Source organism: Fictibacillus barbaricus (genome assembly GCF_031457135.1).
Taxonomy (GTDB): domain Bacteria; phylum Bacillota; class Bacilli; order Bacillales; family Fictibacillaceae; genus Fictibacillus; species Fictibacillus barbaricus_A.
Genome location: NZ_JAVDWA010000002.1, coordinates 230,687 through 288,357, shown reverse-complemented (window position 1 = coordinate 288,357; position 57,671 = coordinate 230,687). Strand labels below are relative to the sequence as shown.

The window sequence follows — 57,671 nt, the reverse complement described above, 5'->3', positions numbered from 1 at the left end:
AGCAACTGCACCGATTACGTTTTTGTTATCATCAAAAATCGGGACACGGTTTGCAACCACACTACTGGTTCCAAGTTTCATTTGTTCATCGAACTCACTTTTACCTGTTTCAATTACTTCTATTAATCTAGTGTTGGGAATGGCTTTAATTATACTTGTCCCTAATATTTCACCCTCTGGCAAACCCAACATCTGAAACGCTGTATGATTTGCCATTGTGATTTCTCCATTACGATTAATCGCAATAACACCTTCCCTGATTGCTTCTAAGATAGCACTCTTTTCTTTGTACAATAATCCGATTTCCTTAGGTTCTAATCCATGAGTTGCCCGCTTAACTCCTTTAGCAATCAAGACCGAACCTAGTATCCCTAGAAGTAGAGTAAGTATACCAACGATTAATATTTTTAATTTATATGGCCAAATTATGCTATTGATATTGGTAGTTAAGAAACCTACGGATACTAATCCAATAATCTTGCCTTGTCTATTAAAAACTGGCGACTTCCCTCGTACAGCCGGCCCAAGAGAGCCAATAGCTTCTGTAATACTAGACTTGCCTGATAATGCGATATCATTATCCCCGCCAACCATCCTTTTGCCTATTCTGTTTTTTATCGGATGTGAATATCGGATGCCTTTTGTATTGCCTACTACAATATACTGTGCACCTGTTTTTTTTCTTACTTCTTCAGCATAAGGCTGAATTACTTTAGAAGGATCTTTTTTTTCAAATGCCTCTATTACTAGTGGATTTCTGCTGACTGCTACAGAAACATTTAAGGCTCTTTGTCCAATTTGATCTTTTATTGTATTTTCAAACATGACTTGAAAAATGACAGCTAAAATAGCGATGACAATAAAAATAAGGGAGGTGCTGATTAAAATTAATTTTGTCTGCAGTTTCATGAATTCCCCCAAGTACAAAAAGACTTCCTGTTTAGAAAGTCTTCTCTTTCACTTTTGTTTATCCTTCTACATTTATGACTACTTTTTTTCCTCTTAATTTTAAAATGAATGGTATTACGATCCATAAAAAGGCACATATCAGGAAAAAAGCTGAAATTGGATGCTGGATAAAAGCCATAAAATCACCATTAGATGTAGTCAATGCTCTACGCATATTATTTTCTATCATCGGTCCTAAAACTAGTCCAAGGACAAGTGGAGCAAGGGGATAATCATTTTTTGCTAAAAAGTATCCCGCAAGACCAAAACCGATCAAGAGATATAAATCGAAAGTTGTGAACTGGACAGCGTACACACCAAAAACTGATATTGCCACAATGATAGGTAGTAAATATTTCGATGGAGTTTCGATAATTTTTGCAAAAATTTTCACTAAAGGCATGTTTAATATGAGAAGCATTACATTTCCAATAAACATACTTGCTATAAGCCCCCATGCTACATCGGGATGCTCACTGAACAGAAGCGGACCTGGCTGGATATTATACATAATGAGAGCACCCATTAATATTGCCGTTGTTCCAGAGCCGGGAATTCCGAGTGTTAATAGTGGAATCATTGCGCCTCCTGACGCCGCATTGTTAGCTGACTCAGGTGCTGCAACTCCTGCAATTGCGCCCTTACCAAATTTCTCTGGTGTTTTGCTCAATTTTTTTTCGGCAATATATGAAAAAAAAGAAGCGAGAGTGGCTCCTGCTCCAGGCAGAACACCAATGAAAAAACCAAGAATTGAACCGCGTGCAATGGGACCTGCACTTTCTTTTAAATCTTCTTTAGAAGGAATGACTCTTCCTACTTTGGCAATTCTGTCTTGATCCTCTTCTTTATGAAGTATTGTTTTAAAGACTTCTCCCAATGCAAATAATCCGACTGCAACTGTTAAAAATTCAAGACCACCGTACAATATCGGCAAATCATACGTGAATCTTGATACTCCAGATACAGCGTCTATACCGATAGTGGCAAGCAAGAGCCCGGTAACTGTCATAATCCAAGCTTTTGTCATCGAGCCTCCAGCAAGCCCGCTAACTGCAGCTAGTCCTAATAACATAAGAGAAAAATATTCTGTTGGTCCAAATTTTAATGCCATTTCTGAAAGTGGATTCGCTAGCAGCACTAACCCAATAATTGATACAATTCCTGCAATAAACGACCCAATAGCAGCAATGGATAAAGCAGCACCAGCACGTCCTTGTTTTGCCATTTGATAGCCATCAAGCGTAGTAACAACTGATGAAGATTCACCTGGTGTGTTAAGCAAGATGGAAGTTGTCGAGCCGCCGTACATAGCCCCGTAATAAACCCCAGCTAATAATATAATAGAACTTGTAGCGGCGGCACTTGGATCCATTCCGCCAGTTAATGTTGCTGTTACAGGGATTAACAAGGCTACACCGCTCATTGGACCAATACCAGGCAATACGCCTACTGCAGTACCTATTAAAACGCCGATAAAGGCAAAGAAGAGATTTTCTGGTTGAATAGCTGTCTGAAAACCCTGTAAAAGAAAATCCATAACACTCATACTATTAACCTCCTAATTAAACCACACTGGCAATCCAGGTAATGAACCTTTCAATAGTTCTACAAATAAAAAGTAAACACAGATTGAAAAGAGTGCAGAAATTGTTACGTTTTTGATAAGACTTCCTTTCTCCATGGCTTGAAAGGAAATGAAAAGGAATAAAAACGTACTAATGATATAACCTAATGTTTCTAAAAAAGCTGCATAAAACACACTCATAGCAAAGATAATAAGAAAACGTTTTATTTCTAATTTTTCTGGACTTTTTCTTTTTTTATCAGAGTTTAATGTTTCAAAAAAGAGTTTAACACTTAATAAAATGAGGATAAGTCCTAATAAAAAAGGGAAAACATTTGGTCCTACATCACTGCCATACGCACTATCAGCAATTTTTCTGCTTTCGATTAAAAAAGTAAAACCGATAAGCGCGAAAAATATACTGGCGTACCGGTCAAAACCAATTGTTTGCATAACACACTCTCCTTAATTTGTGTAGGTTTAAAGAAAATGGAGAAGTAGATTTCACTTCTCCATTCATCCACTTATTTATTCATGCCTAAAGATTTCAAAAGATCTTCAACTTGTTTTTCTTGTTCTTTTAAAAATGACGAAAAATCATCTGCACTTTTATATTCTTCTTCCCAGCCGTTTCGTTTAAGTTCGTCTTTCCACTCTTGGCTATCATTAAGATTTTCTAATTTTTTTGACCAATATTTTTTTGCATTGTTCGACATTTCCTTTGGTCCAAAGACCCCTCTCCAAATTGTAAAATCTGTATCAATTCCCTCTTCTTTAAAAGTTGGGACATCTGCAAGATCGCCTTTTAACCTTTCAGTGGATGAAACTCCAAGAACTTTTACTTTACCTGCTTTGAGGAATTCTCCAACTGCTGAAGCATCTGTAGCGATATAATCTGCATTGCCTCCTAACAATGCTGCTATTGCTTCACCACCGCCGTCATAAGAAACATATTTTACGGTTTTCGGATCTACACCTGATTTATAAGCAGGAAGAACAGCAACAAGGTGATCCATGGATCCAGGTGCCGATCCCCCTGCTGCAGTTACTGACTTAGGATCATTTTTAACTGCATCCATCAGCTCTTTCAGACTATTATATTTTGAATCTGCCTTTACTACGATTGCACCAAAGTCTTTTGTCAGCTGAGCGAGTGGTGTAGTGTCTTTATAACCGTAAGGGCTGTTTCCTTCCTTTTTTAAATTATTTATAAGAATTGGCGGTGAACTAATAAATAATTTATAATCATCTTTTTTATACTGAGTTGCATATTCAGCTAGATAAACCGCCCCTCCGCCACCAGGCTTGTTTTCAACTGTCATTGTCTGATCGACTAATTTTGTTTCTCCAAGAACTTTAGTAAGTGATCGAGCTGTTAAATCCCAGCCTCCGCCTGCACCTGATGGAGCTACAACTGTGATAGGTTTTTTAGGGTAATTAGATTCACCAGTATTGTCCCCGCTTCCGGAAGTACTGCATGCAGTGACAGTTGACATGAGCACACCAGCCATTAACCAAGATTTCCAATTTTTCAAATTCATTAATATCCCCCTTTTGAAAGCGTTTTCATTTAAGCTTTTTATTATCCTATCACGCTAGAATTGAAATGGAAGTTTACGTTCATAATGAGCATATTGTTCATATTGTTTACGGAAAGTTTTTACATAAAGGTTAAAACAATCAGTTATTTTCTTAAATTCAGTAATTGAGTATTTATTGATTAGCGCTTTTTTTCTTTCATTATTGTAAAAGGTGGCTAATTTGTATACGATAATAGTAACTTCTTTTAATTTAGTAATAGAATCTATCTACATATGAGGTGAACAATGAGCAATCAGAAAAAGCAAAACATGAAGGGGAAACCAGTTAAGAAAAAAACGAGTTCTTCTGCATGGATTTTTTGGGTCATTGGTATTATCACTGTTGGTCTTCTCGTGTTTTTGTTAACCGGAAATCATAATAAGGATAATAATGGTGCATCTATTTCTTATAAAAACCAGCCGTATCTTGGTAATGCTGATGCTTCAGTCAAGATTATTGAATTTGGAGATTATAAATGCCCGATATGCAAAGACTTTAATGAATCCTTCTTCCCTGTTATCGATAAGGAATTGATCCAAACCGGTAAAGTGAAGTTCTATTTTATAAACTATCCATTTATTAATGTGGATTCCAAAAGGTCTGCAGAATTTGGTGAAACGGTTTATAAAGAACTTGGAAATGATACTTTTTGGAAGTTTCACGAACTGCTTTACAAAAAACAGCCAGTAGATGAAAGTCTTGAGCACAAAGATATTTTCACACAAGATTTCTTGTTAAAAACTTTGGGAGAAGTCACGACAAAAGAAAATGTTAAAAAAGTAAGCACTAAATTAGATACGAGTACAGGTAGTAAAGCTGTTGAAACAGATAACGGGCTTGTAAAAGATTTAGGTGTTTCAGGAACTCCTACTCTTTTCGTTAATGGAAAGAAATTTGAAGGAAATACTTTTGGTGATTTGGAAAAAATGGTTGATGATGCTGCAAAGGAGAATAAATAACGGTGCCTGTTCAATCATTGTTATTTGCTTGGATTACTGCGATTGTTGCATCACTCGGAAGTCTTTATTTTAGTGAGGTACTTCATTTCATACCTTGTACGATGTGCTGGTATCAGCGGATTTTGATGTATCCGATGGTGATTTTACTAGGAATTGCTTATTATCATCAAGATACGAAGATTGTGCGGTACATCCTTCCACTTTCTGTCCTTGGTATATTGCTATCCAGTTACCACTATGCACTTCAAAAAATACCAGCATTAAAAGCCTTTGAAGTATGTTCGTCTGGTGTGCCTTGTTCTGGCCAATACATTAATTGGCTAGGTTTTATTACTATTCCATTATTAGCGTTAACTGGTTTTGTGGTAATTACAACTTGTATGATAATCATAAAAAAGCGATCTCAATAGAGACCGCTTTTTTTCATCATATAAAAGTAATGCTTGATATCGTAAATGAACACAGGCTGTCGGAAAAGACTGGTGTCAGCCAATTTTTCTTTATTTATTCTCCTAAATCAACATTATGATAGACTTGCTGCACATCTTCTAAATCTTCAAGTGCATCGATAAGTTTTTCAAATTGTGTCTGCGCATCTTCCGGAAGTTCAAGATCATTTTGAGGAAGCATAGTTAATTCTGCGATTGTAAACTCTGTGATGCCCGCCTCTTTTAATGCTTCTTGAACAGCGTGATATTGATCAGGTTCTGCATAGACAATGACAGAATCATCTTCTTCCATCACATCTCGTACATCAATATCTGCTTCCATCAATAGTTCAAGTACTTCTTCTGCCGATTTCCCTTCAAGTCCGAACACAGCTGTTGCGTCAAACATATACGCCACTGCCCCAGATACTCCCATGTTTCCGCCATTTTTATTAAAAGCAGAGCGAACTTCAGCGACAGTCCGATTTACATTGTTTGTCAAAGTATCAACGATTACCATGGAGCCATTAGGTCCAAAACCTTCATAACGAAGTTCATCGTAGTTTTCCTCTGATCCGCCCTTCGCTTTTTCAATTGCGCGATCAATTATTGTTTTTGGAACGCTGTATGTTTTTGCTCGCTCAAGGACAACTTTTAAAGACTGGTTACTTTCAGGATCGGGTTCACCTTGTTTTGCCGCAACGTAAATTTCACGTCCGAATTTTGCATAGATACGGCTAGTATTTGCGTCTTTAGATGCTTTTTTCTCTTTAATATTGTTCCACTTACGACCCATTGTTTCTCACTCTCTTTCAACTTTTGAATCAAAAAATGATAAATATGAATATGCAGCATACTCCTGGCTGCATTCATTCTAAATGCTATTATACACCAATTGTACGGTGCGTTTCGAATAATTAAAACACAAAACAAAGAGCAGCCTTCATCTATCTTGGCTACTCTAAGACTTTGTTTCTTTTATCTTGGTGAATGCTTTACGTTTCTTCCGTAAAATATTTCATCCATCTCTAACTTCAATCGTTCCGTTATTTTTTTAATGCTGTTTTCATCAAGTGAATCCTTTGTGTAGCCAAATAAATAATTGTTTAAATTGAATTCTTTCAGCCTGCATTTCGTGTGAAATATATTTTCTTGGTAAATGTTTGTGTCAATCATGTCATATGCACGTTTAATATCATCTGAAAGATAATTTTGGATTGAACTAATATCGTGATCGATGAATAATTTTTTCCCTTCTATATCTCTAGTAAATCCACGAACGCGATAATCCATTGTAACGATGTCTGTTTCAAAAGAATCGATGAGGTGGTTCAATGCTTTAAGCGGTGAAATTTCTCCGCATGTTGATACATCAATATCAGCTCGGAATGTACTGATTCCTTCATCTGGATGGAATTCCGGGTAAGTATGAACCGTTAAATGACTTTTGTCGAGCTGCATAACGACTGATCCTGGCATAGCTGAATTTTCATCTATAGAATCTGTAGGAACTTCTACTATCGGTCCTTCTGATACAAGAACGGTTACACTTGCACCTTGAGGGATATAATCTTGCTTAGCCACATTAAGTACATGAGCACCGATCGTATCTGAAACAGTTTCCAAAATCTTAGTCAGCCTCTCTGCGTTATATTGTTCATCAATATATTCTATGTAAGCTTCACGTTCTTTTTTTGATTTCGTATAACATACATCATACAAATTAAAACTTAATGACTTTGTAAGGTTATTAAATCCGTGTAAGGTAATATGCTGGTCAGGTGTGATTTTCATGAGATCTGATTCCCCTTATGTTTTTGAGTCGTTTTGTTTTAAAGTAAATATATTTATATTACCCACTTCCTGTTTATAAAAAACAGAGCAGAAAAAAGAGGATAAACGCTAAGGTTACCCTCTCAGTAAATATCAATGAAGTTCTTATTCTGCCAATTGTATGATTTCGTCAACCCATTCTGTGTTTTCATTAATTTCGAGCTTTTCACATAACACTTTATGAACCCTTTTAAACTCTAAATTTAACGATTTTAATACATGAAAAATTTGATGTGGATTACGCGTGCAGTCCCAGCTTTCAAGTAAACTTAATTGTGAAGATTTTAATGGAGTTCTTTTTCCTTCATATTTAGACCAATCTCCTAATGCATTCGGAACTCGATCCATCTCCATATCCCATCCTATTGCTATAGAGCATCTCATTTTATCTAGTGAACTTAACGCGTAATACAGCTCTTCTCTCATAACTCTTCTATAAACTTCATGCATATGGGCAAAGTATTTCCCGCGCCAAATTTCAAATTCTTCAACACTCAATACGTAATGAATAGCCTGTGATTTTTCCATAATGTCTGATACGATTCCGTAACGATCAAAAACAATCATAGCTTGTTTCATATAAACAGAGGGATAAAGATCTTTCGGTTTATAATAGAATGAATCTACTTTAATAAACTCTTTGTAATGTGCAACAGAATGTGTGGCGTTTGGATAATCCTCATAAAAAAGGACATCTCCCCACTTTCTTGCTCGCTCTTTCTTGTTTTTTCTGTATGTTTCATAAAAATCTTCATTTATAACGATACGAAGATCTATATCTGAATAGCAATCCGTGCTATTATTTGCGAGCGACCCTCCGTAAAAATAGGCAATGATTTGAGGGTCATTGGTTAAATCTTCATGAATGGCTTCTTGCAATCTAATTAACTTCTTAGGTAATGCCTGATCTCTTTTTTGATATTTAGATACAAATCCCACACATAAAACAAACACTCTCCTTCAGTTTCCAATTTCATTACTATTCTTTAAATCTCTTTTTTTCCCTTCTTTGACAAGTTGATTGAAGTGCAAGGTGCGAGACTCCTCGAAAATGAAAAATCACATTTTCTTCGTGCGATGTATTGCGGCAGAAGCCTTCCTTGTCCTGCAGGATCAGCGTGACAGGTGAGACCCTTCAGGTGCAATTAGCTAGCTCACCTTACCCCTCGCGGAAAGCGAGCATCCTGAAACGGAAATCAACCACTTCATAGAGCAATAATCTTTTTGAAAACTGCCTTGTGAAAAAAGAAATTTCAAATAACAATTCTTTTGGTTATAATCATCTTTGTGGTGTTGATTCCCATAATTGGTAATATCATTGCCGTATTCAACGTTTTCTGAGGAGACTTTTACATTGTCTATTAAACTAAGAACTTATTTTGCATTGACGTTTGCCTTATTTATATTTATAACTACTGTTTTTTTAAGTATTACAATCAGTAAACAGTCCAGTAAAAAGCTTGAAAAGGAAGTTGGAGATTCATTAGCTGGTGTTGCTTTCCAGATGGCAGATAAGCTTGATTATTTTATGTGGTCTCGCTTTCAGGAAATTCAAGTATTCAGTCAGCTTGAAGCACTGGAAAATCCTAACAGATCCAATGAAGCTCAAAAATTATTAGACCAGCTTCATACGAGCATCCCGACCTTTTCATGGGTGGGAACAACAGACAATAAAGGAATTGTTACAGCATCAAGCGGAAAAATTCTAAAAAATGTAGACATTTCCGAGCGCCCTGTATTTAAAGAAGCACTTGATAAACCATTTATAGGTGACGTACATAATGCACTGTTATTAGCTAAATGGTTACCCACTCAGGATGGTGAACCTCTCCAGCTCGTTGATATTAGTACTCCCATTATTGGTAATGACGGTAAATTTAAAGGGGTTCTAGCTGCACACTTAAGTTGGGAATGGACGAAAGAGGTGAAAAATATTGTTCTGCAGCCTCTTCAAGGAAAGCGGGATGATGTTGAACTCTTTATCGTTAGCTCTAAGGATCAAACCGTGTTATTAGGACCAAAAAACATGCTTGGTAAACCATTAAAGTTAAGTAATCTAGAATCTGTTCAATTCAAAAGAAACGATTGGAAGCTAGAAAGATGGCCAGATGGAAAACGGTATTTAACAGGTTATGCTTTTGGAAAAGGTTATAAGAATTATAGAGGATTAGGCTGGACTGTTATTGTCCGGCAACCGGAAGATGTTGCATTTTCTTCTGTAAATCACTTAAATCAATTGATTTTTATCATAGGAACCATATTTTCTATTCTAATGGCAGTACTCGGGTGGTTTTTAGCTGGAATAGTATCAACGCCTTTATTTAAGATAACTCAAGCTGCTAATAAGTTAAGGCATGGTGAAAATGTTGAAATTCCGTATTTTAAAGGAATAAAAGACATTGAGATTCTATCCTTATCTTTAAGAGAACTCGTAGCTTCCCTTGTGAAAACAGAATCTGAGCTAGGGAAAATGGAAAATATCGCGATGCATGATGCACTTACGGGACTTCCAAACCGTTTATCACTTTATACGTATTTAAATGAAAAACTTGTTAGTGATCATACACATCAAAGTAATTTTCTTCTTTATCTTGACCTTGATGGATTTAAGTTAGTAAATGATTCATTTGGTCACCATGTTGGAGATATTTTGTTAAATGAAGTAGGAATACGAATCAAATCCTGTTTGAATAATGACCAATTTGTGGCTCGTCTTGGAGGTGATGAATTCGTAGTCATGATCTCGACTGTCACACCTTCTCCCATTCAGGTGGCTAATCAAATAGCAGATCAGATTATTAGAGAACTAAATCGTCCATTTTTCATACAAGGACATAAGGTACAGGTTGGTTGCAGTATTGGTGCCGCGCTTTTGACTGAAAAAGATACTACACCTGAAGAAATTCTACAATTAGCTGATCACGCACTATATATATCTAAAAACGAAGGAAAAAATCAGGTGAATTTTTATCCTAACAAAAACAGAGTTTCATAAACAAGCCAAAAAGCCGAAATTCATCGGCTTTTTTTGTGTAATTTGAATTAAAGCGCGAATTATTTTTCACTTATTTGTGTGTTTGCTCCTTGTATTTATTTTTCTCACCCCTTTTCCCTTTCAACATATCCTGTATTACATCATAAGGGCTAATTACCCATAAGGGGAGGTATTAAAATGGGCGTTGAACTTACAGCGCTGCATTGGATTTATATTGTGTTCATTGGTTTAATCATAGGTTTCATGGTAAAAAGGCGTGATACCTCGTTAATTTGTATCCTTGGCATATTCTTAATCGCGATTACAGCTACCGGATCCTTAAGCGGATCAATCAGCAGTATATTTAACAGTTTCATATATGCGATTACAGAACTCCTCCCTACCATACTCGTCATCTCAATCATTGTAGCGATGAGCAGAACGTTAACGATTACAGGTATTAACGATGTAATGATCTCTCCATTTTCTAAAATGATTCGCACACCTGCACTTGCTTACTGGACGATTGGTATAGTAATGATGGTTATTTCATGGTTTTTCTGGCCATCGCCAGCTGTTGCCCTATTAGGTGCAGTGCTTCTTCCGGTGGCAGTAAGAGTTGGATTGCCTGCATTAGGTGTCGCCATGGCAATGAACCTATTCGGTCATGGAATAGCTTTATCAGGTGACTTTGTTATTCAAGCCGCTCCTAAATTAACATCTGATGCTGCAGGACTTCCTATCACTGAAGTAATTGATGCTAGTATTCCGCTCGTACTAGTAATGGGCATCGTTACAACAGCTGCAGCCTTCTATTTTTTAAGGCGTGATATGAAATCTGGTAAGCTTACAATGGATACTGGAGTACAAGAAACAAAGTTTGTGGAAGCTGCTGAAGATGAGACAGGTCTGCTTTCACAAGGTCAAAAGAAATTTTTTGCCATCCTCATTCCTCTGTTGTTCGCTTTAGACGTAGCTGCTATGTCTATTCTCAAGCTTCAAGGTGGAGACGCAACTGCTTTGATCGGCGGAACTTCTGTATTCATCCTTTTGCTTATCACGATGTTCAGCCATAAAAACACGGGGCTTGAAAAGACAACTTCGTACATGATTGAAGGTTTTACATTTGGTTTCAAGGTTTTCGGACCTGTCATTCCAATCGCTGCTTTCTTCTATTTGGGAGATGCAGGGTTTACAAAAATCATTGGTGATTTTTTACCGAAAGCTTCACAAGGTATTGTTAACGATATCGGTGTCGCATTAGCATCTGTTGTGCCGATGAGTAAAGAAATTGGTGCTATTACTCTTACTGCTGTAGGAGCTATTACAGGGTTGGATGGCTCTGGTTTCTCAGGCATCTCGCTAGCAGGGTCTGTTGCCAACATTTTTGGTACGGCTATAGGAGCTGGTGCTGCAACATTGACTGCTTTAGGGCAAATAGCTGCGATTTGGGTAGGGGGCGGAACATTGGTGCCGTGGGCATTGATTCCGGCTGCGGCAATCTGTGGCGTTGATCCATTTGAACTGGCTAGAAGAAACTTAAAGCCAGTTACAATTGGTTTAGTTGTTACAACAATCGTTGCTATGTTTTTAATTTGAATAAGTAAAAGCAGAGAACGGCAATTGCGTACTCTGCTTTTTTGTTAATTTCCAGCTATTTTTTGAATGGCAAAATGATAAAACTTTTCTGCATCTTCCCTAGCAGCAAACGCAGCTTGAGCAGTTTTATCGTTCCCTCCGCCTTTTCCATTGAACTCTGCTAAGTGCTGTTTTAAAAATTGACCGCACGAAGTAGGATACGTCCCGTTTTGTGCGAGTATAACTTTGTTTTCAGAGAGTGATAAAAACAAAACAAATAAGTTGTTTTCGCTTGCTGCCTTGATGGCTAGCTCTTTCATGTCATTAAAATTTTTCACTTCAAATACATGAGCAAGAAATTCATGATCTGCTTTATCCAAAAGCTCTTTCGTTTGATATTGATTGAGCTGTTCTTTTAATACACTAATCTCTGTTTCAAGTTGTTTATGATCTTCTTCCCATTTTTCCAATCGGTTCAGAATATCATCTCGTCCCGTATTAAACTTTGCGGAAAGATTGCTTAAAATTTGCTGACTTTCATTTATGCCTTGCAATACTCGGGTTCCGCATTTAAAGAAAATTCTAGTATTTCCACGTTGTTTTTCTGTTTTATACAGTTTAATGATTCCAATTTCTCCTGTTCTTAAAACATGAGTACCACCGCATGCATTATGTTCAATTCCTTCAATCTCAACAATTCGGATATTCTCAGTGACCTTTGGCATTTTTAATAGCGGCAGCTTCACCAATTCTTCGTTCGAAACAAAATAGGTATGAATCGGTCTGTTTTTATAGATTTGTTTATTGACTTCTTTTTCAATTTGGTTTAATTGATGTTGATTTAATTCGGATGTATTAACGTCAATCGTTACATATTCACTGCCAAGGTGAAAGCTGACAGTAAGAGCATCAAATAGTGAATAGCAAACAGCAGAAAGCAAATGCTGGCCGCTATGATGCTGCATATGATCAAAGCGTCTATCCCAATTTATCTTACAGTTCACATTCGATACATCTGGCAGGTTTGTAACTTTATGTATGACTTCACCATTTTCTGTGAAGACATCTACTACCTCTATGCCATTAATACTTCCTGTATCAAACGGCTGCCCCCCTCCAGTAGGATAAAATGCCGTTTCTTCTAAGATGATAAAATTATCATTATCCTGTTCAAATGTTCTTTTTATCTTTGTTTCCCATTCGGTTGTATAAGGTGAAGAATAATAGAGCTTTTGCGTCAAAATATGTTCATTCCTTTCTAAACCTAATCCTATATAGTGTAAACCATTTCGCTTATTAAAACGAAAAAAAGAGGATAACAACGATCATTATCTCTTCCCATTCGCTATAAAACTATTTCTTCATTCCTGTATAGATGTGAATGGCATCTCTAAAGAAAGCGGCTGTTCCTGGCTGTTCTTTATCGTAATATGCCGTGAATCGTTCATCATCTACATACATTTGAGAAAGACCTGCATGCGCTTCTTTGCTGTAGTCTGACCAATAAAACATCAACCAGCGTTTATGGAGCTCAGCAGCTTTTTGTGCAAGGTCACTAGAAGGATCTCCTGTTTGAAAGGCTTGTGCTAAAGTTGCTGTAATTTCTTCTCCCATTCTCGTAACTTCATCATGTTGTTCTTGCGTCATATTTAGTACTTTCTGGTTCGATTTGTTAACTGCATTATCACCGTATTTATTCCGGATTTCTTTCCCGTACTTTTTCTCATTATCATCAATGGTCTTTTGTTTGAAGCCTTCGAATTTCTCTTTATCTGTCATTATTAATCTCCCTTCGTTATTGCTGATTGTCTTTTCTACATTCTCAATCAGCAAGTCTAATTGTTTTCTTTTACTCAGGAGTTGTTCGCGGTGTTCACTTAATGCATCTAAAACGTTAAATGCAGGAGAAGTTACTATGTCTCTTATTTTTTCTAATTCTAACCCTAGTTCCTTGTAAAAAAGGATTTGCTGCAGTCTGTTAACCTCAGCCTCTCCATATATTCGGTAACCTGAAGAATTGATTCTTGCTGGCTTAAGAATCCCTATTTCATCATAATACCGAAGTGTACGGGTACTGATTCCTGCTAACTTGCTAAGCTTTTGAATGGTATACTCCATGTTTTCACCTCCCGACAATTTAAATTTACACCTTTACGTAACGTCAAGGTCAATAGGGTTTATAAAAAATTTTGAGAATTTAAAAACACACATTTGATGGTAATCTCAAAGTGTGTTTTTGATTTTGCTTAATTATTTTTTATCCAATTTTGCTTCATAAACGTACATAGTAGAATGTTCATCATCAGGTATCCCATACAGTTTCATACCATGTTGTGAATTCTCAAGGTAAACAGGATTTCGTGTAACATTATGCCCTTGAGATGAAAAGAGAGTAATCGGCAGTTCATGTACCATGTTCATAGTTTTCATATTCAGTAATGCTAACCCGCCAAGTTCATATTTACCTGCAGAACTTCCTTGCTGCGGCAATTCTGTAACACCGCTGCAAATCATGTTTTCATTCCCTGCACTTTCACAGTCCTGATAATCAATAAAGTGACTCGGGTTGCTTGATTTACTGACTATTTTCCCTTTTTGGCTGAACTCATAAAATGTTCTTGATCCCCAGCTGACTGCCTTTAGATTTCCTTTTTTTCCATCACTTAAGATTCCTCCGATGTGATCGTTTGCTCTGAACATTTCCTTGGCTTCCATTGTTTCTGGATTGATTTTATAGATGATAGATTTGCTGTTAGGCCGATACTCCGCAACAGATACCCAGATGGATTTACCATCAAATGCAATACCGCCTGGATGATAAATATTTCCCTCACCTAACTTAATATCTTTTAAGAGCTTCCCTTGTTTATCAAATACGAAAACATGGCCGATTCCTTTACCAGGTGTACGGTCATAGCCATCACGCGGTTGATCGTATTTTACAGGCTTTTCGAGCACTTCAACCGATGACATATAGTACAAGTCACCAATTTTTGTCATTCCTTGAGGGTGATAACTGTTAAATTGCAGTTCAATATTTTCTTTCGGTTCCCATACAGTGTCACGGGACAGTTGCTGAAAATTGTCTGCAAGTTGTTTTCCTTTATTATCAGTTTGAATATCTGAATTTGCAAACGCCGTAGTAACAGTACCAATTGAAAGAGCGGCTGCAAAAGTAAGCAGTAATTTTTTCATCAATTATCCTCCTAGAGTATTAATGGGTTAAAAAAGTTGGCTGTCTTCGCAAACTTTGTTGTTCTTGAAAGTGGTTGATTTCCGTTCCAGGATGCTCGCTTTCCGGGGGGTGTGCGGTGAGCCTCCTAAGCGCTTCGCACTTTCAGGAGTCTCACCTGTCTAGCTACAACGGTTAGCCTCTCGAGGTCAAAAGTTAAATGGTCTGAGGGCAAAAAGCGCCTTCTTAACCCATTTCCCTTTTGCTTGTCGGGGCTGACCAAACCGTCTTCGCTTTTCGGACTGTCCCACTAATCCCCCAGGAGTCTCGCACCTTGCACTTCAATCAACTTTTCACGAAGAGTCGTCACTTTCTAGAAACTACTTTTTAAGAAAGAACCAAAAAGTTTATTATCTCTTACTGAGTGAGTAAGATCGCGTCACCAACAGGTCGTTCACCAGTAGTGTCAGAAGGTGTGGTTACCATTTTGTCATTAACGGTCATAGTAGTTGAGCCGCCTCCATCAAGATTTACCGCCTCGACTGCACCGAGAGATTTCAAGAGTTGTGCACTTTCTTTAAAGTTAGCACCAACACTATATCCTGGTTTCCTTCCGTCAATTGTAACTAAAAGTAGAGACCCATTAGCTTTTATACCTGCAATCGTACGAGGATGGCGCCTTTGACCGAACTGATAAAAGAATTCTGGATTATCAGGCTGGTGCAATCCTTCTGCAGTTGAAGGAATATCCATCTTTCCGTCCTTTAAAAGTCTCGGTCCGCCATTAACGATTCCCATACCATTTTTTGAGGAAATAGAGTGATTATCTGCAAATACCTTTTTTGTTAAAGTGATTTTTTCTCCATCATACAAATGCTGTTGAATCCACTCAGCACTTTCACCTGTACCTGCTATAACCGTACTTCCTTTAGGAATTGTACCGCCACGTTTGCCCCTGATTTCAGTAATCCTTCCTTTACCGTTAATCACGGCTTCAGTACCTTTACCAGAAGGCGTTTCAGTTCCATAAAGTGAAGAATACTGAATTAATTCACTTGTATCTGTACAAGTAAAGTCGTGTTTAGGCTGATTTGTTTCCTGATCTCCTACACCACCGCATCCACGAATGAGGCCAGGTACCCTGTTTAATCCATCAATTTCTCTTTTGCCCCCATCGGCTGTTTGAATGCTAAGTTTAGTAGATACTGCTGAAATGGAAGCTTGGTTTTTTTTGTCTAAAACAAGACTTGTCCGGCCATTAACCGCTTCACTCGTAAGCTTTCCATCTACCATTGAAACTCCTGCAAGATCACCTTCAGTTCCATCTTTTGGTCCCATTACAAAATATCCGCCATTAACACCTGCTAGTGCATGATTTGTTTTTGACATATTTGTAACTGTTTCTTTTCCTGGAATTTGATTATTAGATAAAGCTGATGAAACCTTTCCATTAAAGGTTTTTGGATCCATTTCAATGACATGAACAACCCATGGACCTGTTGTTGATTCTCCATCTTCACCTGTAAAAACAGTTTTTGAATCGGAGTACCCTTTAGAAATAAGGTCGTTACTTATCATTTTTGCGTTTGATTCTTCTTTGTATGGTCCCATTCGCACTAAATAACCAAGAGGACTTTGTTGTGGATCATCTTGTGCTCTTCCATTAATGGTTTGAACAAAAGGATGATATCCTTTAGCAGTAAGCTGGTCGCGCAGCTTAATGGCATCTTCTTTTGTAGGAAGAAAATCTACGTTTACCATGTATGCATCATTCTGATTTGCTTTTCCGTAGACAATCCGTGAATAAGTTACACCCTCTTGTAATTTTTGTGTTTCTTTATTTTCATAATTCCTAAATGGTGACTGTTGGTTTTCTGCCTCAACAGTTTTCGTTTTTGAAATATATCCATCTGAGAAAGGAAGTATAGTTAGAAACGTTAGTGCAGTAAGAGATAGGAGTGAAGTTTTCTTTATCCGTTTACTCGTCATAATTGCCCCCTTAGTATATGTGTCTTTTTCACCATACTAAAGAGTTATTAAGTTAAAGTAATGGGTTCATTGTGTGTTTGTAAATGTTTATTTACAGAGGCTCTAAAGTGATGGAAAGTTATTCGAAAATAAAAAACGCATTGCCTAAAGACAAAGCGATTGTAAAGATAATTCTATTTTATATTCTTCGATTGGTCCGTTTCGGATGCGTTCATTTTAAAATGAATTGGTTTATTGTGCTATACTATAGTAAGGAAGCACAAAAAGAATAGTAAAGAAGAAGGTTGAAAAATGAAATTAATTTTTAATAATAAGGTTCATTTTCTGTCATTTATGGCTGCACTTGCCACAGCTTATTTAGGCGGTTTATTTTTCACTTTATTAAACTGCCCTGTTCCATGGCTGTTAGGTCCAATGACTGCTGTGTTAATTGTTTCTCGGATAAAAAAGGTTAACTTATATTGGCCCACAGGTATAAGAAATACGGGATTAATTATCGTTGGCTATTCCATCGGATTAACATTCACGAAAAACACGTTAATAACCATTTCCTCTAAACTTCCTTCCATGGCATTAATGACAGTTCTGCTTGTCTTAATTTGCATGGGAATGGCATTCATTATATCCAAACTATCCAGCATCGATTTTCCAACTGCATTAACAAGCAGTATACCTGGGGGACTTTCACAAATCATTACCTTTGCAGAAGAATCAAAGGGAATAGACATTACAACTGTAACTTTTTTTCAAGTTACTAGGTTGTTAACCATCATCTTTTTTGTTCCATTCCTCATTTTTAGTCCACTATTTTTAGAAAATAGTTCAAAATATGCCAATAGAGAAACTTCTGTTCCACTTGCACAATTTGATTATCAGTTACCAAGTGTACTTTTTTTCGCTGTATTTGCTATTGTAATCGCCTTAATTGGAAAAAGGATTAAATTGCCTACTGCCTTTTTATTAGGACCCATTTTAGGGATTGCTGTTTTAAATGTAGCAGGATTCACAGGTCCGCCAATTCCATCTCTTTTGTTAGATATCTCACAATTTATGATTGGCGGATATATCGGCTTATTGTTAAAGCCTGAACAATTAAAATCTAAGGCCATCATTCCAGTCGCTCTTCTTAGCGGAATCATGCTTGTCTGCATTTCATTGGGATTAAGTTATATCCTTTCCATGCAATTTCATTTCTCGTCACTAACCAGTTTCTTAAGTTTAGCGCCAGGCGGGGCTGATCAGATGGGGATCATCGGTCACGAACTGCATGCAGATATCTCCATGATTACAGGATACCAACTGTTCCGCATTCTATTTATATTCTTTGCTGTTCCACCATTATTAAAATATGTTTTAAGATTCAGCCAAGGAAAAAGTGATAAAAAAGGAATGTAATTACTTTATTATAAATCATTAACGCTGCACAATAGCCTATTGATAGGCACTGTGCAGCGTCGTTTCATTTACTAGGTTCTTGTTTTTGCTCTTCATATTCTTTTAAAGCAACTTCTTGCATGTTTTCCCATGAATCAAAATTTGTATTTTCATCAATATGTATATTCCATATATCCAGTGGTAAATCAGTAAATGCTCCTACGTATGGAAAAGAACCAGGATATGTTAATGAAGTACGTAATTCATAAAAAGTAGTAAAATTTGTATACTTTTTCATGAATGGATTGGTAAACATATTAACAATCTGCTTATTGAATGTTACATCCTCAACTTTCAATATCAACCCACCTACTTTCTAACCTTCAACTCCGATTTAGAAATCAGCATGTCCAACACAAAAAATAGCCAACAAACGGTTGTTCAGTTTTTTTATTTTTGATCCTTCTAATGCAGAAAGAACAGCACCAACTGCTTGAATCCAGCTCCCGGAAAATAAAAGTGATTCACTATAATGCTTGTCCCCTTCTGGGTTTTGTAAATCAGAGCCAAAAGTTTGCTTAAGTTGATTATCCATTATCAACCGTCCAATTTGCTGAATCATTCTTCACATTGGGCTGAAGGAAATGGAATGACATCACCCAATTTTTCTTTAGTGTTCTTGGACAAAAAGGATTGTTATACATGGTTTACTTTGATAAGTTTATTTTTTTCCAGCTTTCTGCTAAGTCATCACCAATTTGCTTGATGATGTCCTTCGTTGTGAAATAATACATATGTGAAAGCGGTGTCCAGCTATTAATGATATTACCGCTGTTTGTCTCGATTTCTTGATTAATTGCTTTATTATAGGCTTCATTCAATGGCTTTAAGGGATATCCAAAAACATCATCTTTGTCATACATATTTACCCAACCGCCAGAAAGATCAGGATAAAAGTTTTCCAAATGTGGGGATGGGACAGATATCGGTTTATCGAAATCGGCATAACGAAGACTCCAAAGAGCAAGCGGACTGCCAAGTGAATAAAACCCTGCTAATGTTTCTCCATTTTCTAGAGGGGTTTCATGCATTTCTTGTTTTACGGAGTTGTGTATTTTGTGAGGTATGTACTGTAAATCATAAAAATAATTACTCGTAATAACAGTGCCTAAACTATGTGCCACGATGAAAAGCGGTGCATCTGCACCAGCATTCCGGCTTAATTTTTGAAGAGCGCGGGCGACTGTTTCATGAACCTTTATGTAGTTTGGATTTGGGTTGTCTGAAGGCTGATAAGCTATGGCATCGCCAAAGAATTGGACAACAAATTTTCTGATTTTCGCAAAGTCTAATTTAGCACCAGTTGAAAGACTGTTCCACATCTCGTTTTCTCTTTCGTTAAATATGCTGCCCCAATAAATAGGCTGAATCACTAGTTGTACATCAGGCTCTGGTATATATGGCTTTACGTTTTGAGAAAAGCGTTTTGTTAGCTCGTCTGAAAAGATATCAGAAAAATCCTCTTTTTGATCTCCAATTCCATGAAGTACGGCTACAGCGATCTTTTTTGTCATGCTGCTTCACTTCCTTTTTTTAAATATCGAAGTGCTTTTTGAGTATATGAAAGCTGAAGAACCTCAATACTATAAATAGATTGTGAGGGATTTCTTCAATGAACAAAAATAAAATTCATCTCATGCTTTTAGCTGTTGTAACAGTCTTTTTCGTTTGGTCACTTATTAAGCCAAAGCATTATTTTATCTGGATGCTCGAAGTTGGCCCTTCTGTTTTGGCAATTGCTGTTATTCTTCTGCTTTATAACAAAATGAGACTTTCAACCTTTGCCTATACGATCATAGCCTTTCTGACGATATTGACGTTTATTGGCGGTCATTATACATATGATGATGTTCCACTCTTCAATTGGATCAAATCACATTTTGATTTAAAACGAAATGATTATGATCGATTTGGTCATTTTTTCAAAGGGTTACTCGTTATCGTTTTTCGTGAAATTTTAATCCGAAAGACACAGCTGCCAATCGGAAAGTGGGTTCAATTTCTGGCACTGAATATGATTCTGGCTACCGCAGCATTGTACGAAATCGTTGAATGGATTGCTGGCAGTATGTCAAAACGGACATCGAAGGATTTTGTAGGAGCACAGGGTGATATTTGGGATGCTCAATGGGACATGCTTCTTACATTAACGGGTTCCCTTCTTGCTATTATCCTCTTATCCAAATGGCATAACAGATCATTAGGAAAAGCAAAGTCACAAAAAGATTGGTCTTAATTTTATATTGGCTATCATTCGAGTAATCCCTCCTTTATACCCTTTTCCCTTTTTCTATAATTTGCAGCGCTTTGTGAAATAATAGAATGAGGTGGTTTTTTTGAGGTTTCTTATAAACTTTATTCCTTTTATGGCTGGTTGTTTAGGATTTTTTGCATGGTCAGGCTCTGTTGAGAATGAATTAAATGTAAAAAAATACGAAGGTGAAATTGTTCAAAAAGAGCAGGTTGAAAAAGTATTAGATATCGGCTCCAACGTGGTTACAGTTCCTGTGTATAAATTAGTTCTTTCTTCTGGCAAAACAATAACTGTACCTCGCCCCATTTTTCAAAAGTTAAACAAGGGTGATCATGCAGTATTATTAATACAGAATAATCGTATAACCCTATCGAAATAAAAAGCACACTCTTTAATAAAAGAATGTGCTTTCTTTTTGAATCTAATGGCTTTTTTCTAAAGCTGCCGAACATCTGTTGAAGGAAAAAGCGGGTATTCTATTGCTGCAAAATAAGCGAGACCAATGCAAATAACAAAGTAGATCAAGAATAACAAATCAAACTTAGAAAAGCCGATCTGATAAAAATATGTTCTTTTACTATCATTGTTAAAACGTTTTGCTTCCATTGCTACTGCGATTCGAAATGCACGCCTAATACTCTGTGAAAGCAATGGAATCATTAAGGACTTAATCATCTTAAAATAACCAAATAACCCGTTTGATGAATTTACCCCTCTTACTTTTTGTGCATATCTGATCGTTTGAAATTCTTCTATCATGATTGGCAGCAGCCGAACCGCCGCCATAAAACTGTATGCATATTTAGGCTTGAGATGTAATTGCTGCATTAACGAATAAAATAGATATACTGGTCGTGTTGTTAAGGCAAATGTTAACCCTAACATGGCAAAGGATAGTGCACGGAATCCTAAATGTATACCACGGTATAAACTTTCCTCAGTAATATGAATCAATCCCCATTGAAAAATCAATGTTTTACCTTCTCCGAAAAATATCATGGATGAGGAAGTAGATACGAAAATGATCATAAATGGCAATGAAAAAAGGAAAACCCTTTTATAGGAATGTCCTGTGAAAAACAAAAACAAAATGGACATTACAATAGTAAAGGAAATCATAAAATTCACATTATGAATTAATATACCGAAAATAAACAAAAGTGTCAGGATAATCAGCTTGAAGGATGGATTTATTTTATGCAGCCAGCTTTCTTGTTGAGTTAATAGTTCCTGCATAATACATCCTCGTTTCTAGTCAAAACCTTTTCTTTTACAATTTTATTTCGTACTTCCCAGACACATGTAGCAAAATGGTTCACAATATTGAAGTCATGAGTAACCATTATAATAATCGTTCCCTTTTGTTGTTCTTTCTTTAGGAAATTAAGCAGTCTAAACGTATTTTGCGAATCCTGGCCAAATGTAGGTTCATCTAATAGCAAAATTTTTGGGTTTTGTATAAAGGCTGTAGCAACACTTAATCTACGCTTTTGACCGAGTGATAAATGATAGGGGTGATGGTTTTTCTTATCATGTAGACCGAAGGCGATTAGAAGTTCTGTCACCTTTTCATTAATATATTCAGGTTCTGCTTTCTGATGGTTTAAGGCAAAGGCTAATTCATCATAAACCGTATTTGTTACAAATTGATATTCTGGATTCTGAAAAACAAAATAGGCTTTATTTTGCAGATTTTTAATCCCTTTAATTGGTTTATCATCAATGCAATAGTTTCCGTTTGTTTTTAATAATTGCATAAGAGATAAAAGCAATGTACTCTTCCCTGCTCCATTCTCTCCTATGACAGCAATCCATTCACCAGCAGATACGTGTGCTTGATCAAATGAAACCATGACCTCTTTTTTTCGATAGCCTTTAAAGTGACCTAATGTTAATGTGGTCTGTTCTATAGCATTCGGTTCCCATTTTGGTGCTTTTCCCTTTTCATTGAGCATATGTCTCTCCCAAACACCTGGGTACCAGATCCCATATTGATGAAGCATTTCTTTAAAAGTTGAAAAAACGTGTTGAACATTTCCATCAGCGATAACTTCCCCAAAAGGATCAAACACAATTACGCGGTCAACAAAATCAAGAATCTGATCAATCTTATGTTCCACAATAATCACTGTTTTGTCTTTAGATACCTCTTTTACTGTATTCCAAATCTGGTTGGTACCCCGTTCATCAATTAGCGCAGTAGGTTCATCTAGAAAAAGGACATCTGGATTTAGTGCTAAGACGGATGCGATTGCCAGCCGCTGCTTCATCCCCCCTGATAAGGTTTGGATTTCAGTATGAATATCCTCCAAATCAAGACCAACTATATTTAATAATTCAGAGATTTTCCCTTTCATCTCGCTTCTCGGAACTTGCAGGTTCTCGAGAACAAATGCAATTTCTTCGTCGACAAAAGGCATACAAAACTGTGAGTCGGGATCTTGGAAAACAAATCCCCAAGATTTAGGAACTTGAATTTCATTGTATTTTATAGGTACTTCTATCGTACTTGGTATTAAGCCAGACAGAGCTTGCAGCAATGTGGATTTTCCGCATCCGGATGGACCGAGAAGCAAGACTTTTTCCCCTTTATTAAAAGAAACTGATAAATCTTTAAACAGCATTCTTTTTTCGTTTGGAAATTTTAATCTTAATTGATCCACCGAAGTTTCAATTGCCAATGCTTTCACCTCTTTTATTGTTCTAATGCATCGTAATCTTCTTTTGATGCAGGTCGAATTAAGTTTGTTACGCCAGTTGCTTCAAGTGCTTTAACAATTCCGAAAGCTATAATTCCTGAGAACACAATCGTACCTATATATCTTAAAGCAACGTACAGCGTTAAATTCCATGTTGATAAGTCTCCAATATATCCTTTGTAATAATCCATAAACAATGATCCCGTACAAGAACTCAAGCCGGCTATAGATACCGTCATTAAATCATATCGTTTGTAACGGAAAGCCATAAAAATCAATTCGGCACATAATCCTTGTACCACTCCGTATAACAGTACTTCTAATCCGAATTCTGATCCCATTAAAAACTCGCCAGAGGAAGCAGCAATTTCGGCTAAAAGTGCGACACCTGGCTTTCTTATAATAAGAAAGGCTGCAGTCGCAGCAATAAACCACATGCCATAAATAAATTGATCTAAATGCAGACCAATAGGTTTAACCGCATAATATAAAGGTCCCCAAAGTTTATAAACGATTCCAAAACCGATAGAAATAACGATCGTTACAAGTATATCTGTTAGCTTTAATCCTTTAGACATTTTAAAATTCTCCTTTAACTACTTGTTTTTCGCTTTTTGAATCAAACGGCCATTGTTCCATTTTGTAAGCCATTTCCCAAAATAAATATTCATATTGGCAGCTTAACAAGAAATGTGCGGTCATTTTATTTCTTTCTGAATCACTTGCTTTTTCTGCCAATAGGTCTAACCTGTTAATTTGTTCGTGAACTAAATCAGCGAACCATTCATCACCATATGTTCCAATCCATTCTTGAAAAATAGGTTCGCTAGGCGTTGAACCTTTATATTTTTCTCCGATTTCATGATAGATCCAGTAGCACGGCAGAATCGCAGCAATTATTTCTCCCAATGTACCTGATTCACCAACACGGTAGAGATGTGAGGTGTAATGATAAGCTGTAGGAGCGGGTTGAAAGTTTGCGAGTTCATCATCTGTGATTTGCAGTTGTTTAATAAACTTCTCATGAAGTGCTAGCTCCGCTTCGCTAGTTCCGAGTGCATGAGACGCCATTCTTGAAGTTGTGTAAAGGTCTTCTGCTCTTGAACCAGCTAAAGCTTGAACTTTTGCAAAATGGGAAAGATAATAAGAATCTTGTAAAACATAAAACTTAAAATTTTCTAGTGGCAGTGCACCACTTGCTATTCCTTCAACAAATGGATGATGAAGATTAGCTTGCCAAATTTGGTCTGCCTTATTGCGTAAAATTTCAGTAAATGTTGTCATGATCGCCCTCCTTGAGTCGTCTAAGTGTGATAACAACTAAATTTTCCCAATAAAAAAACCACTATCTTTAATAAAGAAAGTGGTTGTATGAAAACATATTGAAAACATGAAGTTTCATTACACCACTTCCCTACGCTGGTATCATCCAGATCAGGTTCTAAGAGTCTTGAAGTTACACTTCAATCTCAGCCTTTTAAGGCACCCCTAGTGGTTATATCATTATTTAGTTAACTGTATCTTGCCTCTATGATAACAGGACAGTTTGGATTGTCAAATATTTTGTGATGTAAAGAAAACCGTGAATTTATCCCTTTAAGTATGAAATTTTTTTGTTAATTTGTAAGTTTATCATATATAAAAGTAAAATTTAGTGAAGGATGGCAATTAATTTTGAGAGGAAAGTAGTGTTGTTAGTGAAAAAAAATCATTGGTTTATGAAACTGCTCAATTATGCAATAAAAATTATTTTGGCAATCATTATTTCAATAGGAATTGGGATGTTAGCGATCACTCTCTATCATTCTTTTAAGGACATCCCTGTCAATCGCTTTTATAAAGGAATAGATAAAAACGTTGGAACAATGGCCGAAATTGTTAGTATTGGTGCTGCTTTACTCTGGTTATTCCGAAAAATTTGGCTGGAGTTAAAAAAGAGGAAAGTCTCTTTTGTCGAGTATGTACAAATGGTATTTCTCACATTAAAGAATTTTCATATTTATTTTGGCATAACTGTTTTAATTTTAGCTTTCTCTCATGGCTTATTTTTTTTATTAAACCCTGTTGAAGAGAAAATACGAATTTACTCAGGAATTGCTGCATTTACCTCGTTGGTGTTATTAGCTATATTGGGCTGGCGTCATCAAAGAAGCTTAAAGACAAAGAATGCTCTAAAAACCAAAAAAGTTCATATTGCATTTGCCATTATATTTGGTGTCATCTTCCTTATTCATATTAATGTATAAGGAGACTGTAACGAGAATTCTGATTTCTAAAAGCGTGTTGATTTTTAATTTTTTATTATCTACTCTGACAGTTGATTGGAGTGGAAGGTGCGCGACTCCTGTGGGACAGGCGGGCAGTCCGAAAGGCTGAAGTGGTTTGGTCAGCCCCGACAAGCAAAAGGGAAAGGGGCTAAGAAGGCGTTTTTTGCCTTCAGGACCATTTAACTTTTGACCTCCAGGGGCTAACCGCTGCAGCTAGACAGGTGAGACACTTAAGAGTGAAACGTACGAATGTGGCTCACCGTCTGCCTCGCGGAAAGCGAGCATTCTGGAAAGTAAATCAACTCCTGTCAAAACAGCCTTATAAAAAAACACAGCAACTCGAGTTCAAGTCGCTGTGTTTTTTATATTACTTGCTCATAGCCTCTGTTAATACAGGGATAATCTGTTTTTTGCGTGAAACAACACCTTTTAGTATTGCCGTATTGTTTTCAAGTTTTACATCATACGCATTTTCAACAGCATCAGCTCTTTTTCCGAGTGCCAATGTTGTTGAATCGTTTGTAAGAATGTCCGTTACTACAAACATAAAGAGGTCTAGGTCCTTCTCATCAATTACTTTAGAAATAGAAGCTTCCAAGTCAGATTGTAGCTTTAATACATCACTTGCATCAACAGTGTTTACTTGAGCAACTTCTACTTTACTAGAACCGATATTGAATTCTTTAGCATCAAGAGAAATAAGTTCTTCTACTGTTTTGCCACTAAGATCTGCACCCGCTTTTAGCATTTCTAAACCATAAGTTTCTGCGTCAACACCAGCGATTTCAGCAAGCTCGTGTGCAGCATCTACATCTTCTTGTGTACAAGTTGGTGATTTGAATAAAAGAGAGTCGGAAATAATCGCTGAAAGCATAAGACCTGCGATATTCTTTTCTACTTTTACACCTTTTTCTTTATATATCTTGTTTAAGATTGTTGCTGTACAGCCCACTGGCTCTGCTCGATAATATAAAGGATCACTTGTTTCAAAGTTTGCAATACGGTGATGATCAATTACTTCTAGCACACGAACGTTGTCAATATCACTTGCGCATTGCTGGCGTTCGTTATGGTCGACCAAAATAACAGCATTCGTTTCGTTAGAGACTGTTTCTACCAGACGAGGAAGATCAGCTTTGAAATAATCAAGTGCATATTTAGTTTCACCGTTAATTTCGCCTAAACGAACAGGTTCTGCATTTTGACCTATTTTTGTTTTCAAGTCTGCGTAAACAATCGCAGAAGTAATTGTGTCAGTATCAGGATTCTTGTGTCCAAAAATGAGTACTTTTTCCATGCTTCTACTCCTTATAAATAAAATAGATATTCTTTCGCCATTGCCTATTTTATCATAACTAGAAGGCTTTTGGCTTCCGGAGATTATTTTAGCATGGGTAAAGGAATTAAGGCAAAACCGATGCACCCATTAAATACTTATCAACCTCACGTGCACATTCACGTCCTTCTTGTATTGCCCATACAATCAAGCTTTGTCCGCGTCTGGAATCACCTGCGGCAAATACACCATTTAAATTCGTTTTGTAATCTCCATGTTTTGCTTTAACTTTATTGTTCTTCGTTTCAACACCAAACTGTTTTAGTACTGGATGTTCTGTCCCTTCAAAACCAATCGCAATAAAGACGAGGTCTGCCGGCCATACTTGTTCAGTACCTTCTATTTCTTTAAAGACAATATTTCCATTTTCGTCAGAGGTCCGCTTCATTTGAATCGTATGAAGTTCTTTTAAGTGTCCTTCTGAATCAGAAACGATTTTTTTCGTTTGAACAGAGTACTCTCTTGGATCATGACCGAATTGAGCTGTAGCTTCCTCATAGGCGTAATCCATTGTGAAAATATTTGGCTGTTCTGGCCACATATTTTCTTTACTTCTGGCGTTGGGCAGTTTAGGGTGTTTACCAAACTGTACGACACTTTTACATTTTTGGCGCAGTGCTGTTGCGACACAGTCAGCCCCAGTATCCCCGCCGCCGATTACGATAACGTTTTTTCCTTCTGCATCAATAATTGGTTCTTTGACTTCAATTCCTAATAATCTTTTCGTAGATTGAGTCAAATACTTCATTGCAAAATGTACGCCTTCAGCTTCTCTTCCTTCGAGCTCTAAATTTCGTTGTTTTTGAGCACCTGTACAAAGGATGACAGCGTCAAACTGTTCGTTAAGTTCATCGGCCATCACATCTTTCCCGATTTCAGTATTTAAGATAAAATCAATACCTTCTTGCCTTAAGAGCGTAATCCGGCGTTTAACAATGTCTTTATCAAGTTTCATGTTGGGGATGCCGTAAGTCAGTAATCCTCCAGCAAGGTTATCCCGCTCATAAACGGTAACTGAATGTCCTGCTTGATTAAGCTGATCTGCTGCTGCAAGTCCTGCAGGGCCCGAGCCTACGATAGCAATTTTCTTTCCAGAACGCTTAGTTGGGATTCGAGGCTGGATCCACCCATTCTCAAATCCTTTATCGATAATGGCACGTTCAATATTTTTGATGGTAACAGCAGGTCCAGCGAGTTCAACAGTACAAGAACCTTCACAAGGGGCTGGACATACTCTCCCTGTGAACTCGGGGAAATTATTTGTTTTTAAAAGACGATCCAAAGCTTCTTTCCACTTTCCTCTGTAAACGAGATCGTTCCATTCAGGAATTAAGTTGTTAATAGGGCAACCAGCTGCCGCCCCGTTAATTTCTATTCCAATATGGCAAAATGGTGTTCCGCAATCCATGCATCTTGCGCTTTGCCTTTTTAACATATCTTCTGGCTGTTGTTCGGAGTACTCTTTCCAATCGCTAAGCCGCTTAAGAGGAGACCTTTCCTTTGTCTCTTCTCGCGGATACTCTAGAAATCCAGTTGGTCTACCCATCCTCATCTCTCCTTTCATTTTTGATTACTTTAAAATTAGCTTTGTTGGTCCAGGTATTCCCGCATGTTTCTTTGCGGCTGATCTTGCAGTGAATGCATTCATAACTGCTTCTTGTTCAGTTAATCCAGCTTGTTTTTCATCATCGATTTTTTTAATCATTTCTTTATAGTCTCTTGGGATTACTTTAATAAACTGTGATTGAGCTGCTTTCCAATTTTCTAAAATAGCAGCGGCTTTTTCGCTCTGTGTGTATGCAAAATGATTTTGTATTAGCTGTTTAAGAGATTCTGTTTCATCCAGATCATTCAATCTCTCAAATTCAATGCCTTCTTTATTGCAAAGTCGTTTAAACAAGAGAGGCTGATGTGTAAATACATAGGCGATTCCTCCGCTCATTCCTGCAGCAAAGTTCTTGCCAGTATCTCCTAATACAACAACACGTCCGCCGGTCATATATTCACACCCATGATCTCCGATTCCTTCGACAACGATGTTCGCACCGCTGTTTCTGACTGCGAATCTTTCTCCGGCAAGACCGTTAATATAAGCTTCCCCGCTCGTTGCACCATAGAAAGCAACGTTACCGATAATCACATTATCATCTGCTAAATAATCGGCTGATTTCGGTGGAGCGACAATCATCTTACCTCCTGAAAGTCCCTTACCGAAATAGTCATTGCTATCACCGTTTAAATATAAGCTCATGCCGTGTGGAACAAACGCCCCAAAGCTTTGACCAGCTGAACCATTAAATGTAAGGGTAACCGTATCTTCTGGCAGCCCCTCTTCACCATAACGTTTCGTGATTTCGCTGCCAGCGATCGTTCCTGCAACACGATTTGTATTTTTTATAGTGAGATTCAATGATACAGGCTTTTTGTCTTCTAAAGCCGGACTTAACATCGGAAGGATTTCTTTCATATCTAAAGAATGTTCGATTTTGTGATTCTGTTTTGTTTGACAAGTTCGAACACCTTCAGCTTGGTAAAGAAGCTTCGTAAGATCTAAGTGTTTTGCTTTCCAATGGTTCTTTGCACGATCTCCTACTGTTAATACATCTGTTCGGCCAACCATCTCTTCGACGGTTCTAAAACCAAGCAATGCCATGATTTCACGAATTTCTTCAGCTACAAATTTCATATAATTCACAACATGTTCAGGGTCCCCCATAAATTTCTTTCTCAATTCTGGGTTTTGAGTAGCAACACCTACCGGACACGTGTCTAAGTGGCACGCCCGCATCATGACACATCCTAAAACTACAAGCGGGGCAGTTGCGAATCCGTATTCTTCCGCACCTAAAAGGGCTGCAATAACTACATCTTTACCCGTCATTAGTTTTCCATCTGTTTCAAGCGTAACACGTTCTCTCAGACCATTTAGCATCAATGTTTGATGTGTTTCAGCAAGACCCAGCTCCCATGGAAGCCCCGTATGCTTAATACTTGTTTTTGGAGATGCTCCTGTTCCTCCATCATAGCCGCTGATCACAATAACATCTGCTGCACCTTTTGCTACACCGGCAGCAATCGTTCCTACACCCGATTTTGAAACAAGTTTTACACTGATACGAGCTTCACGGTTCGCATTTTTAAGATCGTGAATAAGCTGTGCAATATCTTCAATCGAGTAAATATCATGATGTGGAGGCGGTGAAATTAAGCCTACTCCTGGAGTCGATCCGCGAACGTCTGCGACCCATGGATAAACTTTATTGCCAGGCAGCTGTCCGCCTTCACCTGGTTTCGCTCCTTGTGCCATCTTAATCTGAAGTTCATCTGCGTTCACCAAGTAATGACTCTTTACACCGAATCTTCCTGAAGCTACTTGTTTGATTGCACTTCTTCGGTTATCGCCATTTTCATCAAGGATGAAACGGTTAGAATCTTCTCCGCCTTCCCCGCTGTTGCTTTTTCCGCCTAAGCGGTTCATTGCAATCGCAAGTGATTCATGAGCTTCTTGACTCAATGATCCAAATGACATCGCACCCGTTTTAAAACGCTTAACGATTTCTTCAACAGGTTCGACTTCTTCAAGCGGTATGCTTTTTACATCGGACTTGAACGAAAACAAATTTCTTAAAAATGTTGTCCGTTCATCGTCAGCGAGTTTTGAAAAAGTTTTAAATAGAGAGTAGTCATTTTTACGGCAAGCCCACTGTAGAGTGTGAATGGTTTTTGGATTAAATGCGTGATGTTCCCCTGTATTTCTCCATTGAAAATCACTTCCGGATTCAAGCGTATCTTCGATCGTCTCTTTATAACCTTCAAGGTGTCTTAAACGCGCCTCTTTTTCAATTTCCTTTAATGTTATGCCGTCGATTTGGGAAGCGGTCGCTGGAAAATAGCGATCGATTACATCTTTTCCGATGCCGACTGCTTCAAAAATTTGTGCACCACGATAACTTTGCACTGTAGAAATCCCCATCTTAGACATCACTTTTACAATGCCGTCAGTTACCCCTTTTTTATATTTACTAATTGTTTCATGAAGAGAGAGATTAATATGTCCAACTTCAATTGCCTCTTCATAAGTTTTGTAAGTTAAATAAGGATAGATTGCATCTGCGCCATATCCTATCAAAGCGGCAAAGTGGTGAACTTCACGAACTTCTCCTGATTCAACAATCAAACTCACTTTTGTCCGTAATCCTTGTTGAACAAGGTAATGATGCAACGAACTTACAGCTAGCAATACAGGGATTGGGGTGTTAGATCGATCCATTTCTCGATCGCTTAATAATAGTAACGTAGCACCATCAAGAATAGCTTTTTCTGCATTTTCGTGAAAGGAAATCAGTGAACGTTCTAAATCTTCAGAAAAAAGCGTCGATAAAAGGGCTGGTTTAAAATCTGTAATCTCACTTTCTTTTATTTGATTAAACTCTTTTGTCGTTAGAACAGGTGAATCCAATTGAATTCTACGTGCGTTCTGAGGACCAGGATGAAGCAGATTTCCTTCAGCACCTAATAGAGTCATAGTCGATGTAACTATTTTTTCTCGAATCGCATCGATCGGCGGATTTGTTACTTGGGCGAATAATTGTTTGAAATAGTTAAAAAGTGATTGTGGTCTGTCAGATAATACAGCAAGGGGTGTATCATTTCCCATCGACCCGATTGGATCTTTTCCTTCGGTAATGACAGGAAGAAGATATTTGTGAATATCCTCATACGTATAACCGAATGCTTTTTGTCTTTGTCGAATATCATCCAGATGAATAGTTGATTCTTCTTCATCTTCTAAGTGAAGCAGACCGTTTGTCAGCCAAACGTCATAAGGGTGTTCGCTGGCCATTTCCCTTTTAATCTCATTATCAGTAATGATGCGTCCTTCTTCTAAGTCGATAAGCAGCATCCGGCCTGGACTTAAGCGTTCCTTGTAAAGTACGTTTTCCTCTGGAACATCGATTACACCAACCTCAGATGAGAAGATAATATAATCGTCTTTCGTTACATAATATCGTGCAGGACGCAAACCGTTTCGGTCAAGAATAGCACCGATTTGTTTTCCGTCAGTAAATGAAATAGCAGTCGGACCGTCCCACGGCTCCATTAAACAGCTATGGAATTCGTAAAAAGCACGCCGATCTTGTTCTAAATGAGGATTTTCGCTCCATGGTTCAGGAATCATCATCATAGCTGTATGGGATGGTTTTCTGCCGGCAAGTACGAGAAACTCAAATGCCTGGTCTAAAATAGATGAGTCACTTCCGTCAGCATCCAAGATTGGCAGCAGTTTGTCGATATCTTCGCCAAACGCTTCAGAAATAAATTGTTTTTCACGTGCCTTCATCCAATTCATATTTCCTTGAAGCGTGTTAATCTCACCGTTATGAATGAGATAACGGTTCGGATGTGCGCGTTCCCAAGTCGGGAACGTGTTTGTGCTAAAACGGGAATGCACTAAAGCGAATGGGGACACGAAATCATCATCTTGCAAATCCAGGTAAAATGCATCTACCTGTTCTGGTGTAAGAAGTCCTTTATAAACGATTGTTTGAGAAGAAAGACTAGCAAAATACGTTTGCAGTCCATTCTTTCGCGCCCAATGCTCTGCTTGCTTCCGAATAACGAACAATTTACGTTCAAAAACAAGTTCATCCGTAATAGCCTCATTACAAGCGATGAAAATCTGTTTAACGACCGGACAGGTTGCCTGAGCTTTTTCACCGATTGATTCTGATTCAACGGGAACCGTTCTCCATTCGATTACTCTCTGTCCTTCTTGTTCAATAAATTGATTGATTTGATTTTCAAGTTTCAGTTGTGCCTCTTTATCATTTGGAAAAAAGATCATCCCCACTCCATAACGTCCTTTTTCAGGAAGCTGGTTATTTAATACTTTATTAAAAAAACGGTGGGGTAATTTTGTCATTAAGCCTGCTCCATCACCAGTTAAAGGGTCACTTCCTTGACCTCCGCGGTGGTCGAGCTGGCATAGCATATGAAGTCCTTGTTTTACTATTTGATGGGTAGCATGCCCTTTTAGATGAGCGTATAGACCAATACCACAAGCATCATGTTCAAATTGTGGCTGATAAAGTCCCTGTGGCTTTGGTAAATGACTGAATGTCATCGATTACTCCCCCTTCGCGTTTTAAACTTAATGTTCAAAACTTTCTTTCATTTAGTTTAGGTTTTATAATTAATCTAAACAATATATAATTTAGATTAAAATGATCTCAAAATGAGAATGATCGATAAAATGAAGGTGATGATAAGACTATGGAAATCAGACAATTGCAATATTTTATAGAAGTAGCTGAACGAGAACATGTATCTGAAGCAGCACTTGCTCTGCATGTAGCTCAATCAGCCGTAAGCCGTCAGATTGCCAATTTAGAAACTGAGCTTGGTGTTGAACTTTTTGAAAGAGAAGGACGAAATATAAAGCTTTCTCCAGTTGGAAGACTATTTTTACAGCATGCTAAATCGGCAATAAAAGCAATTGAACACGCAAAAAAACAAATTGATGAATACTTGGATCCGGAACGCGGAACCATTAAGATTGGTTTCCCTACCAGTCTTGCTGGCCAGCTGTTACCCACTGTTGTGTCAGCTTTTAAACGAGAGCATCCTAATATTGCTTTCCATTTAAGACAAGGTTCGTATCAATTCTTAACAGAAAGTGTGAAAAATGGTGATATTGATTTAGCATTTCTAGGTCCAGTCCCAAAAAATGACCCTGATTTAGAAGGGAATATATTATTTACTGAAAAAATTTCGGCTCTTTTACCAGATCAGCATCCTTTATCAGAAAAAAGGAGTATATTGTTAAATGATTTAAGAAATGATGACTTTGTCCTGTTCCCTGAAGGGTATATTTTGCGAGAAGTAGTCGTAAATGCATGCAAGGAATCAGGCTTTTTGCCTAAGATCGCCTGCGAAGGTGAAGACTTAGATGCGATCAAAGGACTAGTTACAGCAGGTATGGGTGTAACACTTTTACCCGATAGTTCCATAAGTGAAACTAAACCTCGATTCACGGTAAAAGTACCGATTGAAATTCCGGATGTAAGAAGAACTGTCGGACTGATCACTCCGCGTGGACGCGAACTAGCACCAGCTGAACAAGTATTTTATGAATTTGTTATCCACTTCTTTTCAGTACTCGAACAATATAAATAGTTTTTTATAATGGTCTCTTCTTAGTGGCTAATTTTAAAATGTTGACCCGACAAGTTGGTTGGAGTGCAAGGACCGTGCCTGCCACCTAAGTATTCTCCTCGTAAGGCATGCGACGAGGAAGCCCGTTTCGATAGCGTTTGCTTGCAGACGCAGGAGCAAGTACTTCTATATCTTTTAACGTGGCTCACCGTACGCCCTGCGGAAAGCGAGCATCCTGAAAAGAAAATCAACTACTGTCAAAACAGAAACAGCCTTTTGCAATAAAAAAGCTAACTTCCAAGTCTTTATGACAAAGAAGTTAGCTTTTATTCATATGGTGTTTATTCGAGCGTCTTGTTTTCCGATTGATTTATCCGTTGCTTTTGTGTATCTTGATTGGTTTTTTCATAGTGCTGCGTGTCCTGCCCCATTCCTTTTAAAAACTGCAGCAGAATGGTAATGGATTTATTGATATCAGGATCCTTGAGAGATCTTACGATATCAAAATAACCTGTTTTTTCTTCGGTATCTTTAAATTCGGCCATCCTGGCAATTCCTGAATTTAATTTTAATAAAAATGGTTCCAATTGTTGTACGTTAATCATTCCTAATGATCCTGATAACAAAAGAAGATTTTTTAGCGTATTTGTGTTTTCTGGTTTATCCATTGCTTTAACAGCAATTTCCAACACTTTGTCACCTTGTCCAAATAACCCATTAAGCAGTGAAAGGATTCCTTTATCCTGCATATGGCTCATAATATCCATGGTTTGCAAAATGGCATCTTTATTCTTGATTAAGGCATCTTCAACTTCTCGCAAATCATCTTTTCGCTTTTGTTCTTCCGTCACTGCTATTTTGTGAACGTTCTTAATCGCCTTAGCCATGTTGTTTTCGCTCCTTTTTCACAACATCTCCAGGGAAGATATAGTCTTTTCGTGCCCATTTCTTATCAACTGCTACCCCAATTTGAGGCTGCGGATTTCCGTATCTGAAATTGATTTTTGGAAGCGGGTTTACCCCTTCTACTTGTAAGATTTCTAGTTTTGCACTCGTTTCTTTATAGGCAGGTGTATCCGTATCTTTATCAGAGTAGCTGCTCGTCAGCAAATTAATTGAAGCTTCTCCACTATCGTTCATAGGCAGATATACTTCTTTCCCCTTCACTCTATCAGTGATTAAACAGTGGACCTTCACACTTCCATATGGGGAAGATAAGCGAACTAGAGTACCATCTTTAATCCCTCTTTCTTTCGCGAGATCATGTGAGATCTCCAGAAAAGTGTTTGGCGTTTTTGATGTGATCCCTTCAGACTTATATGTCATATTTCCTTCATGGAAGTGTTCTAGCAGCCTTCCGTTATTCACATGAATGTCGTACTCTTCACCAAATTCTTTCGGTTCTGTCCAATCCACTGGATGCAATTTAGCTTTTCGATCATCGAAAGGAAAGCCATCTGTAAACAATACAGGTGTATCAGTACCATCTGGAGCAACTGGCCATTGAAGACTTTTGTATCCTTCCAATCTTTCATAGGATACTCCTGCAAATAAAGGTGCTAATTGGGCAGCTTCCTCCATGATGTCACTCGGATGTTTATAATTCCAGCCAGCTCCTAATCGATTGGCTATATCTTGAATGATTTGCCAGTCAGGGCGTGAATCTCCAAGCGGTTCAAGTACTTGATATAATCTTTGAATTCTTCGTTCCGTGTTTGTAAAGGTTCCTTCCTTTTCAAGGCTTGGACTAGCAGGCAATACAACATCAGCAAATTCTGCTGTTCTCGTTAAAAATAAATCTTGCACAACGAAAAAGTCTAGTTTTTCGTAAGCTGCATGAACATGATTGATGTTCGAATCGACTATTCCCATGTCTTCCCCTTTTAAATACATCGCCTTTACATTTCCGTCCATTATTCCCTGTACCATCTCATGATTGTTTAGACCTGGTTCTTCAGGTATTTTCACACCCCATGCTTGTTCGTATTTCGCTCTAACTTTTTCGTCGGAAACTTTCTCATAAGAAGGCAAACGATCAGGCATACTTCCAAAATCACTAGCACCTTGTACATTGTTATGTCCTCTTAGCGGATATGAGCCAACACCGGGACGTCCATAATTTCCAGTTACAAGGAGCAGATTAGAGATAGCCGTACTCGTATCACTGCCGCCCATATGCTGTGTTACTCCCATTGCCCAAAGAACACAAACACTTTTAGATTGTGAGATTGTTTCCGCAATATGAACAAGAGTTTCTTGTGGGAGTCCCGTTGCTTTTTCTGCATATTCAAGCGTGAATTTTTCAAGATTTTTTGTGAATTCTTCCAAACCATTTACATGAGTACTTAAAAATTCATTGTCTGCCCATCCCTTGTCCAAAATATATTTTGTGACTGCAGACAGCCATACTAAATCAGAACCTGCCCGCGGTTGAATAAATAGATCAGCACGGTCTGCCATTTCATGTTTGCGAAGATCCGCTACGATTAGCTTTTGATTATGCAATTTATGTGATCGTTTGATGCGTGTCGCTAAAACAGGGTGTGATTCAGATGTGTTTGATCCAATTACGATGACAAGCTCTGACTTTTCAATATCTTTAATAGACCCCGAGTCTCCTCCATGCCCTACAGTTCTGAAAAGCCCCATTGTGGCTGGTGTCTGACAATAGCGTGAGCAGTTATCAATATTATTCGTTCCAATTACACCCCTAGCTAATTTTTGCATCAAATAAGATTCTTCATTCGTACATTTTGATGAACTGATAAATGTTAATGCCTGCGATCCATGCTGTGTTTTAATTTCCGTAAACTTTTTCGCTATCAAGTTCAAGGCTTCATCCCATGAAGCTTCCCGAAATGCGTCCCCTTCACGTATCAGCGGTTTTGTTAAGCGTTCTTCGCTATTTACAAAATCCCATCCGAATTTTCCTTTAATACAAGTGGAAATACCGTTTGCAGGAGCATCAATTTGCGGTTCGACTTTTAAAATTTCTCTTCCTTTTGTCCAGACATCAAAACTGCAACCTACCCCGCAAAATGTACACACGGTTTTTGTCTTTTTAATACGTTGTTCTCGCATTGCTGATTCCATATCTGAAATGGCCAATATGGAACCATAGCCTGTTTCTACCCCTTTTGTAATTTCGATCATTGGACGCAGCGTTTCCCGATTAATTCCAGTCATATATCCCGCTTCGCCTTCCATGCCTTTTTCCATCATGGCATTACATGGACATACTGTGGAACAATGCCCGCATGATACACAAGATGATTCATTGATCGGAACGTCCTTGTCCCAGATGACACGAGGTCTTTCACGATCCCAGTCAATCGACAATGTCTCGGTAACTTGAACATCCTGACAGGCTTCCACGCAACGCCCGCATAATATACATTGATCTGGATCATATCTGTAAAAAGGATTAGAGCTGTCAACCTCATAAGGCTTGTGATCGAACGGAATGCTCTGGTGGTTAATTTTCATTTCTTTAACCGTGTTATGTACCTCACAAGTGCCATTGTTATAATCGCATACTGTACAATAAAGTTCGTGGTTAATTAAAATACGGTCCATCCCAATGACCTGGGCTTCTTTTACTTCATCGGAATTTGTATCGACATCATCACCATCTTCTAACTTTGTTGAACATGCCCTGACAAATTCACCGTTTACTTTAACAATACATGTGTCACACGTTTCAATAGGTCCAAGACTAGGATGATAGCAAACATGTGGTACCTGTGATGAAGTGTTTGATAGAAGATTTAATATGGTTTGATCTTTTTCTGCTTTTGTTTCTGAACCGTTTATTTTTACATAAAATGATTCTGACATTTCTTTCACCCTCTCAATACGTTTTCCATATACAAAAAATTCAGTCACAAATTTTCGTTCCCTTATCGTTTTCTCCTTAAACAATTAAACTTAATCAATTCAAGACAAAAAACGCTCAATGTGAGCGTTTTTAAATTATTCTAGATCTATTTCAATAAGATCATATGAGGTTACAATACCTAAAGGCTTTTCATTTTCGCTTCCATTTAATGTGATAATGATTGCTTCAAGTTTCTTGCCTTCTTTATGAAACGTTTCAAAGATCTCTTCTGCTTTAAAAATACTTGATGTTTTTGATATAAAAGCTACGAGTTGTTTTTCTTCGCTGTTGGCAATATCAGAAATTTTAGCGTTATTTAGATCGATTACTTGATCGTCAAGACGATCAGTCAGCCAATTCAAAATGTATGTAGCTGTTAATAACCAAAGATATTCTCCTTTATCATTGTAGATGGGAAAACGTGAATAGGAGGTTTCTCGAATACAGCTCAGCACATCTGCCAAACAATCACTTTCATTAAAATGATGAACATTTTTGGTTGCAATATTTAGTGCGACCTCAGGTTTCATAAAATAACCTGCTACTTTTTCTATTCTTTCTACGATCTCTATATGAGGTTCAGCGATATAAAAATCATGATCAACTTTTTCGTGTACAATTGCGTTTCTAAGTTTGGCGAATTGACAAAGCTCATTATAAAATGACCGAATTAGTGAATGTTTTTTCATTCCGGTTTCAACCAATTGTTTAAATCTGTCATCACAATTATCTTTGACTTTATCGATTAAACATTTATGAATTTGATTGAATGCAACTTCAAACCTATCTGATAAAGAATTTTGATTTTTGGTCTTCATCTCCGCTAAGGTCATTTTTCTATCTCTCCTTATATTTTCACTACATTCTTACTACCCTAAAATAATAAGAACGTAAACGTAAATAAAAAACCTGCTCTAATAAGAACAGGTTCAGTCTTCTAATTTTTTATGAAATGATAGCAAACAAATGACTCAGTCTTGTAAAATCCTTCTTGTTCGTATAGTTTGGCAGCTTGGTCATTGTCTGCATTGACACAAAGAAACCCTTTATCTAATCCGTTTTCTTTACCTTTTGTTAGACTTGCACGTAATAACTGTCTTCCTAAGCCTTTTCCTTGATACTCTGGAATAATGGCAAGTGAAGACACTGTTGCATAATGAGTGTTTTTAAAATAATCTTTTCCTGTTCTCACAACGCCTACTGGCTTGTTTTTATGGTAAAGAAACAAGATTCCATCGTCCAAATAATCATCGCACTCCATCATTTGCGAAACGGAAAAAGCAGTCATTGGCGTATAGCCAATAAGCTGTTTAAAACCTTCATTTCTCACCTGGCAAAATACAAGCTCATCTTTACCGGGTATAAATGTTTTTAACGAGTAGTCATTTGGGAATTTTGAAGGCAGGATCTCTAAATTTTCTCTTTCAAGTACATAAACATAGCGTTCAATTTCAAACCCGATTCTTTGAAGTGCTTTTCGGTGTTCTAACTTATTTTCTTTTGTAAAGGTATAAATATAATCCCCAAGATTTAAGTGAGATAAAATGTTGGTGAATAACAGCTTAAAAACCATTGGATCAGAGGATTCACTGAATAAGATCCGGAAACGTGCTTTGTTCGCATTTTTATATTCATCATGCATCAATAATGAGACAGCTCCAATTACTCGATTTTGTTCATCTCTTATCATGTATGCATGTTCATTATCCGGACAAAAGAGCTCCAATTCATGATCGCTTAAATAAGAATCATCCACAGTATTACGATGCATTTTACAAAAGTTTACAAAATCATGCTTTTTGTCTAATGTAACTTTTTCAATTCTCATAAGATACCTCCTGAAAATATAAGAATTCATCATCTAATAAAACGCTTCATTATCATTTTCAAGAGACCTCCTTATCAGTAATCAGTATAATTATAAAGAATATTTAGAAATTTTAACACAAAAAAAAGATGTGTTCCTACATCACACCTTTTTTCTAAAAATCTTTCCATTCAATTTTTCCGCATTTGTTATCTCTATCTAATTCAATATTGAAGTTGTGTTTTTCATAAAAATGTACGAGTCTATCCACGTGATCCCAGTCCCGCTCTGCGATGTCACCTTTTATCACGGGAATATTATGATTAGCAGCTGTTTCTTTTAAATATTGTATACAGATGGACCCATAGCCTTTATTGAAAGGACCTTTTATATCACCAATATGAAGGGTGCATTCATCTTCAAAAACAGCATCGATTGAGAAATCCCATCCCTCATATCTTGATTCACAGTCGTTCAGCATGATCTTACATTGATCAAGTTCTTCTGTTTTATAAACAATCACGAGATTCTCATCTTTCGTTTGATCTACACCGATAACATCATATTTCTTAGCGATTTGTTTCATGTCATTTTGCATTCTCAATAATTGAAAATCAAGTTCATTTCGATCGAGTTTCTTATCTTCTTCTTTTTCAAGACCTAGTAATAGCACAATCTCTTCCCCCCCCTTAAAACAACGTAACTGAATCACACAGTTTTCCATTTTACTAAAGGGATTAGAGGATTTCAATTGAAATTTTTTACCAGTCCTTAAGATGTAATAATATGAAAGGATGTTTGTCTTTCTGTTAAGTAATGCATATTGTTTTCTTTAAAACAAACCGACTCTTCTAAATAAATAGGAATATCCTGCTGCCACTCAGGTATAAAAGTCCTTATATTAAACTCTAACGCATAACACGTATTATTTTGAAGGAGCAGCTCTCCTCTAACGGGTATTTCTCCTTGTTTGTCATATAATCCGATGATTGGCCCGGCGGCATGACAATGCGTTCCGATGGGATGTGAATACAGCATAGCGGAAATCCCTTTAGCCTTCGCACTTTCCATTACCTGGTTGAATATTTCATTACCGCTTATTCCATTTGTACAGGAAACAAAAAATAGATCTTCAAAATCATTACCGATTCGTAATGCTTTATTTAATCCTTCGGGAACATTCGTTTCATTCGGAAGCAAAACATATGCCAATTGCTGTGTATCGGTACACAAACCTAAATATTTTATACCGAAATCGAGATGAACAATATCTCCAGGAATAATTGTACCAGTAATGCGATCTGCTTCAGCTTGTTTTCTTTGAATATCCACTGTCGGATAAAACGACGTTTCTAATCCAAGATCTAACACTTTTTGCCTAATCCATTTCACAACATCTCCTGTAGTTGTTATATGTGGTTTTATTACTTCGTTTGAAAGGGTCATTTTTACAATTGATTGAGTAATTTCCGCTAATTCTTTGTACATATCCAGTTCTGATTCAGTTCTTAGCTGAAGCCAGTCTAATACAATGGGTTCCGATGATATAAGTTTCTTTGCATGAGATGGACCGATTGTTTCTTGAAGTGTTTCATAAAAGGAATGACTGATCCCATCACAAAATGCAAAATGAGAGGAATTGTTGATTGCAATGTTTTCTGGATGATAGAAATCCATTAAATGTCGCAGTGCTTGGAATGGGCTCTCCCCTGTTTTAAATGGATAGCAAGTATAAAAAGGCTCAAAATCTTTATTGGGATGGATAACAAAGCGATTCGTTTCACCTTTTTTATCTTTAACAAAAGCAAAAATCGTTAATCTTCTTGAACTATCAATCGCTGAAGGAAAAAGGGTTGAACCGATGGGATCTTCGTTATACTCTCTTGCGATTGTTATCCACATATCTATTTTGTGTTTTTTCATTAATCCAGGCAGCAAAAATTGGAGTCTGTTCAAAAGCCATTGATCCATGATTTTATCTCGTTCCGCTAGTGTCAATATGGAGATATTGTTTTTGGTTTTAACTTTCATCATTTACACATCCTCATTTTTGCAATTTCTAATGAAAACTCTTCTATATAAGATTCCAAACTCCTTCATGGTCTTGTTTGTCCATCAAGAGCATATGAATAGGAGGACAACGTGTACAAGGAGATGCATCATGAAATTATTTTTTCGTGGAGTCTTATTACTAGCAGCCGCCGCGCTTATTGGTGAAAGCCTGGAACTTTTAGTGAACATTATTCTTGCCAAACAACTCGGTGAACATGGATTAGGACATTATATGTCAATCTTTCCAACCGTAATTTTGATCATTATCATAGCTAGCCTTGAACTTCCTATTTCTATTTCAAAATTCATCGCTGAAAAAGAAGAAAAATTGCATTATAGTATGTTGAAGCATGCTACAGCATTAACGGTTATCATTACAATCGCAATGGTTGCAATCGCAATAGTTGTTCTACCTTTTATATCTGTTTTTAACAGTTACCATCCTCTTGTAAGGTGGTTGATGGTTGCTCTTATTCCTATGATTTCCTTTACTTCAATTGCCCACGGTTATTTTATGGGAAAACAGCAAATGGGGAAATTAGCACTTTCAAACCTTTTCCGCAAAGTAGCCCAGTTGATTTTATTAACCGGCATTTACCAGCTTTTTTCATTTGATAAAGAAACTGCAATCTTAATCGCATTGGCTACATTCGTCGGAAGTGAATTTATCGTTCTCATTTATTTGTTCACATCTTATTGGCTGCAGTATGGGAAAATGAAATCGCAGGCCAATCAAATGATGAGCGGCAGGTTTGTAGCAAAAAGTTTAATGGCAGTTACAGTACCTACTACTGGGCTCAGGCTTTTTCATGCTTTGACAAATGCCATCCAGCCATTTCTTATCAAATATGCACTATCCGCAACAGGCTTATCTGATGTAGCAGCTACTGAACAATTTGGTTTATTGGCAGGTGTAGCAATTGCGATCGGCTTTTTCCCAGCATTTATTGCACATTCTCTACTCGTTGTTTTAATTCCGACCGTTTCAGAAGCAACAGCCAAAAAAGACATAGAAAAATTAAAAATGCTCCTAAGAAGAGTCATGTGGATTACAGCTGCATATGGGCTGCCCGTTATTATATTTTTTCTGCTCTTCTCTGAACATTTAACGATCCTTTTTTTTCATTCTTCATCTGCTGCTACTTATTTGGAATTACTTTGGCCGAGCTTTTTATTTACTTTCTTTTTAATTCCCTTGCAAGCCTACTTAATAGGTCTAGGTTTAATTAATACGGCGTTTATCCAATCTGTTTGGTCGACATGCATTTCATTTTCGCTTATGTATTTTTTAGGTTCACGTCCTTCATTGGGTATGCATGGAATTATTATAGGTATGAACGCTGGATCGGTGTTATTAATGCTGCTCCATTATTTTTCAGTATGTAAAGCCATTGGAATCACAACATGGCTGAGACCGAAAAATGAATTTCACTATTAACAGCTGATTTTCGTAAGCTTAGTTGTCTTTGAATAATGTTAATTTCCACTGCAGTGGCTCGCTTTCCTCAGGGTGTGCGGTGAGCCCATTCGTAGCCTTGCGACATTGAATGGGCTAACTTGTCCCACTCATCCTGTAGGAGTCTCGCCCTTCCGCTCCAATTAACTTTTCAAAGAAGAACTGCTTGAAAACCTCTTAATAGCAACAATCTTTCAGAAAAGAGCGTTTAGAAAAGAGCAAAGTTAAAAAACTGGCAAGCATATGCTTCCCAGTTTTTTAAAATTTTCGTAAACTTTGTTGTCCTTAGAAGTGGATGATTTCCACTACAGGATGCTCGCTTTCCGCGAGGCGTACGATGAGTCACATTCGCGCTTTGAATCTGTTGTGTTTCATCTGTTTGTTTAGCAGAAGCTTCTAGCCTCTCAGGGCAAAACTTAATGGTCCTTTTATTTTTATGATTTAATTTGCTGATTTTGAGCGAGAATAGCGCGGAAATTAAAACGTTCGTCAGCCTCATTCTTAATAAATATCCATTGTTCAGGAATTCTAGATTGTAGAAAACGGAGCTGTTCATCATTCAATGCTAATTGAATACTTGCTTCATCCATAGAAAAATCCTGATTTTCTTCTAATGAAAATTTGGTTTGAATTAAATTAAGTAAACCTCTAATGGTTATGAATTTGTACGTATATCCTTCATGTATGGCTTCTATCATAGACTCCCAATGATCTTCAGCATACTGAAACAAATACATCCAGCTCGTTTCTTCCTTATCAATATGCTTTAACGCTTGTAAATCATTGTTCCGTAATACTTCAATTAACTTGTTCCCATCAACTCCGCCGGCAATTGCGGCTTCCATAAGCAGACCTGCAGGCATAGATAATTTAATCAAGTTTATTCCCCTTTCAAAAAATAATTAAGACATTCTTAAATGATGTATGGAATTCGTTCGTTTGGATGATCTCCAAATGATAAAAATTAAAAGCAATGCAGCTAAGGAAAAACTAATATTTGATAAAAGATCTAATGATCCCATGTGTCTAATACCAATGCCGAAATACGCCCAAACGAATACAAGTGTATATAAGATGTCATTGTTTTTTAAAGAAAAGTACATAGCCAACAATGTCCCGACCAATAACATAATAATTGTCCAAGTGACATCCGACAGTCCAAACCCTTTCCATCCATTGTATTTTAAAACGACTGACGCATTTACAATTGTAGCTACAGATACCCATCCTAAATAAATAGAAAAGGGGATTCTGATAAACGAGCGGTATTCACCGTTATTGTAAATCTTCGAATAAATAATAATTAATGAAGCTAATAATCCAATCATGACAAGTAGTGATAACTCAAGTTTTTCATAATGCCAAACAAAGATCCATAAACAATTGAATAGACAGCTTAATAAAAACCAATATCCGATTCGTCGAAAGACAGCTTTATTTATTTGTTTTGGCAATGCCTGATAAATTACCCATAATCCTAACAATAAATAAATAAGACCCCAAATGGAGAAAACATATCCGCTTGGCGTAATGAGTACGTTATATTTGTCCGACAACTCTCCCGTAGTATTATCGTTTAAAGGCAAAGATTCAGCGAGGAAGTTCACCAAAATGACAGCTGCGAATGCAATAATAGTCAGGTAAGCCCTTATTTTATGAGTCATACCTATATCCCTCCTTATTGGACATCTTCTTTCATATATACCCAATAAAGAGAAATATTATGAAAAAACAAGGCGATCCCGATTCAAGAATTGCCTTGCTTTCCTTTGAATTAGTTCATTTTCGTTTTAGGCTTCTCGCTTGCTGTGGGATGTGCGGTGAGCCCTTTCGTCGCCTTGTTTTTCAAATACAGCATGTAGCAACAATCTCATAGAAATGAGCCTTTAGAAAATAGTTTTTGAATTAATTGCTAAATGCTTGGGTTCCTATTTCGGCTTCTCGTTTAAATAGACGACTGTATACACCATTTTCGGAATTCAGCAGTAATTCATGGTTTCCTTCCTCGATCATTTTGCCGTTTTCTATAACGATAATTCGATTGGCTGCAAGGACAGTAGAAAGTCTGTGTGAAATGATAAAAACGGTTTGTTTTGACTTTCTATTACTAATAGCCTGATTGACTTGCACTTCAGTTATTGGATCTAGTGCAGAACTCGCTTCGTCCAGCACTAAAATAGCTGCATCTTTCACAAGTGCCCTTGCTAGTGATAACCTTTGCTTTTGTCCACCTGATAGTAAGCTTCCCCTCTCACCTACTGATGTGTTCAGTCCTTCTGGCAAAGATTGAATAAATTCTCCTAATCCACTGTCATAAACGGCACTTAACAGTTCTTCATCTGTTGCTTCAGGTTTAGCTATTCTTAAGTTATCAGCAAGAGAACCATTTCTAAGCTGAACATCCTGTGAAACGATAGCAATTTGAGAACGGAGCCATCCGGCATCGATTGTGGAGATATCAACCCCGTCTAAATGAATCGTACCACAATCTGGTTCATAAAAACGCAGCAGCAAGTCTACTATCGTGGACTTACCGGATCCGCTAGGTCCAACAAGAGCAATCGCTTCACCGGATTCAACGGTAAATGATAATCCTTTTAAAACTTGTTCATCCTTTTCTGGATATCCAAATGAAACGTTATTCAGTTCAATAGAACCATCAATTTCCGGCAATATTATCCCTTTTTCTGTTTCAGCTTGTGATGTTCCCTCACTTAATAAAAGTTCAGAACGATCAAGAGCGGGACCAGTTCTTCTGACAGAAAGCCAGTTTCGTAGCATTCGCTGCATTTCGTTAGCAGCAATCGCGACAAGTCCTGCAGCTGTAAGCATTTCCCCCGTTGATAATTTGCTGTTCCAGATTAGATAGGCACTAAGACCATAAACGACAGCTAATGCAAGGCCATTATAGCTTCCGATAACGACGATAGATTGCATACGTGCTTTTAATTCATATCTAGACTCTTTTATAAAAGATCTGCGAATCTCTGCAACACTTTCAACCTCTCCATCTGATACACCAAGTACTCTTGAGAGATGGATACCGGTTACCGATTCACGAAGTCTTTCTAAATAGCGGGAAGCTTCTTTTCTCGCGTTACCGGATGCTTCTCTTGTTCTTTGACCAACTGCATTGGAAGTCAGGTAGAAAATGACACCTAAAACAACACTCGTAATCATAAGGTAAGGATGGATCCATAATAAGACTAAGCTATAAAGAATGACACCTTGAACAGAAGCCATAAATGTAGAACCTTCCCATGCAAGGAAATTATGCAGGGTATCTGGATCATCAGATACCCGCGCGAGCATTTCACCAGACTGGGTATTTTGATAAAACGAAAATGGAAGAAGCTGAAGATGTTTAAACAATCGAAGTTTCTGCCAGTTGGTTACTGTTTTTGCAACTTGATGACAAAAGTATTCATCGATTACCATCAGAATTAAATCAGCAACTGCAGCAAATACAAGCAGCCACATCAATCCCCATAATAGTTTGTTTGATTCATCTGGCAATATCGTATCTACAAGCCAGCCCATTGCGAGCGTTGGAATGAGGGCTGAAAACACCTGGCTGATCGCAATTACGAATGCATCTGCGAAAACCCAGTTCTTATGGGGTTTTAGAAAGGCAAGAACGCGTCTGCCGTCACGGTTTTTTTGCTTTACAGCAGCTTGGTTCATATCGCTCTCTCCTTTTCTAATTCACTGTATTGTGCCATATAAAGTTGATAATATTGGCCTTTTAGTGATAATAATTCATCGTGAGTCCCTTCTTCTGCTACTACTCCTTTATCCAGAAGTAATATTTTGTCTGCATCCCTTACAGTTACGAGCCGATGTGCAATCGTGATTGTTGTTCTGCCAGGAATGAGTGATTCTAAAGCAGATTGAACTCTCTCTTCTGTTTCTCCATCAAGTGAAGAAGTGGCTTCATCAAAAATTAAAAGTGCAGGATGCCGCAGTATTGCTCGGGCTAGTGCAACACGCTGGCGCTGTCCGCCAGATAACTTCAACCCTCTTTCACCTACAATTGTTTCATATCCCTCGGGAAGAGCTGCAATGAAATCTGTTAATCCAGCAGCTTCACAAGCACGTTCTAATTCATTTTGTGTGGCATTTTTTCTTCCATATAATAGATTCATCCGGAGGGTATTGTTTAGTAGAAACGTCTCTTGCGATACCACTCCAACTTGTTGTCTAAAAGAATTCCTGTTATAAGCAAACAAGTTTTGCTGATCAATTTCGATTCTGCCTTTTTCAGGCTCGTATAAACCTAGCAGCAGCTGAATAAGTGTAGACTTCCCACCGCCGCTTGTTCCAACGATTCCGATATGCTGACCGGCTTCCATAGTTAACGATACACCTTTTAAGACATACTCTTCTTTATCCGGATATCGGAACCAAAGATCATCTACTTTAATATCTCCTCGAATATCTCCCATTTTCGGCAGATTTTCTTCATGTTCTACAGGTAGATCAAAATATTCATAAATTCGCTGAAGAGCTGGAATGGCCTGTTGAATGACCAATGCATTTTCAGCTAGTGACCGAATTGGAAAAAACATTGTCGGAATAAAGCCTAAACAAGCAACGAGTGTACCGACTGAAATTGAATGGTTCCAAACGGCAAGACCTCCAACAACCATTACTACCCCAGGAGTTGCAATGTTAAATAAGTTGCCAAGTCTCCAGTTTACCTTTCCGATCAACGCTGCACGAATTGAAAAATTCTTCCAAGCTGTAAGTTTTTTGTCTTGTGTTTGTACTTCTCTGTTTTGTGTCTGAAAGGTACGAACTAGTCTGGTAGATTCAATGCTCTCTTGCAGGTGATGATAAATATCTGCACTCATATCACGTTGAACAGCACTCATTTTTCTCATCGTACGACCTAATTTAAACGATGGATATAGGTAAATAGCAAAAACGGCAAACATAACGATTGCAACTGGCCAATACAGCGCAAAAACGGCAATAAATGCAGCGACAGCACTCACAACTTGCTGTATAAAGCGTGGTATTACAGTGTTGTTTAAGTTCTGAACGGCTTCAACATCATGTGTAAGCCGGTAGAGCATATCTCCGCGTGGTGTAGTGGTAAAGAATGACATTGGTGTCTTGTGTAAGCGTCCAAAAGCTCTTAATTGCATATCTGTAATAACATCGAGGCCGATTTGGACTTGAATAAATTCTTGCAGAGATTCAAAAACAATTTTAAATAAAAATGCAAAAAATACACCCGCAACTAACCAGCCCATCATATCGGTCATTTTATTGGGAAGAATTTCGTCAACCAGCTTACCTGCCAATATAGGTGGTATTACAGTGAATGCACCGCCGATTAACGAGCACCCAAATGCAAGCAGCAGCCCCCTCCAATAAGGTTTAAAGTGCTTAAGCGTCACTGATAACAGCTTCATAAATAGTTCCCCCTCCCGCTCCAAGCACTTTATTTTATACTATTTTCACAAAATTTTCATTATTTTTACTTGTTATTTTTTCACAAATAAAGGAATAAATTGTGTGGGGTCTGACCCCACACAATTTATTTACTTAACCGATTTTTTAGATTTGCTTAGAGCAGTTTGCTCGATTTCCAAAGTATATTTTATATGTTTTCAATTTAATTCATTTTTTCAGCTTATCATTCTATCTGGAAGTTGCGTAAATGTACGATGTCCGATTCTGCACAGAAATATTGAACTCACTTTCGTATAGTATGAAGTTTAATTATAAGAAATTAAGTATGAAGAGGTACTTATTAGGTCTCGTATAAAATAAATTGATCTTTCTAGAAATTTCGATATCAATTATTAATACAAGACTCTATCTGATAAATGAATTTTATGTCAAAAAAAAACAAAAAACCTTAAATAACCACTACTACTCGGAGTCATTTAAGGTTTTTAATCACTAAATTGTTTAATTCAAATCAATCTTTTTCAATGGTTTTTTTGCTGGACCTTCTACCACATCTCCTTTATAGGAAAAACGTGATCCATGGCACGGGCAATCCCACGTGCGGTCACCGCTGTTCCATTCTACTTCACATCCTAAATGAGTACATTTCGTATCAACAATGTGAAGCTCTCCTTCAGCATCTCTGAACCCGCCGCACCTAGCACCTTCTAACGTTACTGCCCCGCCTTCGCCTTTGTTTAGACTCTGGGGATGCTTTGCAGGTTTATCTAATTTTCCAGATACAAAGTGTTTTGCTACGTCAGCATTTTCCTTAATGAATTGCTTCAGATCTGACGGGTCGGCTTGGAAACGCTGGGGTTTGTACAAGTCTGCGAATTCATTTTCACGATCTAGAATATAATCGCGTATAATATGGGCAGCAAGAGTTCCTGTTGTCATTCCCCATTTTCTAAATCCTGTTGCAACAAATATATGATCATGCTTATGTGTGAGCTTGCCGATAAAAGGTACTTTATCTAGTGAAATTAAATCCTGTGCAGACCAGCGTGATAATACTCTTTCTACTTTTAATGTTTTTTTGGCTTCCTTTAATAATGCTTCATAATGGAGATGAGTCGGGATGCCCTGTCCGGTTTGATGACTTTCGCCGCCTAGAAGAACAATTTTTTCTCCATCTTGTAAAATGGACCGGTATGAACGGACTGTATCGTCAACACTTAAATACATCCCTTCTGGAAACTGTTCTTTAGTTTTAACCGCCAAAACATATGATCGTTCAGCCATCATTCTTGTAAAGTAAAACCCCATTCCGTCAAAAAACGGGAAGTGTGTGCAGCAAACCACAAAGTCTGCTTTTACTTCATGACCGTTTTCGGTTATTACAGTTGCTTTTTTATCACTTTTACTTTCTTGTATATCTGCAGCGGTTGTGTTTTCGTATATTTTCACTCCAAGGCATTCAAGCTCTTTCACTAATCCAATTAAATATTTTACTGGATGAAAATGTGCTTGCTTTCTCATAACGAGAGCTTTTTTATGGGGGATTTCAAATGGGATCTTTTTGATTAAATCACCGTCGATCTCTAAACGTTCATAAGCTAGAGCTTCTTTTTCGAGTTTTTTTACACCATTTTCTGTATTCGCATATAGATATGCATCATGAGGCTCATAGTTACAATGAATGTTCTTTTCCTTAATTAAATCATGAATGAACCGACCAGCAAATTCATTGGATAGATAGTATTTATTTGCCCTTTCAACACCTAAATGTGAGATGAATCTATCATAAATCAGCCCATGCTGTGAGGTAATTTTGGCTGTTGTATGTCCAGTTGTCCCATTTATTATTTTGCCTGCTTCGATCAGTATGACTTTTCGACCTTCTTTTGCAAGCAAGTAGGCGGTTGTAATCCCTGATATACCGGCTCCTACAACAACAATTTCTGATTCTTTGTTTCCATTTAACGATTGATATTTTGGTATTTCAATATTTTGTCTCCATAAAGGTTCAGGAAATTGCGGTAAAATAAATTCATCTTGTTTCAAAATTAAAGACCTCCTACTTTTTCACCTTATATCATTCCCATTATTACCTAGAGAAATATGAAACAATCAAAAATAAGAAAAACAGGCTAAAAAAACAGCCTGTTCATTTATTTTTATTCTGCTCGTTTTTGTAGTGCATAACTGAAGCTACCCGAATAATTTATTAGATGCCCATCTTCAAGCCATACCGTCCGTTCAAATAACTTATTCATAAAATAACGGTCATGTGTAACAGCAAGGATGGTACCATTAAATTCTTCTAATGCTGCTTCAAGCGCTTCACGGGATTCGATATCTAAATGATTGGTAGGTTCGTCAAGAATTAAAAAATTAAATCCTTCGTAAACAAGCTGTGCAAGGCGCAGTCGTGTACGTTCTCCTCCGCTCAAATCTGCAGCTTTTTTATAAACTACGGCTCCATAGAATAAAAATTTAGCAAGGTGATGTCTTGCTTCACCATCTTCCATGATTACTTTTTCTTTGAAAATATCCAGAACTGTTAAATTAGGATTTGCATCAAGCCCTTTTTGTGATAAATATCCAATGGATACGGATGGTCCTAGTTTGATGTTACCGCTATTTAACGAACCGTCTTGGAGCATTTTTATAAGTGTGGTTTTTCCTGTTCCATTTTTCCCGACTAAAGCAACCTTCTCTCCAAATCTGACTTGGAAATTGATATTCTTAAAAAGGACACGATTTTCTAATGTCTTATATACTTCTTCAAAAATGACGACATCTTGACCGCTTCTTTTATTTAAATTGAATTCAAAAGCAGCTTTTTTCCTGTCAAGCTGTGGACGCTTCATATTTTGAATGCGATGCAAAGCTTTTTCCATATTCCGTGCTCTGCGAAAGAATTTTTCATTACCTGACCGAGCTCCCCATTCCCGAAGCTGTTTGATGGATTCTTTAATTTTCTTAACTTTCTTTTGTTGTTCTTGATATTTTTCAAATTCCAGCAGAAGGCTGTTCTCTTTTTCTTTTATAAATTGTGAGTAGGAACAATTGTAAGCAACACATTCGCCGTCTTCAATATCAATTGTCTTGTTCGTTACTTGATCTAAGAAATAGCGATCATGACTGATGATCAGTACGGCTCCTTTGTACTTTTGCAAATAGTTTTCAAGCCAGTTCATCGTATCGACATCAAGGTGATTCGTTGGTTCATCCAGTAACAGCAATTCAGGTTCTTGTAATAAAAGACAAGCTAATCCAACCTTTGTTTGTTCACCGCCGCTTATTTCATGGAATAACTGGTCGGATAAATGAGAGATTCCAAGTCCCGTCATTACACCGGCTATCCTTGATTCTATCGCATAGCCGCCTAAATCCTCATACGTTTCTTGAAGTTTATATAATTTGTTTAAATTTTTCTCCAATCTGTCTGATTGTTCTGGATCACTAATTAATACATTAACCTTTTGTATATTTTGTTCGATCTCTCTTATTTGTTGAAAAGCAGCAGCAATTACTTCATAGACCGTTGATTGAGAATCATAGTCCGGTATTTGTGCAAGATAACCGACTTCCGCTTCTTTTTTGATAAAAATAGAGCCTGAATCAGGCTGGTCGATTCCACTGATCAGTTTAAAAAGAGTGGTTTTTCCAGAACCATTTCGGCCAACAATTCCTACTCGATCATTTTCTTGAATTTCAAAAGAGATATTTTTAAGTATCTCATTACCGCCATACATTTTTTTAGTATTTTGAACAGTGCATATAATCATCTGTATCATTTTCTCCTTTATTTATATTTGCTACTGTCCTTTTTCTGCATAAAAAACCCATGAGCAAAGTACTTAGCCCATGGGTTTTCATACTAATTGAAAAAGGAAAGGGTAAGGTTGCTTATCGATGTGAACTATTTAAATAACCGGTTTTGGACAGACTAATCCAATTTTGCGAAATCACGTAAGTAATTGAACGGAAAACCACTAACCAGTTAAATAGTTGTACACCATTAAGCATGCCTTACACCTCCTTTTTTGCGTCTGATTTCATTATTTCATTTAAATTATATGACAGAATATTCAGAAGTGCAAATCAGAAAAAAGTTGGAGATGATAAAAAGGAAAAGCAGGTATGTTGTAATATATGTCGAAATATATTTAAAATATTTATATAATTCTGAAAAGGGTGTGTCACATGAAAGTTAAATCTAATTATCTAGCAAAATCTAAAGTAAAGTATGTAACTGAAAATATGTCGATTAGCGAGGCTCGCTTCACTATAATTCAGTCGGGTTATCGATGTATACCTGTATTGGACGAAAAAGAGGAAAAATTTGTAGGCTTGCTTTTTAAGGAGACAACATCCGACTATATTATAGAAAATGTTGGTTCTGTAAAGGACCATGTAAGTAGAGTCGTTGAAGAAAAAGACGCATTTATTCATGAGAATACACCTTATTTTAAAGTTTTATTTTCGATAAGACGTCTGCCGTTTATGGCGGTAGTCGATGATGAACATCAATTTTTAGGGATTATCACTCATTCAAAAGTTATGGATATTTTAGAAGATTCATATGGTATTAAAAAAGGCGGTTATTCTTTAACAGTTTCAACGACGGAAGGAAAAGGTTCACTCAGAAAATTATTCACAGTCATTCCTGAAGAATACAATTTAGAAGGTGTATTTACTCAAGATGCCGGAAAACAATTTCTACGCAGAGTAGTTATTACCTTTAATGAAAGTGTATCTCTTAAAGAGATCGAAGTGTTAGTGCACCGTATTGAAGCTAATGGATTTAAAGTAGCCGATATCGAGGACCTTCGAACATTTGCAAGTGTTTAAAAATATGGTTGTTTCCTTATTCATTGTTGCATTTGAAAGTAGTTGAATTCCTTTCCAGGTTGCTCGCTTTCCACGGGGCAGACGGTGAGCCACATTCGTACGTTTTACTCTTAAGTGTCTCACCTGTCTAGCTGTAGCGGTTAGCCCCTCGAGGTCAAAAGTTAAATGGTCCTGAAGGCAAAAAGCGCCTTCTTAGTCCCTTTCCCTTTTGCTTGTCGGGGCTGACCAAACCACTTCAGCCTTTCGGACTGCCCGCCTGTCCCGTAGGAGTCTCACACCTTCCACTCCAATCAACTGTCAAGGAAGACAATAAAAAGAGATTAAAAGGCAACAATCTTTTAGAAAACAGCCAAAAACATAACAAAAGACGTCCTTATCATGAGGACGTCTTTTGTTATGTTTAATTTACTTCCTGCGGAATAGATAAACCAAGTCCATTTGCAATTCTCAATCCATAGTCTGGGTCCGCTTTATAGAAGTGGCTAATTTGACGTAATTTGATTTCATTACTTTCAACGGGCTCCATTGCACCGATAATCGTTGATACGAGACGCTCTTTTTCTTCTTCTGATAAAAGGCGGTATAAATCACCAGCTTGTGTAAAATGATCATGATGATCATAAGAGACACTTTCAGCAACCCCTTCTACTGGATAAGCAGCTTGTCTGTTTTCAGAGACTTCTTTAGGTCCGTCAAAACTATTAGGTTCATAATAAACAGCTGAACCTCCATTGTGATCAAAACGCATTTGACCATCACGCTGATAGTTATTCACTTCATTGCGAGGACGGTTAATGGGAAGCGCTTGATGGTTTGCCCCTACACGATAACGGTGTGCATCATGATAGGCAAACAATCTGCCTTGCAGCATTTTATCTGGAGATACGTCGATTCCTGGTACTAATGTTCCAGGAGAAAACGTAGCTTGTTCCACTTCAGCAAAATAATTTCCAGGATTTTTATTTAAAACCATGCGGCCGACTTCAATTAGCGGATAGTCTTTTTGTGACCAGACCTTTGTAACGTCAAAAGGGTCAAAACGATACGTATTTGCATCTTCTAAAGGCATAATCTGAACGTACAATTTCCATGCAGGAAAATCACCCTTTTCAATCGCATTGAATAGATCTTCTGTATGGTAATCAGGGTTTTCACCAGATAGTTTAGCAGCGAGTTCGTTTGATAGGTTTTTAACACCCTGCTCTGTTTTAAAATGATATTTTACCCAAACTCCATCACCTTCTGAATTAACCCATTTAAATGTATGGCTGCCAAAGCCGTGCATATGACGGAATGTTGCTGGTATACCTCTATCTGACATAAGTATCGTTACTTGATGTAGTGACTCAGGTGAAAGCGACCAAAAATCCCATATCGCATTTGGGTTTTTTAAATGTGTTTGGGGATGACGTTTTTGTGTATGAATGAAGTCTGGAAACTTAATCGCATCTCGAATAAAAAATACAGGTGTGTTGTTTCCTACTAAATCATAGTTCCCTTCTTCTGTGTAAAATTTCACAGCAAATCCACGAGGATCACGTACCGTATCCGCTGATCCGTTTTCACCAGCAACTGTTGAAAACCGGACAAATAGAGGTGTGCGTTTGCCGACTTCTGATAAGAAGTGAGCTTTTGTGTATTTTTTTACATCGTTTGTTACCTCAAAATACCCGTGTGCTCCTGCACCCTTAGCATGTACAACTCGTTCAGGAACGCGTTCCCTATTAAAATGTGCAAGTTTTTCTAATAGATGTACATCTTGGATTAATGTAGGTCCGCGCGATCCTGCAGTCATTGAATTTTGGTTGTCCCCTACAGGTGCACCCCAGCTTGTCGTCAAATGCTTCTTTTCATTCGTCATTAAACGTCACCTCATTAAATGAATTTATTGTACATTTTAATGATATCACCTCTCAATGGATAATCAATACTTTTTTATAATAATTCTAATGTGAAAAATGTTATAAACTGTCGAATGGTGATAATGCTCAAAAAAAGAGCTGGCCTTGTTTACAAGTCAGCTCTCTGCATTATTTATTTAAACTTTTTTCGTAAGCTTTATTGCTTTTGAAAGTAGTAAATTTCCGCTCTATGGACTCGCTTTCCGCAGGGTGTGCGGTGAGCCCTCTCATCGCTTTGCGATATTGAGTGGTCTCACCTGTCCCACTGATCCTGCAGGAGTCTCGCCCTTCCGCTCCAATTTAACATTTCAATGAAGAACTTAACCAAATATCTCTCCATTGCATCAATTCATGCGAAAACAGGCTTTAATTATGATTTGCTAACGATTTTAGCTGATCGAAAAATGATGGATATGATACAGCCACTGCTTCAGGGTTCATAAGCTTTGTTTCTCCTTTAGCAATACAAGAAGCAATACTCAGCATCATCCCGATTCGATGATCTCCATAACTGTCTACTTGAGCCCCTTTTAGAGATGTTTTGCCATGAATAATCATTCCATCGTCTGTTGCTTCAATGTTTGCACCCATTTTGCTAAGCTCATCAACTACCGTTTTTATACGGTCTGTTTCTTTTACTCTCAGCTCATGTGCATCTTGAATTATCGTTTTCCCTTCAGCTTGAGTAGCAGCTAGTGCGATAATCGGTATCTCATCGATTAATCGCGGAATCAAATCACCTTTGATAATCGTTCCTTTTAATTTAGAGGTTTGGATAACTAAGTCACCATATGGTTCGGAGCTTTCACTATTTACGTTTTCGAATTGTATCTTTGCCCCCATATTTTCTAACACATCCAGAATTCCTGTTCGGGTAGGATTAAGACCAACCTTTTTTAATGAAATCGTACTTTCAGGGATGATCGCACCTGCTACTAAAAAGAACGCTGCAGATGAAATATCACCCGGGACCTCAATATGTGTACCTTTTAATTCCTGTCCGGCATTTAACGAAACCGTTAATCCTTTTTGATCAACCGAACATCCAAAAGCTTCAAGCATACGTTCTGAATGATCTCTTGATTTTGCAGGTTCTGTTACAGAGGTTATGCCTTCTCCTTGAAGACCAGCGAGTAAAATAGCGGATTTGACTTGTGCGCTTGCAATTTTAGAATGATAATCAATCCCTTTTGTGCTTCCTCCGGTAATTTTAAGAGGTACTTTATTCCCCTCCTCTTTCCCATCAATGATGGCTCCCATTTCTTTTAATGGCTGAGTTACTCGATTCATAGGTCTCTTTGCAATTGAGTCATCACCAGTTAACACAGTGGTAAAAGGAGTATTAGCTAAAATGCCAAGCATCAGCCGGATCGTCGTTCCAGAATTTCCTACGTATAGTTCCTCTTTTGAAGGTTGAAGACCTGAAATTCCCTTGCCTTCCACTGTCACTTGTTCATTTATTTGTTCTATTTTTACACCGAGCTTTTTAAAACAAGAGATCGTACTTAAACAATCTTCACCTGGCAAAAAACCGTTAATTGTAGTGGTCCCCTCAGCTATCGATCCGAACATGACAGCACGATGCGAAATGGATTTGTCGCCGGGAACTTTAATTGAACCGTTCAAACTTTTTATGGGAGTCAGTTGTTTTTCCATGTCCGGCCACTCCTTCTTATAGTGTGATATGTGTTAAATAATCTTCTTTTTGTAATAATTGCTGTGCTAAATCTCTCTCTTCTTCGCTTTGGAAACTGATTCTCAGAACACCGTTTAGTCCTTCTCTGACTTCCAAAATGGAAATGTTAATAATGCTGATTTTAGCATCAGCCAAAATCATAGTTACTTGTGATAGAGTACCGACTTTATCTAATATATCTACATATAGATCTGAAAAAGGCTGAATAGCCCCTTTAGACCGAACGGGCAGACCGTCTCTAAACTCTTTGGCGCCGTTAAAATAATCATAAAGCTCATCTTGGCTGCCATTTTCAACGAACGTTATAACGGTATCCATTTCATTCTTCCATTCATGCAAAAGTGAAAGTAAATGAGTTTTGTTCTGGCTGACGATATCGCTCCACATTTTTGGAGAACTCGAAGCAATCCGGGTAATGTCACGAAAACCGCCTGCAGCTAATTGTTGA

At 37.5% G+C, this 57,671-nt stretch carries 47 protein-coding genes and 1 riboswitch (2 of these 48 running past the window's edge); of the genes, 11 read left to right on the top strand and 36 right to left on the bottom strand.

Annotated elements, in window-relative coordinates:
• From J2X07_RS06790 to J2X07_RS06775, 4 genes are all read right to left on the bottom strand, one after another.
• On the bottom strand, positions 1–909 hold the 5' portion of the coding sequence (locus J2X07_RS06790; protein ID WP_310257709.1) for a sensor histidine kinase. The gene continues 663 nt to the left of window position 1, outside the view; only the first 909 of its 1,572 coding nucleotides appear in the window; it begins with the start codon at positions 907–909; its stop codon lies off the left edge, out of view.
• A gap of 58 nt (positions 910–967) precedes the next feature.
• Complete coding sequence (locus J2X07_RS06785; RefSeq protein WP_310257708.1) at positions 968–2,494, bottom strand: tripartite tricarboxylate transporter permease; 1,527 nt, start codon at positions 2,492–2,494, stop codon at positions 968–970.
• Between the two features lie 12 nt (positions 2,495–2,506).
• A complete protein-coding gene (locus J2X07_RS06780; RefSeq protein ID WP_310257707.1) occupies positions 2,507–2,965 on the bottom strand; it encodes a tripartite tricarboxylate transporter TctB family protein in 459 nt (152 codons plus the stop codon).
• A 71-nt stretch (positions 2,966–3,036) separates the two neighbouring features.
• Entirely contained in the window at positions 3,037–4,053 is a 1,017-nt protein-coding gene (locus J2X07_RS06775) for a tripartite tricarboxylate transporter substrate binding protein (protein WP_310257706.1), read from the bottom strand.
• Positions 4,054–4,338: 285 nt separating this feature from the next.
• Between J2X07_RS06775 and J2X07_RS06770 the strand changes: the two genes are divergently transcribed.
• On the top strand, positions 4,339–5,052 hold the full coding sequence (locus tag J2X07_RS06770) for a DsbA family protein (RefSeq protein ID WP_310257705.1): 714 nt from the start codon (positions 4,339–4,341) through the stop codon (positions 5,050–5,052).
• Between the two features lie 2 nt (positions 5,053–5,054).
• On the top strand, positions 5,055–5,462 hold the full coding sequence (locus tag J2X07_RS06765) for a disulfide oxidoreductase (RefSeq protein ID WP_310257704.1): 408 nt from the start codon (positions 5,055–5,057) through the stop codon (positions 5,460–5,462).
• 94 nt (positions 5,463–5,556) lie between these two features.
• Here the strand turns inward: J2X07_RS06765 and J2X07_RS06760 are convergent, their stop codons facing one another.
• From J2X07_RS06760 to J2X07_RS06750, 3 genes are all read right to left on the bottom strand, one after another.
• Positions 5,557–6,276, bottom strand: coding sequence for a YebC/PmpR family DNA-binding transcriptional regulator (locus tag J2X07_RS06760; RefSeq protein WP_310257703.1), 720 nt, complete (start codon positions 6,274–6,276; stop codon positions 5,557–5,559).
• Between the two features lie 182 nt (positions 6,277–6,458).
• Complete coding sequence (gene speD, locus J2X07_RS06755; protein WP_310257702.1) at positions 6,459–7,274, bottom strand: adenosylmethionine decarboxylase; 816 nt, start codon at positions 7,272–7,274, stop codon at positions 6,459–6,461.
• 144 nt (positions 7,275–7,418) lie between these two features.
• Complete coding sequence (locus J2X07_RS06750) at positions 7,419–8,267, bottom strand: aminoglycoside 6-adenylyltransferase (RefSeq protein ID WP_310257701.1); 849 nt, start codon at positions 8,265–8,267, stop codon at positions 7,419–7,421.
• Positions 8,268–8,667: 400 nt separating this feature from the next.
• On the opposite strand from J2X07_RS06750, the gene J2X07_RS06745 reads away from it, so the two are divergent.
• Positions 8,668–10,308 (top strand): sensor domain-containing diguanylate cyclase, encoded by a 1,641-nt coding sequence (locus J2X07_RS06745; RefSeq protein WP_310257700.1) that lies wholly within the window; start codon positions 8,668–8,670, stop codon positions 10,306–10,308.
• A gap of 177 nt (positions 10,309–10,485) precedes the next feature.
• Positions 10,486–11,886 carry a hypothetical protein gene (locus tag J2X07_RS06740; RefSeq protein WP_310257699.1) on the top strand — a complete coding sequence of 467 codons (1,401 nt, stop codon included), beginning with the start codon at positions 10,486–10,488 and terminating at the stop codon, positions 11,884–11,886.
• 44 nt (positions 11,887–11,930) lie between these two features.
• Here J2X07_RS06740 and J2X07_RS06735 read toward each other — a convergent pair whose 3' ends face one another.
• The 4 genes from J2X07_RS06735 to J2X07_RS06720 form a co-directional block, all read right to left on the bottom strand.
• Positions 11,931–13,106 (bottom strand): alanyl-tRNA editing protein, encoded by a 1,176-nt coding sequence (locus J2X07_RS06735; RefSeq protein WP_310257698.1) that lies wholly within the window; start codon positions 13,104–13,106, stop codon positions 11,931–11,933.
• A 112-nt stretch (positions 13,107–13,218) separates the two neighbouring features.
• Complete coding sequence (locus J2X07_RS06730; protein ID WP_310257697.1) at positions 13,219–13,983, bottom strand: MerR family transcriptional regulator; 765 nt, start codon at positions 13,981–13,983, stop codon at positions 13,219–13,221.
• Positions 13,984–14,115: 132 nt separating this feature from the next.
• Entirely contained in the window at positions 14,116–15,060 is a 945-nt protein-coding gene (locus J2X07_RS06725; RefSeq protein WP_310257696.1) for a DUF6454 family protein, read from the bottom strand.
• Between the two features lie 394 nt (positions 15,061–15,454).
• Entirely contained in the window at positions 15,455–17,026 is a 1,572-nt protein-coding gene (locus J2X07_RS06720; RefSeq protein ID WP_310257695.1) for a phosphodiester glycosidase family protein, read from the bottom strand.
• Between the two features lie 291 nt (positions 17,027–17,317).
• Here J2X07_RS06720 and J2X07_RS06715 point away from each other — a divergent pair, with 291 nt between their 5' ends.
• Positions 17,318–18,421 (top strand): AbrB family transcriptional regulator, encoded by a 1,104-nt coding sequence (locus J2X07_RS06715; protein WP_310257694.1) that lies wholly within the window; start codon positions 17,318–17,320, stop codon positions 18,419–18,421.
• 64 nt (positions 18,422–18,485) lie between these two features.
• Here J2X07_RS06715 and J2X07_RS06710 read toward each other — a convergent pair whose 3' ends face one another.
• From J2X07_RS06710 to J2X07_RS06700, 3 genes are all read right to left on the bottom strand, one after another.
• Complete coding sequence (locus J2X07_RS06710; protein ID WP_310257693.1) at positions 18,486–18,758, bottom strand: hypothetical protein; 273 nt, start codon at positions 18,756–18,758, stop codon at positions 18,486–18,488.
• Positions 18,759–18,794: 36 nt separating this feature from the next.
• Positions 18,795–18,995, bottom strand: coding sequence for a hypothetical protein (locus J2X07_RS06705; RefSeq protein ID WP_310257692.1), 201 nt, complete (start codon positions 18,993–18,995; stop codon positions 18,795–18,797).
• A gap of 112 nt (positions 18,996–19,107) precedes the next feature.
• Positions 19,108–19,974, bottom strand: coding sequence for a chemotaxis protein (locus J2X07_RS06700; RefSeq protein ID WP_310257691.1), 867 nt, complete (start codon positions 19,972–19,974; stop codon positions 19,108–19,110).
• A 98-nt stretch (positions 19,975–20,072) separates the two neighbouring features.
• Between J2X07_RS06700 and J2X07_RS06695 the strand changes: the two genes are divergently transcribed.
• Both J2X07_RS06695 and J2X07_RS06690 read left to right on the top strand, forming a co-directional pair.
• Complete coding sequence (locus J2X07_RS06695; protein ID WP_310257690.1) at positions 20,073–20,696, top strand: DUF2238 domain-containing protein; 624 nt, start codon at positions 20,073–20,075, stop codon at positions 20,694–20,696.
• Between the two features lie 100 nt (positions 20,697–20,796).
• Positions 20,797–21,093, top strand: coding sequence for a hypothetical protein (locus J2X07_RS06690; RefSeq protein ID WP_310257689.1), 297 nt, complete (start codon positions 20,797–20,799; stop codon positions 21,091–21,093).
• 56 nt (positions 21,094–21,149) lie between these two features.
• Here J2X07_RS06690 and J2X07_RS06685 read toward each other — a convergent pair whose 3' ends face one another.
• From J2X07_RS06685 to tenA, 4 genes are read right to left on the bottom strand one after another with little or no spacing between them, the layout of a single operon-like run.
• Complete coding sequence (locus tag J2X07_RS06685; protein ID WP_310257688.1) at positions 21,150–21,950, bottom strand: energy-coupling factor transporter transmembrane component T family protein; 801 nt, start codon at positions 21,948–21,950, stop codon at positions 21,150–21,152.
• Positions 21,935–23,404 carry an ABC transporter ATP-binding protein gene (locus J2X07_RS06680; RefSeq protein WP_310257687.1) on the bottom strand — a complete coding sequence of 490 codons (1,470 nt, stop codon included), beginning with the start codon at positions 23,402–23,404 and terminating at the stop codon, positions 21,935–21,937. Before J2X07_RS06680 ends, J2X07_RS06685 begins: the two co-directional genes overlap by 16 nt.
• Positions 23,405–23,409: 5 nt before the next feature.
• Positions 23,410–23,991 carry an ECF transporter S component gene (locus J2X07_RS06675; protein WP_310257686.1) on the bottom strand — a complete coding sequence of 194 codons (582 nt, stop codon included), beginning with the start codon at positions 23,989–23,991 and terminating at the stop codon, positions 23,410–23,412.
• A gap of 1 nt (position 23,992) precedes the next feature.
• Complete coding sequence (gene tenA / locus J2X07_RS06670; RefSeq protein ID WP_310257685.1) at positions 23,993–24,697, bottom strand: thiaminase II; 705 nt, start codon at positions 24,695–24,697, stop codon at positions 23,993–23,995.
• Positions 24,698–24,807: 110 nt separating this feature from the next.
• Positions 24,808–24,913, bottom strand: a riboswitch (TPP riboswitch).
• Between the two features lie 188 nt (positions 24,914–25,101).
• Between tenA and J2X07_RS06665 the strand changes: the two genes are divergently transcribed.
• Positions 25,102–25,659: a hypothetical protein gene (locus J2X07_RS06665; RefSeq protein WP_310257684.1), complete on the top strand. Its 558-nt coding sequence runs from the start codon at positions 25,102–25,104 to the stop codon at positions 25,657–25,659.
• 388 nt (positions 25,660–26,047) lie between these two features.
• Here J2X07_RS06665 and J2X07_RS06660 read toward each other — a convergent pair whose 3' ends face one another.
• The 3 genes from J2X07_RS06660 to gltB form a co-directional block, all read right to left on the bottom strand.
• Positions 26,048–26,977, bottom strand: a complete 930-nt coding sequence (locus J2X07_RS06660; protein WP_310257683.1) for a manganese-dependent inorganic pyrophosphatase — start codon at positions 26,975–26,977, stop codon at positions 26,048–26,050.
• A 106-nt stretch (positions 26,978–27,083) separates the two neighbouring features.
• Positions 27,084–28,562, bottom strand: coding sequence for a glutamate synthase subunit beta (locus J2X07_RS06655; RefSeq protein ID WP_310257682.1), 1,479 nt, complete (start codon positions 28,560–28,562; stop codon positions 27,084–27,086).
• 24 nt (positions 28,563–28,586) lie between these two features.
• Entirely contained in the window at positions 28,587–33,140 is a 4,554-nt protein-coding gene (gene gltB / locus J2X07_RS06650) for a glutamate synthase large subunit (protein WP_310257681.1), read from the bottom strand.
• 149 nt (positions 33,141–33,289) lie between these two features.
• Between gltB and J2X07_RS06645 the strand changes: the two genes are divergently transcribed.
• Positions 33,290–34,192 carry a LysR family transcriptional regulator gene (locus tag J2X07_RS06645; RefSeq protein ID WP_310257680.1) on the top strand — a complete coding sequence of 301 codons (903 nt, stop codon included), beginning with the start codon at positions 33,290–33,292 and terminating at the stop codon, positions 34,190–34,192.
• 320 nt (positions 34,193–34,512) lie between these two features.
• On the opposite strand, the gene J2X07_RS06640 is transcribed toward J2X07_RS06645, so the two are convergent.
• The 6 genes from J2X07_RS06640 to J2X07_RS06615 form a co-directional block, all read right to left on the bottom strand.
• Positions 34,513–35,058, bottom strand: a complete 546-nt coding sequence (locus J2X07_RS06640; RefSeq protein ID WP_310257679.1) for a DUF1641 domain-containing protein — start codon at positions 35,056–35,058, stop codon at positions 34,513–34,515.
• Positions 35,051–38,008, bottom strand: a complete 2,958-nt coding sequence (gene fdhF / locus J2X07_RS06635) for a formate dehydrogenase subunit alpha (RefSeq protein ID WP_310257678.1) — start codon at positions 38,006–38,008, stop codon at positions 35,051–35,053. Before fdhF ends, J2X07_RS06640 begins: the two co-directional genes overlap by 8 nt.
• 135 nt (positions 38,009–38,143) lie before the next feature.
• Positions 38,144–38,881, bottom strand: coding sequence for a CBS domain-containing protein (locus J2X07_RS06630; RefSeq protein ID WP_310257677.1), 738 nt, complete (start codon positions 38,879–38,881; stop codon positions 38,144–38,146).
• 104 nt (positions 38,882–38,985) lie between these two features.
• On the bottom strand, positions 38,986–39,876 hold the full coding sequence (locus J2X07_RS06625) for a GNAT family N-acetyltransferase (RefSeq protein ID WP_310257676.1): 891 nt from the start codon (positions 39,874–39,876) through the stop codon (positions 38,986–38,988).
• A gap of 154 nt (positions 39,877–40,030) precedes the next feature.
• Entirely contained in the window at positions 40,031–40,528 is a 498-nt protein-coding gene (locus J2X07_RS06620) for a hypothetical protein (protein WP_310257675.1), read from the bottom strand.
• Between the two features lie 98 nt (positions 40,529–40,626).
• Positions 40,627–41,889: a M24 family metallopeptidase gene (locus J2X07_RS06615; protein WP_310257674.1), complete on the bottom strand. Its 1,263-nt coding sequence runs from the start codon at positions 41,887–41,889 to the stop codon at positions 40,627–40,629.
• Between the two features lie 127 nt (positions 41,890–42,016).
• Between J2X07_RS06615 and J2X07_RS06610 the strand changes: the two genes are divergently transcribed.
• A complete protein-coding gene (locus J2X07_RS06610; RefSeq protein WP_310257673.1) occupies positions 42,017–43,345 on the top strand; it encodes an oligosaccharide flippase family protein in 1,329 nt (442 codons plus the stop codon).
• A 452-nt stretch (positions 43,346–43,797) separates the two neighbouring features.
• Here J2X07_RS06610 and J2X07_RS06605 read toward each other — a convergent pair whose 3' ends face one another.
• From J2X07_RS06605 to abc-f, 6 genes are all read right to left on the bottom strand, one after another.
• The gene (locus J2X07_RS06605; protein WP_310257672.1) at positions 43,798–44,241 is read right to left on the bottom strand and encodes a hypothetical protein; all 444 of its coding nucleotides are present in this window, start codon (positions 44,239–44,241) and stop codon (positions 43,798–43,800) included.
• A gap of 24 nt (positions 44,242–44,265) precedes the next feature.
• Entirely contained in the window at positions 44,266–45,027 is a 762-nt protein-coding gene (locus J2X07_RS06600; protein WP_310257671.1) for a TspO/MBR family protein, read from the bottom strand.
• 241 nt (positions 45,028–45,268) lie between these two features.
• Positions 45,269–47,047 (bottom strand): ABC transporter ATP-binding protein, encoded by a 1,779-nt coding sequence (locus tag J2X07_RS06595; RefSeq protein WP_310257670.1) that lies wholly within the window; start codon positions 47,045–47,047, stop codon positions 45,269–45,271.
• Complete coding sequence (locus J2X07_RS06590) at positions 47,044–48,783, bottom strand: ABC transporter ATP-binding protein (protein WP_310257669.1); 1,740 nt, start codon at positions 48,781–48,783, stop codon at positions 47,044–47,046. The genes J2X07_RS06595 and J2X07_RS06590 overlap by 4 nt, the downstream gene beginning before the upstream one ends.
• Before the next feature lie 502 nt (positions 48,784–49,285).
• On the bottom strand, positions 49,286–50,830 hold the full coding sequence (locus tag J2X07_RS06585) for an FAD-dependent oxidoreductase (RefSeq protein WP_310257668.1): 1,545 nt from the start codon (positions 50,828–50,830) through the stop codon (positions 49,286–49,288).
• A 113-nt stretch (positions 50,831–50,943) separates the two neighbouring features.
• Positions 50,944–52,560, bottom strand: a complete 1,617-nt coding sequence (abc-f, locus tag J2X07_RS06580) for a ribosomal protection-like ABC-F family protein (RefSeq protein ID WP_310257666.1) — start codon at positions 52,558–52,560, stop codon at positions 50,944–50,946.
• A gap of 418 nt (positions 52,561–52,978) precedes the next feature.
• On the opposite strand from abc-f, the gene cbpA reads away from it, so the two are divergent.
• Complete coding sequence (gene cbpA / locus J2X07_RS06575) at positions 52,979–53,626, top strand: cyclic di-AMP binding protein CbpA (RefSeq protein WP_310257665.1); 648 nt, start codon at positions 52,979–52,981, stop codon at positions 53,624–53,626.
• A gap of 400 nt (positions 53,627–54,026) precedes the next feature.
• Here cbpA and katA read toward each other — a convergent pair whose 3' ends face one another.
• From katA to J2X07_RS06560, 3 genes are all read right to left on the bottom strand, one after another.
• Positions 54,027–55,487, bottom strand: a complete 1,461-nt coding sequence (gene katA, locus J2X07_RS06570) for a catalase KatA (RefSeq protein ID WP_310257664.1) — start codon at positions 55,485–55,487, stop codon at positions 54,027–54,029.
• A gap of 406 nt (positions 55,488–55,893) precedes the next feature.
• Positions 55,894–57,183, bottom strand: coding sequence for a 3-phosphoshikimate 1-carboxyvinyltransferase (gene aroA, locus J2X07_RS06565; RefSeq protein ID WP_310257663.1), 1,290 nt, complete (start codon positions 57,181–57,183; stop codon positions 55,894–55,896).
• A 16-nt stretch (positions 57,184–57,199) separates the two neighbouring features.
• Positions 57,200–57,671, bottom strand: partial view of a prephenate dehydrogenase gene (locus tag J2X07_RS06560; RefSeq protein WP_310257662.1) — the 3' portion only. The gene runs 626 nt beyond the window's last position; the window shows 472 of its 1,098 coding nt (coding positions 627–1,098); its start codon lies beyond the right edge, outside the window; it ends in the stop codon at positions 57,200–57,202.

Coding starts and splice junctions, on each gene's coding strand:
- J2X07_RS06740 (WP_310257699.1), top strand. CDS start 10,486: ATGGGCGTTGAACTTACAGCGCTGCATTGGATTTATATTGTGTTCATT.
- J2X07_RS06770 (WP_310257705.1), top strand. CDS start 4,339: ATGAGCAATCAGAAAAAGCAAAACATGAAGGGGAAACCAGTTAAGAAA.
- J2X07_RS06640 (WP_310257679.1), bottom strand. CDS start 35,058: ATGGCTAAGGCGATTAAGAACGTTCACAAAATAGCAGTGACGGAAGAA.
- aroA (WP_310257663.1), bottom strand. CDS start 57,183: ATGGAAAAACAACTGACTCCCATAAAAAGTTTGAACGGTTCAATTAAA.
- J2X07_RS06600 (WP_310257671.1), bottom strand. CDS start 45,027: ATGACTCATAAAATAAGGGCTTACCTGACTATTATTGCATTCGCAGCT.
- tenA (WP_310257685.1), bottom strand. CDS start 24,697: ATGACAACATTTACTGAAATTTTACGCAATAAGGCAGACCAAATTTGG.
- J2X07_RS06760 (WP_310257703.1), bottom strand. CDS start 6,276: ATGGGTCGTAAGTGGAACAATATTAAAGAGAAAAAAGCATCTAAAGAC.
- J2X07_RS06630 (WP_310257677.1), bottom strand. CDS start 38,881: ATGACCTTAGCGGAGATGAAGACCAAAAATCAAAATTCTTTATCAGAT.
- J2X07_RS06625 (WP_310257676.1), bottom strand. CDS start 39,876: ATGAGAATTGAAAAAGTTACATTAGACAAAAAGCATGATTTTGTAAAC.
- J2X07_RS06730 (WP_310257697.1), bottom strand. CDS start 13,983: ATGGAGTATACCATTCAAAAGCTTAGCAAGTTAGCAGGAATCAGTACC.
- J2X07_RS06655 (WP_310257682.1), bottom strand. CDS start 28,562: ATGGGTAGACCAACTGGATTTCTAGAGTATCCGCGAGAAGAGACAAAG.
- J2X07_RS06785 (WP_310257708.1), bottom strand. CDS start 2,494: ATGAGTGTTATGGATTTTCTTTTACAGGGTTTTCAGACAGCTATTCAA.
- J2X07_RS06590 (WP_310257669.1), bottom strand. CDS start 48,783: ATGAAGCTGTTATCAGTGACGCTTAAGCACTTTAAACCTTATTGGAGG.
- J2X07_RS06720 (WP_310257695.1), bottom strand. CDS start 17,026: ATGACGAGTAAACGGATAAAGAAAACTTCACTCCTATCTCTTACTGCA.
- J2X07_RS06645 (WP_310257680.1), top strand. CDS start 33,290: ATGGAAATCAGACAATTGCAATATTTTATAGAAGTAGCTGAACGAGAA.
- J2X07_RS06675 (WP_310257686.1), bottom strand. CDS start 23,991: ATGTCTAAAGGATTAAAGCTAACAGATATACTTGTAACGATCGTTATT.
- cbpA (WP_310257665.1), top strand. CDS start 52,979: ATGAAAGTTAAATCTAATTATCTAGCAAAATCTAAAGTAAAGTATGTA.
- J2X07_RS06725 (WP_310257696.1), bottom strand. CDS start 15,060: ATGAAAAAATTACTGCTTACTTTTGCAGCCGCTCTTTCAATTGGTACT.
- J2X07_RS06615 (WP_310257674.1), bottom strand. CDS start 41,889: ATGATGAAAGTTAAAACCAAAAACAATATCTCCATATTGACACTAGCG.
- gltB (WP_310257681.1), bottom strand. CDS start 33,140: ATGACATTCAGTCATTTACCAAAGCCACAGGGACTTTATCAGCCACAA.
- J2X07_RS06660 (WP_310257683.1), bottom strand. CDS start 26,977: ATGGAAAAAGTACTCATTTTTGGACACAAGAATCCTGATACTGACACA.
- fdhF (WP_310257678.1), bottom strand. CDS start 38,008: ATGTCAGAATCATTTTATGTAAAAATAAACGGTTCAGAAACAAAAGCA.
- J2X07_RS06685 (WP_310257688.1), bottom strand. CDS start 21,950: ATGCAGGAACTATTAACTCAACAAGAAAGCTGGCTGCATAAAATAAAT.
- J2X07_RS06695 (WP_310257690.1), top strand. CDS start 20,073: ATGAACAAAAATAAAATTCATCTCATGCTTTTAGCTGTTGTAACAGTC.
- J2X07_RS06780 (WP_310257707.1), bottom strand. CDS start 2,965: ATGCAAACAATTGGTTTTGACCGGTACGCCAGTATATTTTTCGCGCTT.
- J2X07_RS06705 (WP_310257692.1), bottom strand. CDS start 18,995: ATGGATAATCAACTTAAGCAAACTTTTGGCTCTGATTTACAAAACCCA.
- J2X07_RS06715 (WP_310257694.1), top strand. CDS start 17,318: ATGAAATTAATTTTTAATAATAAGGTTCATTTTCTGTCATTTATGGCT.
- J2X07_RS06595 (WP_310257670.1), bottom strand. CDS start 47,047: ATGAACCAAGCTGCTGTAAAGCAAAAAAACCGTGACGGCAGACGCGTT.
- J2X07_RS06700 (WP_310257691.1), bottom strand. CDS start 19,974: ATGACAAAAAAGATCGCTGTAGCCGTACTTCATGGAATTGGAGATCAA.
- speD (WP_310257702.1), bottom strand. CDS start 7,274: ATGAAAATCACACCTGACCAGCATATTACCTTACACGGATTTAATAAC.
- J2X07_RS06775 (WP_310257706.1), bottom strand. CDS start 4,053: ATGAATTTGAAAAATTGGAAATCTTGGTTAATGGCTGGTGTGCTCATG.
- J2X07_RS06610 (WP_310257673.1), top strand. CDS start 42,017: ATGAAATTATTTTTTCGTGGAGTCTTATTACTAGCAGCCGCCGCGCTT.
- abc-f (WP_310257666.1), bottom strand. CDS start 52,560: ATGATTATATGCACTGTTCAAAATACTAAAAAAATGTATGGCGGTAAT.
- katA (WP_310257664.1), bottom strand. CDS start 55,487: ATGACGAATGAAAAGAAGCATTTGACGACAAGCTGGGGTGCACCTGTA.